Consider the following 57,671-nt stretch of genomic DNA (forward strand, 5'->3'; position numbering starts at 1 on the left):
GCGATAGCGGAGAGGTCACACCTGTTCCCATGCCGAACACAGTAGTTAAGCTCTCCAGCGCCCATGGTAGTTGGGGCTCGCGCCCCTGCGAGAGTAGGACGTTGCCAGGCACTTTTCTTCCATTCCACAGTAGCTCAGTGGTAGAGCAATCGGCTGTTAACCGATCGGTCGTAGGTTCGAATCCTACCTGTGGAGCCAAATGGAGAGCTGTCCGAGTGGTCGAAGGAGCACGATTGGAAATCGTGTGTGCGGTCAACGCCGTACCGAGGGTTCGAATCCCTCGCTCTCCGCCACTTTTAAATATAGGCCCGTTGGTCAAGTGGTTAAGACACCGCCCTTTCACGGCGGTAACACGGGTTCGAATCCCGTACGGGTCACCAACCATAATTCATTAATATATAGAATGCATGTTAAGAACGCAACGTCCTGTTGCAACACATGCACTAGTACATCCTGTACGTTGGAGGATTAGCTCAGCTGGGAGAGCACTTGCCTTACAAGCAAGGGGTCGCAGGTTCGAGCCCTGCATCCTCCACCATTCAAAAAAGAATACTTTCCTTATTATCGCGGGGTGGAGCAGTCTGGTAGCTCGTCGGGCTCATAACCCGAAGGTCGCAAGTTCAAATCTTGCCCCCGCAACCAAAATTTTCTTGTAGCGTTGAATAAACTTCTGCGAAAGAAAATAATCATTGTACTTGAAGAGTGCAACAAAATTTGGTCCGGTAGTTCAGTTGGTTAGAATGCCTGCCTGTCACGCAGGAGGTCGCGGGTTCGAGTCCCGTCCGGACCGCCACTATAAACTTATCAATTATTGGCTCGGTAGCTCAGTCGGTAGAGCAACGGACTGAAAATCCGTGTGTCGGCGGTTCGATTCCGTCCCGAGCCACCACTTTTAAAGTTTTCTCTTTCTTATAAATAAAAATGTTCAATAATTATGGAGGGATAGCGAAGTTGGCCAAACGCGGCGGACTGTAAATCCGCTCCCATCGGGTTCGTAGGTTCGAGTCCTACTCCCTCCACCATTTATAAATTTATATTTGATAATAATAATCGTAGGGGTATAGTTTAACGGTAGAACAGAGGTCTCCAAAACCTCCAGTGTGGGTTCGATTCCTACTACCCCTGTTTTTAAATTATGGCGATCATGGCGAAGTGGTTAACGCACCGGATTGTGGTTCCGGCACGCGTGGGTTCGATCCCCACTGGTCGCCCCATTTAAAATATTGGGCTATAGCCAAGCGGTAAGGCAACGGTTTTTGGTACCGTCATGCGCTGGTTCGAATCCAGCTAGCCCAGCCATTTATGCGGAAGTAGTTCAGTGGTAGAACATCACCTTGCCAAGGTGGGGGTCGCGGGTTCGAATCCCGTCTTCCGCTCCATTTTAATTTAACATTCTGATTATTAAATCATATACTATTAATATCGAGGCGGTATAGCCAAGTGGTAAGGCAGAGGTCTGCAAAACCTTTATCACCGGTTCAAATCCGGTTACCGCCTCCATTTTCTATTTATGCCGGTGTGGCGGAATTGGCAGACGCGCACGACTCAAAATCGTGTTCCTTCGGGAGTGTCGGTTCGACCCCGACCACCGGTACTTATTTTTCCGTTAGTAAGATAATCAATTAATCGTGAATATACTGAAATAACAACGTTTCTCACATTGTGGGAGACGTTTTTTTATCTTTGTTTTTGATAAATCGTGCGAACTAATCGTGTGCAGACGTACGAATAATTTAAATGGCTGTTTATGTTCTTCTAAAAGGTGAGTTCTTAAGACGGTAGTCCCATCAAAGTCATGTCCGATAATCATCGGATTCTTTAATCCCCAGAATTCAAGTAGTTCAGAAAGAACTTTATTCTGAACTCCTAATGAGACATCTATATCAGTCTTCTCAGAATAACCATATCCAAGAAGGTCGTAGTAGTACACAGTGAACCACTGACTAAGTGCAGGAATAATATGTCTCCAATTAAAAGAAGACCAAGGGGTTCCATGTACGAGCACAACGGAGGGACCTTCACCTTTTATATCATAACTTATTTTTCCGTATGTTGAGGAAAAGCTCTTGGTTAGTCTATGTTGTTCCATGAATATTACCTCCTTTTATTTAATTACTATACATAATAAATATATCATTTTTACATCGTACTGCCTTGTTAGTTCCAGAAGCCTTACTTCACTATCTAACCGATTGTTGAAAAAAGCTAATGACGATTGTTCAGCTAACCTGCCCCGTTAGTTGAACAATAAAAAGCGATGCTTCTTTATTAAAGAATCGCACCAGTAGTATTATAAGTATAATGTTAAATTGATGTCAGCTTCACCTTTTTCTTGTAAGTTTATTTGCATGCTCACCATATTCATTCAAAATTTTAAGTAATAGCATTAAGCTTCATACCAGACTTTTGTAAAGTCTATCCACCCTAACGCATTGAAGGAAACTCCTTTAACATAATGAGGGTAAAAGGCAAATTGATTCAATCTATATAGGTGAATATGTCCATTTTGTTCTATGCATTTACTCTCAATTTGCTTTAATAAAGAAAATATATTTTCATCCTTTTTACAACAGGCGGAAATTGATTCTCTTGGTAAGTGATATTTTAAGAGACTATGGTTTCCTCTAAATGCTGAAAGATATGTATATAAATCACTTTCATCCCCAATTTGTTCCCCAAGGATAAGATCAGCTTCTTTGCTAAGTGGATGTTTATGTATTTCAACATAATCGTAAAATTTGAGCCTAACTATAATTCCTTCATCAAATAAAACTTTCTGAATCCACTCTGCATCCGCTTCATTTCCTGCACCACGATAACTAACTAAAGTGAGTATTTCTCCTTTGTAGCCACTTTTTGCTAGAGCACTTCTTCCTTCACTAATCGTTCGTTTCTGTTCTTTTCCTTCAGACTTTTCTAGTAAGTGGGATGCGGCTTTATACCTTGAACCGCCTAGTTCATCAATTATTTTAATGGGTAATATAAAATGAAATATAGCATCTCTTAATAAAGCATTATTAGAAAGAATGCCTCTCTGTAAATTTAAAGTAAGCAGTTTGCTCCCCTTGTCTAGCTTCGTATACTTGTTAAAGTTCTGAAGCTTTCTCCCCTGATACGGGTAATGATAAAAGTTCATTTCTTCAAAATGGGGAATATGATTCAGATCAGTAGCATTATCATAAAGCTTTGGAAAAAAATAAATGGTGATTTCATCTAGAAAGGGACATCTTAAGAAATATTCACGAAAGACGGTTAACACCAATTTTTCTTCATCATTCTCGGTGACTTTGAATGGACCTGTACCAATTGGTTTCTGTTCTACTATGGGTATATCCATCGGAATAATGCTTCCTCCCAAAGATGAAGCTAAATGTAAGAAATATGGACAAGATGTACCAAACTCAAATTCAACGACATAGTTATTCCTAACTTTTATCTCTTCCAAATCTTCAACTATCCATTCATAAGCTGATGGACTTTTTTTATGCCGGATAAAACTATAGCGGACATCCTCTCCTGTCATTTCCTCTCCGTGATGAAAGAGGACTCCTTTTTGTAAATAAAAGATCCATTTTGTATAGTCAGCATTATGCCTCCAATGATGAGCCAAATGAGGTAAAAACTTATTATCTTCTTCCTGATAAAAAACTAGTGTACTGAATATATGACGCATGATGTGATTTTCAGATCGCCTCCAGATTTTAGCTGGATCTAAAACAGGCAGTGGTCTGTAAGAAGGAAATTGTAATCTTGACAGCTTACCATCTGCTGGGGCTATTTGTTCATTGAGGTATGAATGGAATATCCAATCAACAAATTCACGCTGCAGTGAATCCCTTACTTCATGTTTCCTTAATAGTCTAATAGCCGCGTCAATGGATGTTGGTGTTAACATGTTTTTTGCTTCGTTTATAAGAAGGGTTTCCACATTTTCTAAAAGAATCATACTGGAGTAATTTCCTCTTCCTTTGCCTGGCTTCCATTCAATCCAGTTTTGTTCCTCAAATTTTCGTAGGATAATCTTAGCATTGCGATGAGAGCATGAAAGAAGATCTGCAATATCATGCACTGTGATCTGAATCTCCTGGTGAGTTACTTTGAACCTTCGAAAAATAAGGTTATAATGTTCTATTAATTTCATAATCAACACCTCATTGAAAAGGGGAAATTTAATTAGTTCAATTATACACTTTTTTTCCTCTTTTCAGAAAGTACAATGAAAGTAGGAGGTTGATATCAATGAAAGTTATAATTGCATCATGGAATCAAAAAAAGGTGAAGAAAATACAGCATTTCTTTAAAGACTTACCAATAGAGATAGCTCCTTTATCAAGTAAGTTTAAAGATATCGAAGAAAATGCCGATACATTCATTGAAAACGCACAATTGAAAGTGGAAGCGGTCAAAAAGCATTTTCCCACTAACATTATTTTAGGAGAGGACTCTGGGTTAACAATCAGCTACTTAGAAGGTTTTCCCGGAGTCAAGACAGCACGATTTTCTCCGGGCAGTGATGCACATCGTGCAGAGAAGCTGGTAGTAAAGCTTGCTGGTGTTTCTTTAAGCAATAGAACTGCTCAATTTAACAGTAGCATCGCAATTGCTTTTCCAAATGGCGAATCTGCAGTTTGCAACGGAATCATGCATGGGTGGATTAGCAATAGGATTAATGCCAACATCCAGGGATATGGTGATATTTTCTTATTAAGCGATGGTAAAGTTCTTTCTGACTATGATGAGTGCTATAATCCTTTTAATCATCAGAAACTAGCCTTATTTCAGGCAAAGCAACATATTTTCGAATGGCTGGACAGACATACCTCATGACTACTGCTAAAAGGAAAGTCATTGGAATCGCAGTTATTACAGCAGCTGCACTGCTCGGAGATTCAATGTTAATTATTGCATTACCCGTTTTTTGGCAGGATTTTGGTTTAACATCACTATGGCAAATTGGTATTCTGCTTTCAATTAACCGATTTGTTCGGCTTCCCATTAATCCTTTAGTCGGGATGTTTTATCAAAGGTTCGAGCTTCGTACAGGTGTTTTGATTGCTTTGTTAATTGCGATCGGAACAACTGCTTCCTATGGGATATTTAAAGAATTCTGGGTGCTCTTTCTTATGCGTCTCTTTTGGGGTATTGCCTGGTCCCTGCTCCGCCTTGGAGGATTCCTGACTGTAGTTGAAGTCACAACCGAGCATAACAGAGGTAATCTTGTCGGCCTATATAATGGGCTCTGGGGAATAGGAGGCCTAGTAGGGATGCTAGGTGGAGGAATACTCGTTGACCAAACCTCAATTATGTTTGTGACTTCCCTATTTGCTGCTCTAGGTCTACTAGTACTGCCAGCCGTATTTTTCCTGATTCCTCTATCTAAAACGAAGCACCAGGAGAAAGTAGAGGATTACTCTCACAAGAAATGGCTTACATTATCTGTTGGATTTATTCTCATCACGAGTTTGATGGTAGGTTTTATCATTTTTGGTCTCTTTGCTTCTACACTTAGTACATCCATTGAAACCAAATACTTCAACAATTGGAGTGTAGCCCAATTTACCATTGGGTCAGCTACTATAGCTGGTATCATTCAAGCATTACGATGGGGATGGGACCCTTTTTTAGCTCCGAAAATTGGAAAGATGATTGATTCAAGTAGAAAACCGAATATATTTATTATAATCCCTTTAATCATAGGGTCTCTTTTGCTTTATGGATTAGGTCAAGTACGGAGTATTATACCGTTATTGGTTCTACTCTTATTGTTTCAATTGATTTCCACTATTATTGTTACAACTACTGACACTATTGCCGTTCAAGCTGCCAGTAAAACAAATAAAGTGAAAGTCATGACTGCGCATACGATTGTGGTTGATGTAGGAGCAGCGTTAGGACCATTACTAGCCTTTTTATTAATGAGTGTATATAATCTAGCAGTTGTTTACTATTTATCAGGATTATTGTTTGCTTTACTAGGAGTGAGCTGGATCACTCTTATTCTAATGAAAAAGAAGATAACTCAATAGCTAGCTACTATAACACTAATGCCTCTACAACTAACTAGTATTTGGAGAGGCGTTAGATTAAACTTTTAATATTATATATAGATCAAATTAAAAGCTAGATTGCCGTTCGGTTTAAGTTGTTAGAAAACTGTTGTCTTTTTATGAAAAGGATACCGAAGAAAAATCTTGTTGGATTGTTAAAGTAAACTGCCCCGATAGTGAAAAAGTGATCCTTCGTATTGAAGCATCGTACCCGTTACATTAAGTGCAATTTTCAAAAACTTGTATTCTATTGATACCACTTAGGTTTTAATCTACTGAAGTAATCATGATCTTCTAAATACATATACACTTTATCTAACATCTCATTCATGTTGTTTGGAATAGTTTTTAAAGTCCATACTACATTGGAGAAAACACACATTGCTAAATATAGTAAATACAATCTCCAAAACGCTTCATCTGGTTCTTTATTATTAGAATAACCTTTAATTTGTCCTATTGAAAAAGGGATGCTATTAGCTGGTTTAGTTTAATAATCCACGCTTCAATACTACCATAATATTCAAAAAACGTTTATTAAGATAAAAGACAATCGTTTTAATGTTCGCCTTGTTTAATTAAAGCACCCGTTAGTTTAACATGGGTCGCACTATTTTTAATTATGCAGTTTATCAGTTATTTGTTTTAAGTGGTGAGCATCGTGTTTTACGAAAATCTTCGTAAAACTTTCTCCAGAGAGCTTTCTTTTACCTCCACCAATAGTAAACCTAACATCTCCGTCTAAACTTGAAAATCTTTCAGTTAATTCCTTTCGAGTTAAAACAAAATTATCTATAATAGTTTCAACTGAGTAATCTTTAATAAAAGTCATAGCCTCTTCATTATGTTGGTCATGGTCTGGGAACTTCGGTAAATCAGCATCTTGAACCATTAAGGGTACCATATTTTCTAAGTTGAATTTATCCCACTAGTATAGATGACCCACGATTTCTCTGATTGACCATTTCCCTTCTCTAATAGGTTCAGATAGTATCTCTTCAGATATTTCTTTCAAGTCCAAAATATTATCAACCATCTTTTCAAACTGACTTAGCGTTTTATTCATTTTATATCCTCCTCATAAATTTGTTAGAATATTGAAACCTCTATATTACCACAAATTGTAAAAAAAACAGAAACGTTTGTTCCTATTCTTGATTACAATGATTAACAAGTATATTTGAGAAACCTGCCCCGTTAGTTAAAGAAGATTTAAAAATCTTAACTAAGGATGTGGATTTTTTACAATTACATAACCGCAATTGGTGTATTATTATTGACTCCCCATTAAATCTCCCCTTGCTTAAGCGCAAAACCTAAGCTTAAGCTTATTTTTCTGTTTGAAGTCCGCACTCCTACAATCATTCATGATAAATTTTTATAAACTAATGTAGAAGAACGTATCCATACAACAATTCTTGTTATATGTCTCAAGTAATCATATAACATTCTCTAAACAGATGTTATACACAAAAATCTTATAAAGGAGGTGATAAATAAATGAAACTACAAGGAGGATGCTGTCCAACGTATCCTACGATAACAGAAGAGATTTGCGGGAATTTCAATGGACCTTTAGAAGCTGAGGAAATTTGGAGTGCATCTGCTGGAGCTTATCGATCCGCAACGTTTCAACTGTTTAATGATATTACCAGTACCGAAACCGTAACTGCAGCAGGAGATGCGACACCAGCCATCGATTTAAGTCCAGCACCAGGAAATACAGATACACAATCCGTCAATAATCCCACTTCCTTTACCATCACAGCAGCTGAAGGAGATAGTGGAACCTACTGTATTACGCTCTATCGTAATCTGGGATTTGTACCGACACCCACACCACCAGAACCTACCTGTACGGACTTAGTGTATTTTACAAATTTACTCGATAATACAGTCTCCCAAATAGATCCTGAAACGAATACTATCATTGCTACCATTCCTGTAGGAAATCAACCATTTGATGTAGCACTTTCCCCGGATGGTACACTCGCATTTGTCACAAATGTATTAGATAATAGTGTTTCCGTTATTGACACTGATTCCAACACTGTCATTGCTACCATTCCTGTGGGGGGCGCACCAGAAGAAGTAGCCTTTACTCCTGACGGTTCACTCGCTTATGTCACAATCAATCAAACTGCTTCTGTTTCGGTAATTGACGTCTCAACCATGACTGTTATTGACACGATTCCGGTTGGAAGCGAACCAGTAGGAATTGACATTACTCCTGACGGTACTCGCGCTTATGTCGTAAATTCATCAAGTTTTACAGTCTCTGCGATCGACATAGCAACGAATACAGTCATTGCTACCATTCCAGTTGGTTTTTTACCAAGAGAATTAGCAATTAATCCTGAGGGCACTCTTGTTTATGTCGCAAACGCAGTAGATAGTACGATCTCCGTTATAGATGTCGCGACCAATACGGTTATTGCTACCATTCCAGTAGGGAGTACACCGTTTGAAATTGCCTTTACTCCGGATGGGTCTTTCGCTTATGTCGCAAATCAAGGTAATAATACGGTCTCCGTTATTGACGCTGCTACCAACACTATCGTTGATACTATTACTGTTGGAGCTATGCCAACAGGGGTAGCAATAACACCTGATGGAGCTTTTGTTTATGTTACAAATCAAAATGAGGATACAATCTCAGTCATTGACACCGCGACCAATACGGTCATTGCAACTATTCCAACGGGGGATACTCCATTTAGAATAGCAATTGGAACGGTTTGTCTGTAGGATAAAGTTCTTTTAAAATTTATCGATAACTGGGATTGCCCATGGTCTGAGCATTAACCAGCAAATAGACAGCTCTTTTATGAGCTGTCTATTTCTTATAAAGAGGCTCCATGATGAAAGGTAGGGCATCCCAAAACATCTATATTTTATTGAAAAAAGGTGATATAATCTGTCAGAATCATTCATTCAATTAAGGATGTTAACATATTGAGTAAAAAATCGTTTCATATATATAACATTATAATTCTGTTGTTATTATTGTCATTAAATTTATTAGTGTTATTCGGTGCAGGTATCAGTGAAGGTGAGATTGATTTTGTTACTTGGTTTGCGCTAATAGCTTCATTTGTAATATGGGGATTATTTTACTTTCTTCAATTTGCATGTTTTAACAATAAAATTTGGAGAATATCCTGGCTTGTTGTAATGGTAATATTACTTTTCTTTTGGGAAACAGGACTTGGAACCTCTATTGGTAGGATGATAGTTTAAATTCGCTCTTCCAAAATCTATACAGAACAATGTGGGTTTAAAATAAAGTTTAACCATTTGTAATTGAATTCAACTGTTTATAAAAAAGTTGCACCGTTATACCCCTCTGGATATGCTCGTTTAAAGAGCTGTTTTTAACAACCATATACAGTATTGGTTCGTTCATTCTTGCTATAAGAAAAGTGACATGTTAAGATTTATAATGAACGTTCTATATGGAGGGTGTTACATGAAAAAATCACAGAAAAAAGAAGATATAATTAACACAGCTGAGACATTATTTTATCAGCATGGTTTTCATGCAATTGGTGTAAAAAATATATTGGAGCAAGCAGGAGTAGCAACAATGACCATGTATTATCATTTCCAGTCGAAGGAAGATGTTATCAAAGAAATATTAATTCAAAGGGAAAAACACTATTTTCAATTGTTGGAAGCTAAAATCGACAGAGGGAATAGTATTAATCAGTATGTAGAGTCGCTAATTAAAGCACACCTGGATTGGATAGAAACTGAAGGTTTCAATGGTTGTTTATTCTTAAGAGCTAAGCAGGAATACGAAGGTATAAACGAAGAAATTGCTTCAATAAGTAGAGAACATAAAAAAAGACTCTTAAACAAAATTGAAAATGATCTGAAGCTCCTTAAGGCTCCCAAATCCCTCAGTGTGCAAATATCTACTATACTAGAAGGAATAACATCGATGGTTCAAATACTAGAGTTAGATAAGGTGAAAAAGACGGCACTTGATTTAGCGAAAAGTATTCTGGATTCCGAAAAATGATTTTAACAGGAAATAAGTAGAGAATAGTGTCTTAAATTTACATTGTTCTCTATATTTTTCACTTAATTATTATAATGAACGTTATATATAAAAAGGAGGAAGAACTATTATGAATCCAAAAAAATTAATAGCAGTGGGCTTACCAATGATTGCTGTAACGTATGGTTTATCTCGATTTAGTTATGGCCTAATGCTTCCATATATTAACGAAACGATTAATATGGATCAATCAACTAGTGGCATCATCTCGTCTTTATCATACATTGCTTACTGTATAGCAATAATATTTGCAATGGCGTTTTCTAATAAAGTTACTCCAAAATCTCTTCTTGTGGTAGCTGGATTATCATCGATTCTTGGTTTGGGTATAATATCCATTTCTTTTAATCCGGTAGTACTAGGTTTAGGGATATTTTTGGCAGGGTTGAGTACAGGGGTTTCATCCCCGCCATACGCTAATATTGTTAGCACTAACGTAGAAACAAGGTTCCAGAATCAGGCGAATTCATGGATTAATTCCGGTACAAGTATTGGAACAGCCTGTACAGGGGCAATTGCAATCCTTATGACTAATAGCTGGAGAGAAACATATTTGATATTTATGATCATTGCTATTTTTGTGCTGATTGTTAATTATAAAGTACTTCCAAAAGATCAAAGTTCAGAAAGGAAGGGAACAGTTGGCTACTCTAAAAAGGAATGGAGACGGTCTTTTCAACTAATTATTGCATCCTTATTTATAGGAATATCCTGTTCGGCATATTGGACATTCTCAAGAGACTTTATATTAAATTTGGATAGTGTTCCTACATACCTAGGAGAGTGGTTTTGGGTAATTATTGGAGTAGCTGGCTTATTGGGAGGAACTGCTGGTACATTTATACAAGAGTTCGGGTTAATAAGTGCGTATAGGCTTTCTGTATTAGCAATTGCCACTTCTTCCCTAATCCTAGGAATTTATCCAGGTAACAATATAACAGGATTCCTGTCACCAGTACTTTTTGGAAGCTCTTATATTTTCATAACAGGGGTCTTCATCGTATGGGGGATTTCTGTGTTTAAAACTAACCCATCATTCGGACTAGGAATACCGTTCTTAATACTTGCACTGGGGCAAGCCATGGGGTCCATTTTCTCAGGAGTAGTAGCCGATATATCAGGATATCCTATCCTTTTTATCGGGGCTTCTATAATTGGTTATGTAACCTTAGTATTTAAACCCAAAACAAATTAGAAATTTTGCTTATACTACAAAAATGATCAAACTTTATTTTCAGGCTACACATTGTTCACTCTATTTTTTTATTATAATGAACGCTATATATAAATATGTAATGCGGAAAAATGAATAGTAGTGCGCTTGCCAATGTCTCGGTTTAGTTAAGGTCTAATGCTTCTATGTATTAACGAAACGATTAATAGTCAATCCAACTAGTGGTGAAATCTCATCTTGGGTCCTACCAGCAAAACGCGGAAACATACGTTTAACAAAATGTGACACAATAAAAAGGAAGATTGCGTACGTAAAGGATTTGAAAAAACGTGAAATAAATCCACTTTGCGGCACAAATTCTGACGATGTTACCTTAATTATTTTAGGGGTAAAACCAGCAACTGGTTCTACCCCTTGTTAAGGTTTATTTTAAGATAAGGTTATCGAGCATTAGAACAGTAGCTGGTATCCAACCTTTAAGGTTGCTTTAAGTAGCCTTTTTTAGTAGATTAATTCCTATAGTCCTTGTCCCCAATAGTTGCGGATCATGGGTCCAAGAGCTTGCAGTTGAAGGTTTTTTCTAAACGGTTTTATTCTCCTCCTCTTTAGCGATACCCTCCCTTGCTGCTTCTATAAAAGATAATATGATTGGTGAAAGCCACTTTTCTTTATGCCAAGCCATATGAGTATATACTTGTACGTCCGAAAATTGCCATGGAAGAGCAACAAGATCACCACGTTCAACTTCTGCTTCCACTGTGATTTCAGGAAGAAAGGCAATACCGATTCCTGAAATTGCACATTGTTTAATGGCTTCGGCATTTTGAAACTCCAAATAAGTAATACTATCAATGCCTTTTTTCTCAAATGATCGATCAAACATGGTTCGATAAGGACAGCCCTTTTCATTAACCAGTAATACTTCTCCGTGAAAATCTTCCTGTTGCAGTACAGGTTGTTTCGCAAGTGGATGGTCAGGAGCAACGAACAAGCGGAAAGTTTCTTTCAGTAACGGTTCTACAGCAAGTCTCTTTGAGAGAATAGATTCGTCCAGCATAAAGACGACATCCGCGGTTCCATCAAAGAGTGTCTGCTTGAGTTCCTGATTTGGAACAGAGCGGAAGATAAGTCGAACTCCTGGATGGCGGGAACGAAATAGCTTAAAGATAACTGGGAGGCGATAGGCGCAAAGAACCTCGTTGGCACTTATTGTAAGGGTGCCTCTAATATCTTCGTTGTCATGAACGGTATTGCGAGCTTCGTCTAATTCTTCTAGAACGCTTTGGATATGAGTTAAAAAGCGTTTACCCGCAGTGGTGAGAACGAGCTGCTTGCCCAAGCGGTCAAAGAGAGGAACACCAAGTTCTTCCTCCAATGCTTTTATTTGCATCGTAACGTTGGAGGGGACGTAGTTCAGCGCGTCCGCAGCCCGACTAAAATTTAAAGTGGAAGCAACTGTGCGAAATGTTTTCAGTTGGCGTAATTCCATTATACTGTCCCCCTTTTATTTTCAATATTATTGAATGCTGATTTGAATTTTATTCACTTTTATTGAGAGTACCATGGGATTATACTTAGTACAAGAAATACATTCTAGATGTGTTTCATTTTTGAAGGGGGCGACAATACAATGGATTATGAGATTTTTGATTTGGGTGACGTAACCTTGCAATCAGGAGTAACGTTACCGAACGCATTTCTTGCATATAAGACTTATGGAGAATTGAATGAAAAGAAAGATAATGTGATCGTCTATCCAACTGCTTTTGGCGACCATCATGTTCAGAATGAATGGTTGATTGGAAACGGCATGGCCCTAGATCCGAGAAAATATTTCATTATCGTTCCAAATCTGCTAGGAAACGGGTTATCTTCGTCTCCTAGTAATACTCCTGCTCCATTCGACAAGGCTAATTTTCCTCAGGTAACCATCTATGATAACGTTAATTTACAGCATCGACTGGTGACCGAAAAATTCGGCATTCAGAAGATTGCTCTGGTAGTTGGATGGTCAATGGGAGGTGTTCAATCATTCCAATGGGGGGCAAGCTACCCCGACATGGTGGAACGAATTGCCCCCTTCTGCGGAGGTGCAAAGACTTGGCCGCAAACGTATATAGTTCTGGACGGAATGAAGGCTGCTCTTATGGCTGCAGTTGGCCATGATTCAAGTAAACTAAATCATTTGACTTCCGCAGACATGCGCGCTGTTGGTCGTGTCTATGCGGGATGGGGCTTATCTCAGTCCTTTTACAAAGAGGAACTTTATCGTGAGATGGGATATGATTCATTGGAAAATTTTGTGGCTAGAGTCTGGGAAGATAGCTTTATGAGGATGGATCCACACAATGTCCTAGCCATGTTATGGACTGGACAAAATGGAGATATTAGTGCAAGCTCCACCTATAACGGAGATTTCAATGAGGCGCTTAAAGGCATTAAAGCGCTGGCTATCGTCATGCCAAGTATCACGGATCTCTTCTGCACGGCGGATGATAACGAATACGAGGCTAAGCATATCCCTAATGCTGTTCTTAATCCTATCGAGTCAATCTGGGGTCATTTTGCCGGCCGCGGAATCAACAGTGCTGATAATAAATTTATTGATGACAACCTAAAGCGCTTATTGGAAACTTAAATTTCCTTAAAAATCGTAAAATATGGGTCTGCTATGTATTTTGATTAAACATAAAGATAAGACAGTGACTGAGTGGGATACTTTAGCAAAGAAGTATAAGTATCCTGCTTCCTCACGTTTAATATATGTATTTGGATTATGGAATGGCGTGAAAGTAACCTTAACGCGGAAGGTATTTATATTGTAGAAGAAAGAATGTTGAACTTTTTCGAATTAAGATAATAGTGGAGAAAGTTTTGATTTTCAAGAGAGTGGGTAAATAATCTTGTTAGCTAATTCTAGCAAGTCTACTACTGTTTATTCATCCAAATATATAATTTTACCGAAACAAGGCTTCTTATGAGTAGAAGTCTTGTTTTCTTTTGGAAGAACGTCACTCCCACTAAATGAATAGCCTATTGAAGGAGGGAAGAATTATATTCTTTATTGCTGAATTAGGGAATATAAGTCTTATGTGATTCAAGCAAGAAAGGAGGATTTATCATGCAAATGTTTTACACAGTTCGTGCAGATGATACGATATCCCAGATTGCACAACGTTGGGCCATTCCGATCGACTCATTGATTGCTGCAAATAATCTCGTTTCCCCATATACAATTTATATTGGGCAGCAGCTTTCCATGCCACCAGGGGTAGATCGCTATCAGGTTCAACCAGGTGATACAATTTTTCAAATTGCCCAAAATCATGGAATTTCTCAGTCTGTAATTATTGCTGCAAATAATCTTCAGCCCCCATATACTATCCAGACTGGTCAGCTTTTAACAATACCAACAGGTGTTCCGTATTACGTTGTACAGCCTGGTGATAATTTGTATCAAATCGCAAGGCACTTTAATGTAGTAACAGGTGGCAATGTGAATTATGAATTGATTAGGCAAGTAAACAATCTTCCTTCTACTACCATTAATCCTGGTATGAGATTAGTTATACCATATGCACCGCCCGGTGAAGATGGATTGATTGCTTATATCTCAAACCGGACCGGAGCATATGATTTATGGTTATATAATCCGAGTAATGGATCGAATAGACAGGTGACATTTGGATTAGGTGAATCGTACTCGATTCCATATTGGTCTCCTGACAGTAGCAGAATCGCATTTGTAGGTGAAAATGGCGTATTATACGTAGTGAATTTGACGAATAACACGTATGCTGCAATAGATCAGTTTTCACAACCAGAAGGAGTATATCTAAACTGGGCTCCGGATAGTCAGCGACTTGTCTATTCAAATGGAAATGAAATCATCATTTATAATGTAGCGACCCACCAAGTACAGCGAATCAATCAACCAAACGCAAGGGATGTGCAATGGTTCTCAAGCGGACAAGAGCTTCTATTCGAGGCACAGGATGAAGCTGGTTTTAGTCAATTATATAGAATTCGAACAGATGGAACAGGCTTGCAGCAAATTACGCAAAACACTGGTGGACCGTTCAACTTTGTAAGACTATCACCAGATGGTCGTTATGTACTCTACACGAGTCCAGGCGCTAGTATTTCAATCATTTATTCAATTGAGCTTGCAACAGGCAGCGTTTTCGAGGTGGAAGGAGGACCGCTTGCCAAAAATTACAATCCAACCTGGTCACCTAATTCAGCATCGATTGCCTATAGTACAACTGCATTTGAAAATCAGGGATATTTTTCGCAAATTCGAACAGCCGGAAGGGAAGGAGATAATGACCGGATTTGGGCAATCTCTAATTGCTTTCTTACTCCTGTAACATGGTCGCCTGATAGTAGTAAAATTGCTTACTTATCTGGTTGCGATGAGTTTGAAGGTGCCAGTGAGATTTGGATGGTCGATTTAGATCATCCGGTACCGATTCAACTTGTTACAGATGGAAACATTACAGCACTAGCCTGGTCGAAAACATCCATTTCCCCTGGTACTGCAACCTATACAAGTACAGATTATAGAGTCCAATTTCAATATCCGGCAAATTGGCAAAAAGTTACGGATGAAAGAGAGCGATACGAAGGTGCGGACGGATTCTTTCAAGTAGGCGCGATAGCTTATGATGGACCACTGGAGGATGTATGTCATAATGATGCATTTCATCCACTTCTTCCATACGGTAGCCAACCGCAAATTGTCTCAACCGAAATACAAGGACAACCGGCTTGTTTTATCTATCCGTCAGAAGATCAGCCAGCAGAAATGAACAACCAATCTGCATTGATTGTCCAATACCCAACACCTGTTGTGATTAACAGCAACAGCTACAATTTTTTAATTTTATGGGCGGATGCTGGCCATATTAATCAGATTGCTACGACAGTTCGACTTCTATAAAAAATTTGGAGGGTGCCGTATGGAGGCCCCTCTGCCAATATGCTGTTGTAGGCTTAACAAAAGCGCAACTGCTATCGAGTTTGCTCCACATACTATTTGTATAAATAGTGTCCATCCTTCTCCTGTTAATACTCGTATGATGCGTTCCATAAAAGCTGGGATGGGAACGGAAGAAGGATTGGCGCAATCTATTCCATTAGGTCGTTATGCTGAATCGGATGACATTGCAAACCTTGTTTTATTCCTTGCTTCAGATGAAAGTAGCTTCATTACAAGTAGTCAATATCGTGTTGACGGCGGTATGGGAGCATTATAATACAGCAATTAATTGCTGTATTATGAACAAGCCAAGCGCTAATTTTTATGATGGTACACCTGTTTAAATCAAAACAATAGACCACATAAAATCTTAAGATATTTTATGCGGCCTATAATGATTATCATATCTTAAAGTATCCTTGTATGTCTATCATAGATTATTTATATAATTTATATAGCTGATCGTCTCTTCTGCTGCGAAAATCATCTCTATTGCCTGCTCCTCAGTCAGTTTGCCTGAATTAACAAAAGCATTGACCTGGCTGATAAAGGCGTTTAGCATATTGATGGCTCGTTCAGGTTTGTCATGTTTCTCATCCAACAGGTATCTTTCTGCCTGATTTAGTTTTACCATCAGAGCATTCCTATTGCCACCAACAATATCAAGGTCTGCAACAATCTCTTTAAGGTCGTCAATCCTGTTTTCGGCCCTGAACTGTGCGAACATCCAATCAAAGATATTCTTATCTGCGTACTCTTCATGGCCTGGGCCATACCTGAAGCTTGCGTTTGATTGACCGATAAGGTTACTGAACACTTGGGCTTCGGTTTCGTGCGGTGTCCAGTCAAAGCCGAAGTATGGAAAATTAAAGGCCTGATTGGTTTCCAAAACCGTTACGTTGGCTTCTGAATATAAGCCACTGGCACCAGCGCCTGTTGAGAAATAGTTTGTCCAAGTATTACCAGCGGAGTCATTCTTATGTGTATGCGCCCATATGGCAGTTTTTGTGAGCTCGGGATTCGTGGTAAGCTGTTCTACGGTTGGTAAGGCGCCTCCTGCAAGCGGAACGATTGCCGCGAGAAATTCGGGATTGCGGTTATAGAAACCGATTGTGTACATACTCCCCATAGAGAAGCCGGACATGTAGATACGGCTCAGATCCACCTTGCCCTCAGCGGCCAATTTCTCCACGTATGCCATAAGTGCCTCATTGTTGTCCTGATTGTTTGAGTGGTTCTGCGTAGCTATGATGTGTGCGTTGTACTTGCCCGGGTTCTCCAGTTGGAGCTTGGAAAGCACAGCTGCGCCGTTCGCAGTTTGCACGGGCGCAAAGTAGTCTCCCGAAGGGCCACCGCGGCCGCCGCCATGGTTGTAGATGAACAGTGGGAGAGGACCGAGGTCTTCCCAGGATTCGTCGATCGAAATCAGGATGTCCATGTTGCCTGTTCCATCCGGGTTCGTTTTATCAGGAACAAACTTGTCGAGCGCCGGGTTTACTACCTCTGCTTGAGTGAATCTCGGGATTATGGTAGTGCCGTCTGTCAGCTTGATCTCACGATCCACATTGACGCGGTAATTGAGGATCGCCGAGAATGCGTTTTGCAAGTTACCGGAAACCATTGCGCCGGACGTATAGCCATTGGCATTCCAAAACTCAAATTCAACGATGATGTAGCGTCCGCTCTCGGGCATATCTGTTACGAGGTCGTCGGATCCTGGTGCAGGCGATATATAGCCAAGCGGCTCGGGATCATTGTTTACATATACTCTGGTGATATTGCGCGTGCCGTCGAAAATCAAGGTCGAGCCATCAAGTCTTGTGTTCCTGGCGGCAGCCGTAAACATGTCGGCGCTCAGGTCAGCAAGGTTTGCCGCGTTGCCCTCGCCAAGGTCGATGATGACCGCTGTAGTGACGTTTCCGACAGAGAATATGTCGTTATACACTGTAAACGGTAAATCCGTTGCGTTTGAAGCAGGCTTGAATGTCACGTGGATGCTTGTGTCGCTTGCGGTGACGTTCTTTATTGTGTATGTGTTGTCTGAAACAGCCACTTCTTCGTCGTTAACCGTAACCTTGTCCACTTCAAACCCGAACGCGGGGTTGAACGTGAAGGTCACGTCTTCACCATCGTTTACCCAAACATGGCCTGCCAAAGAGGACGGGCTAATACTCCCATTCTCGCCGGACGACGCCATGACGTAGTGCTGAACGCCAACGTTCACGTTCGGTTCATACAGCCGCAATGACGGTGACTCCTGCATCTGCTCAAGCAGTTGTGCCGCGCTCGTAGTACTGGCTTCCTTGCTCTTTGCGGTGAAGCCGTCTTCCGTACTTGTCAGGGCAAAGTTCCACTGGTTGTTCCCGCCCCAATTGTATAAGGACACTGTGCCTTCTTCTTCATCCAGAACATGCAGCAACAGGCTCTGCTGGTTGCCATTGCTGGCTGCGCCGGTCGTGTTGAGGGGCGCATGCTGTGCATTGAAACTGGATTCCCTTCTCAAGGGTTCCGTTCCACCACCTATGCCGGGAGCGTTGTTCAATAAATAGTAGCCCGGGCCTTCACCAAGACCGCCGGATGCCGCCGCAGTATTTGCGCCAAGGCCAAACTGCCATATCATGTCGTCCGTCACTTCGGATGTGATCAAGCCGTCTTCAATCGTCACTGGCTTGGACACCATGCCAACTTGAGTGTCGCCGGTGACGTCGCCTGGTGTGTTGATTGTCGCTTGAGCATTAGCAAGCGCGCCGTGCTCGGACACAATAAGATAGCTTCTACCAATCTGGACATCAGCAGGGTCGACCTGCCTCCACGTGATGTTTGATTCCGGCGTCGTCTCTACCGCCTTAGCCTGGGGTAAGTTGTATATCATTTCTGATACAATAATGAAGCAAACTAAGAAAGCCACCACTGATATTATTTTACGCATTACCTACCACTCCTCTCTTATTCTTTGTTTCTTTCCCTTTCATTTCAATTTGACGACATGAGTATCGCCTGCAAAAAGAAAACTAACTTAATCACCCCCAGTTTGATATAAGTCGTTGGGGATCTTAAGATGTTAAATCGTTCTAGCATGTCCCTAAGACAAGTATGAGTATAGCACGAATAATTCGAAAATAATGTCATATTATGTAAGCGTTATCATAGTTTTTCGTCATAGTTTCGAAGGTCAATTGTTATTGTTTGGACACATAGAAAAAGAGCGTCGCAACGCTCAGCCGTTTATATGCATAATAGCCAAGAGTCTTTTTTGCTTTCTTTCCGTTCCATGATGGCCTTCTCTATAAACTCAAAATATATGACATATGAAAGCCACTGGAGGGATTGGGAATGCTGAAAGAAAACTTAAGTAGCCAGCACCAACTGGAACCGGAATTGTAACCTGCGCGATATAACTTTCGGCCCGAATTGTCGATATATTTTAATGTTGGAAACGGAACTTCTCCCATCTGGAACAACTGTGTGATTATGGAAGTGCCATCCATAAACCTGAAAATAGAATTATACAAAAGAAGAGGGCGTTCATCACAAACGCCCTCTTCTTTTATATAATCTAAATATTCTCCTTTAAACCAAGTATATTGGAACTCCAGCTCCATAGCTCTTTAGCACGGCCAATGTCATAAGATTCCTTTGAAGATGGTATTTCTTTTGGTCCATCAAAGTATTGTCCACTGCTAGAAAAACGTTTATTCAATATTAAATTCGCAAGATCAGTTCCAGATTGTTGCGTAGTCCGTATACTTGAACGAAAGAAACGCATTAGTGGTAGTACATTATTCCACATGAATTTAAGGATAGGATTGTAATCTCTAGATAAACTAGAGCCCCTTCCAGGCATCATTCCTGGATTAAATGCTTTTACAGTAATTAATTGATTGGCTTTCTCAATACGTCGAGCTAGTTCGTAGCTAAAATAGAGATTACATAGCTTCGAGGTTGTATAACGTGTTTGCCCCCTATTAAGAGATGAAAGATTTGCTAATGATTCATCCGATTTTTGTGGATTAGCCATAATACTAGGGTGAAGATAAATTGGTGCAGGCATACCTGTTTTCATAAGTGGATCATGGGTATCGCTGCTTACAACAACAATAGAGCCATAGTCTTGAAACTGGTTAAGTAATAATCTTACAAGTAAGAAATGACCGAGATGATTAACTCCAAATGTTGCTTCAATTCCATCAACAGTAGCTTGAGTTCCTTGTACAAATTGAACACCTGCATTACAAATAATGGAATGCAAAGGTGGAAGATCAGATTTAGTGAATTGATCAACAAAATGATGTATGGATGAGAACGAGGCTAAATCCACTACCATTCCTGAGATATGTTGATTCCCTGTTGTTTGAATCAATTCTTTGGCAGCTGTATTTACCCTTTCTTTATTTCGTGAAGCCAAAATTATGTGCCAATCATTATTAGTTTTTGCAATCACTTTAGCACATTCATACCCTAATCCTGTATTCCCCCCAGTTATAATCACTGTCTTTTTAGCTTTTGTCATAAGATTTTCCTCCCTATTAATACTTTCTTATATAATACGATACTGTATCGTATCGTATATGTCAATAAAAAAACCTCGCTTTACATGCAAGGTTAAAATTATTTTTCCTTTATTCCGTTCAAAATCATGTCAATCCCAGCCCTTAAATGAGGTTCTAAATCTGTTGTAGAGGGCTTGAGTAAAAGTTGATAAATAATAAAACCAATTAAAAATTCGGAAACTAGATCTAAATTTACTTCTTTACGAAGATTCTCTTCCTCAAGATATTTTTGAAGCAAATTTGAAATTTCCTTTGTTTTAGGCAGTGAATGGTTTTCCCAATAAGATTCGGAAATCTGTGAATTACTTGATAATGTTGACATTAGAAGGGAGAGCATTTGTTTACCAAGCGGGTTATTCATTTGCTCTGTGAAATTTCGTGAGAGTTCAAATAAGACATCATCTAACTTCCCTTCTATAGAGATATTAAATTCTGGTTTCAACTGTTCCAATGCAGCAAGAATTAAGTCATCTTTATTTTTCCATCTCCGATAAATAGAACTCTTACCAACTCCAGCTTTGGTAGCAATAGTTTCCATACTAATTTTTTCAACACCAACTTCAGCAAGAAGAGTTAGTGTTGCATCAATAATACGTTTATCCACATCACTACTTCTTGGTCTTCCCCGTTGGAATGTTTTTTTAGAATTATCAGAATTCAATGGTGCATACCTTCTTTCGTAATGCATAATGATAAGACATTATACCATAAATTACTTATAGATACTTTCTTAGCGTTAATATCGTTTATTCAACTAACCTGTCCCGTTATTTTAAGGACATTCCTTCACGATCTCCTTTTATCCTATCATAACTTTCTGCTTGTTTTGGATTTTATTCCGAATTAATGTTTATGAATGATTCGTTAGACTAAACCAATGTAAACAAAATAAACGAGCTTCCGCTAATCGGTTATATCAAAGAATAATTGAATTAAAATGTCAGGTTACCTATTAAAAAAGTGGGAAATGTCTAAAAATTTAGAAAAGTCCATTGATTTTTCCTTCCATTCGCTATATTATTGTAATGTTTCACTTTTGAAAAAGGAGGGTTCAGCGGTGGTTACTTTTCTAGCATCTATTGTATTATTAATTGTTGGTTATATCGTTTACGGGAAGGTGGTTGAACGGATTTTTGGCATTAATGACCAGAATTCAACACCTGCCTATACAAACAACGATGGCCTTGATTATATGCCAATGAGTTGGTGGAAAGCGAGTTTAATTCAGCTATTGAATATCGCTGGAACCGGTCCGATATTTGGTGCAATCATGGGCGCATTATATGGTCCAGTAGCATTTATATGGATTGTTATTGGTTGTATTTTTGCTGGGGCGGTACATGATTACTTTTCGGGTATGATATCGCTTAGACATAAAGGAGCTCAATTTCCGACACTTGTCGGTAAATATTTGGGCGGTAAAATGAAGTTTGTTACAACGATTGTGTCGATTATATTAATGGTGTTGGTAGCAGCAGCATTTACGGCAGCACCTGCCCAGTTACTTACGCAAATCACACCACTTAACACTTCGACTTGGTTGGTGATTATTTTTGCTTATCTTATACTTGCAGCGATTCTACCAATTAATAAAATAATAGGAAGAGTGTATCCTCTATTTGGAGCTATTTTAATTTTCATGGCTGTCTCTATCGGTATTGGAATGTTCTTCTTTTTTGATCATCCAATCCCAAATTTAACATTAAGTAATTTACACCCTGGGGAACTGCCTATTTGGCCATTATTAATGGTAACCATATCCTGTGGGGCGATTTCTGGCTTTCATAGTACACAAAGCCCCATTTTAGCTCGTACATTAAAAAAAGAAAGTGAAGGTAGAAAAGTTTTTTATGGAGCAATGATTGGTGAAGGCGTCATTGCGATGGTTTGGGCAGCAGCAGGGATGACCTTTTTTGGTAGTACGGGTGCATTGCAAACAGCACTGGATGCAGGAGGTCCAGCTGGGGTCGTTAATGAAGTCAGTATAACAACATTAGGTGCATTTGGTGGGTTCATCGCCATTTTAGGTATTGTTGTTCTCCCGATTACCACAGGTGATACAGCATTACGTTCTTCTAGAATGATGCTTGCGGAAATATTGTCTCAACTGACAAAGAAAGACTTTAATGGGAAAGGGAAATTAGCTTTGCTTACAATACCTGTGACTGCAACAACGTTATATCTCACTACAATTGATTATAGCTTCCTCTGGCGCTATGTTGGTGGAACGAATCAGATTGTTGCTGCGGTGATGTTATGGACAGCAGCCATGTACCTAGTGAAAAATAACAAGTTTCATTGGATCTGTAGTATTCCAGCTTTGTTCATGACAGCAGTAGTAAGTACGTATTTCTTCTATGCACCAGAAGGCTTTAACCTTGATTATGGTATTTCTCTGATTTTAGGAATGGTTATTTGGTTGGCTGTACTCGCTTGGTTTGTATGGCAACTTATTAAACAGAAAAGAGCCAGCAACTATGCAGATACGGAACTGAGAGTAGGATAGCAATGGAGATTGCTATCCTCATTTAGATAACGGTGAAGTTAATAATCTACCATCTAAATCTATTGGAATAAATACAGAGTTATTTCGTAGTCCTTTCTACCAAATAACTCTGTTTCTTATTAATCAATATTAAAACAAAATAGATAAAGAGATGTAGCTATCATTCTCCTATATAATGATATGAAACCTCCTAGTGGCTAAAATCGTATATAAAGTAATATTAATTAACTCAAAATCAATGATTACCTCATAAAAAGACAGGAGTTTTTATCTTGAAACAATTGTATATAAAACAGAAAATGTTTAGTTTAAACGACAAATTTACGGTGAAGGACCAGCAGGAGAACGATGCTTATTATGTGGAAGGAAGTTTTATGAAAATTCCTAAAACATTCTCCATCTTGAATACAGCAGGAGAAGAGGTCGCGCTTATCTCGAAAAAGGTGTTCAGCTTCCTGCCGAAGTTTTATGTGGAGGTGAACGGTCAAGAGGTATTAACGATTAATAAAGAGCTTTCTTTTCTAAAAGCACGGTATTCTATTGACGTCGCGGGGATAGAAGTACAGGGAAACTGGTGGGATATGGATTTTGAAATTTTTCAATATGGGGAAGTCGTGGGCAAAGTGAATAAAGAATGGTTCACATGGGGCGATAGCTACAAGGTTCAAGTCCTGAACGAAGAGATGGAGACGATCATTATTGCGCTCGTAATCACCATTGATTGTGTGAAGGCTGACCAAGCAGCAACTTCTTCAGCGACAACACAGTGACATAAGCAATGCAGGTAAAAGCTAGTTTGAGTTAGCATCAATATAAGAACAAGGGAATCGGAATAAAATTTGCAGTCTCTGTATTTGCGTTTAGGTTGTAAGTATTATGAGTTGTATCATATATAACAGATAAAAAAGAAGTGCAAAGATGCTTCTTTTTTATGAACGAAAATTATCTAACCTCCTATATAAAAGTTCATATTGTAGATTTAATATACACCTAGATAAGATTGAAAGGGTGAATGTATATGAAGGACATGATGAGCAAAAGTAAAATAATAGAAAATAGCGAGTATGCATAACGGTAAACCGGAAGCGTTTGTTGAGGAGTGCGTAAAACTAGAGAAAGTTTATCAGTTGGGCAAATACTGAATAAGGTAATTCCTTATTCAGAAGAAGTCATACTATATCAAATGATTGTGTTCAAGTAGGAAATAAATGTTGGAAAATCAACACTTAAAGACCTATTTCGATCCGACCACCGGTACTTAAGATCGTTGATAAGACGGGAGCGTCTAAGCGGGTTACATACTCGTTTAGGCGCTTTTTTTCGTGTCTAAAAATAAAGGAATCCGTACTGATCCATGTAAATCGTTCTTTTAAAGGATAAATACAGAAGTTATAAAAATAGAACGAAACCACAATAAAAGGTGAAATAAATTGATTACACTTAAATTAACCTTTCAAAAATAACTAAGAAATAAAGAGGAGATAGGAGATGTTTAGTCAAAACATAGACATAGGCTGGGAGTTTCAATTTGGAGAGCGTTCTTCCATTCCAGGCATGAATAGAAATAAAGAAACCGTTAATTTACCACATGATTTTACGATTGGTACAGATCCAACACCTGATGCTAGAGGTGGTAAAGATGCTGGCTATTTTGAAGGTGGAATTGGAACGTATACAAAAATGCTGTTTTTTCAGAACAAGATAAAGAAAAAAGGTTTTTAGTTGCCTTTGATGGTGTCCATATGAATGCGAAGGTGGAGTTAAATGGACATAAATTAGCCCAACATCACAATGGATATACACCATTTTATATCGATATTACACCATATATTAAATATGACAAAGAGAATCGAATGTCTATAATAGTAAAAAATGATGCACAACTAAATGCAAGATGGTATACAGGATCAGGAATCTATCGTCATGTTAACTTATTATCTGCGCCAAAGACACATATCGTACCTTGGGGGAACTTTTGCCTATACTTCGCATATCCAAGGAGATACAGCATTTGTTGAGGTGGAAACAGAGATAGAAAATCTTGAAAATGAATCCAAAAATATATGGGTTGAGATCGAGATTAACTCGGAAAATGTATCAGATAGCAAGGGGACAGGAAAAGTAAAAGTCCATGTACCGGCGGGTGAAGTAGCCACAGGCAAAGTACTCATCCCTGTTCGTCATGTTCAACGATGGGATATTGATCATCCCAATATATACAAGGTTCAAAGTAAATTAGTTGATAAAGGTGACATTATTGATCAACATACTACTTCATTTGGGATCAGAGAGATTTCCGTTGATCCAATAAATGGTTTCATGTTGAATGGTAGAACAGTGAATTTAAAAGGTGGTTGTGTACATCATGATAACGGGATCTTAGGTGCTGCTTCTTTTAAAGATAGTGAGTATCGACGCATGAAAATCCATAAAGAGAATGGATTTAATGCAATACGTTTTGCACATAATCCGATGTCGAGAGATTTACTTGATGCGTGTGATCGTTTAGGACTACTTGTTATTAACGAAGCATTTGATGTTTGGACAATGGAAAAAAATACACATGATTATAGTCAATATTTTAAAGACCATTGGCAAAAGGATATGGAAGCATTTATCAAAAGAGATCGCAATCATCCTTCTGTGATTATGTGGTCCACCGGAAATGAAGTATTAGAGCGTGGAGGATTATCGAACGGTTATGAATGGTCAAACAAACTTGCAGATTATGTAAGAGAATTAGATGCAACAAGATTTGTTACTAACTCCATACCTTCATTCTTTAATGGACTGGATGATGAGGATCAATACAAATTCTTCATGGATCTTATGAAAAGTAAAGATAAAAATCAAGCTGGTGGATTGTTTAATTTAGATGCAGAACATGGTCGGAATGTATGGTGGGACTATACAGAACCATTTGTTGCACCATTAGATGTGGTTGGCTACAATTATTTTGCAAAGTTATTATGATGGTACACATGAAAGGTATCCAAACCGTGTGATCTGTTCAACAGAAAGTAAGCCATTAGAAATGTTTGATTATTAGATAGAAGTAGAAAAGCGTCCATATTTAATCGGTGACTTCGTTTGGACGAGTATAGACTATATCGGAGAGGCTGGTATCGGTAAGCAAGAATATTATGAGCCAACAGATGATATCGAAAGTGCTTATCGTTATCTTCATTTGGCAAATTTCCCTTGGAGACTTGCGGGAGGGGCAGATATCGATTTGTGTGGCTTTAAACGCCCACAACTAGCCTATCGTCGTATTTTGTGGGGATCGAATGAAACATATATTGCATCAGAGCATCCTGCAAATCATGAAAAAGTAGAAGTCTTGGGGAGATTTGGTTGGCCATATCGTCAGAATGCGTGGACGTGGGTAGGTTATGAAAACAAGCGGTTAACAGTTGAGGTGTACTCACAAGCACAAGAAGTAGAGTTAATATTGAACGGAAAAAGCTTAGGCCGAAAACCTGCTGGTAGAAAGCATCGGCTGACTGCTAGCTTTGAACTCACGTATGAACCAGGAACATTAGAAGCAATTAGTTATACTGACAATAAAGTGGTATCTAAAGATGTAGTAACAACGTCAGGGGATCCAAAAGGCATTAAGATTAAACCTGATAAAGTAGCTTTAAAAGCGGATGGACAGTCACTCATTTTTGCGGAAGTAGAAATAGTAGATAGTGCAGGACGTTTAGTGCCAACAGCAGCCTTACAAGCTGAAGCAGAAGTACAAGGTCCTGCAATGCTGGTTGCATTTGGAACAGGTAAACGTGTAACAGAAGAAAATTATACGACAGGTAGATTCACCTCACATAATGGAAAATTATTAGCTGTTGTAAGAGCATCTACTGAGACTGGTGTAGCATCACTCCAGGTGAAAGTAAATGGTTTACCAGATGCAACTATAAATATAAAAATAACTGACTATTGATGAGCTATAAGTTAAAAAAGGAATACCTAAGTAAACAGTGCTGCATCTCATTTAGCCAAAATGTCGGAAGAGTTAAGAAAACGGATCAAACGTTTTAAACTGAACTAATATAAACAAGTGGTCCCAACAATCTATAGATAGTTAAGGGGACCACTCATTTTTTATCAGTCACTTCATTAAAGGATCGAACACACGTCTAAAATTTATAGCAATTACCTGTCAAAAGAACTAGTTATAAATTAGATATATTGGGCAAGTGTATATTGCCCTTTTGGACGTTATGTTTTTAAAACTAGATTGTTATAATCAATTCTAATGCAATGTTGTTAAAAATAAATGCTGTGAAAGGAAGATGTTCAATGAAACAAACATATCCAATAGTACCGGAAGAAGAAGTCATAAAAGTGCTAGCCGGCAGGAGCGATTTTGACCCTTTCTATGTATTTTCGGAACTACGCGAGAAAGGAGCAGTTAGACCCATCCCAATGCAGATTGGGGCTGCGGACCAACAAACATGGATTGTTACACAAATGGACGAGGTAAAGAAAGTATTGAAAGATCAATCGTTATTTTGTGTAGATCCATCAAATATTAATGAAGATAGTAGTATAAAACAATCTTTAACAAATACAACAGATGATACAGGCTCACAACTTTTCCTAGCAAATTCATTGAATGCGCTTGATGAACCTGACCATCGTAGATTGCGCCGCTTAGTTTCTAAAGTTTTCACTCCAAAATATATGGAAAATCTCCGTCCAACTGTTCAGGAAATTGCAGACGAATTGCTTGATCAAGTTCAAGGCAAAGGTGAAATGGATATTGTCACAGATTATGCATATAAACTACCAATTCAAGTAATTTCCAACATGGTTGGAGTCCCCGCATTACACCAAGAACAAATTTATCTATGGTCTGAAGCTATTGCTACAGGGCTTGGCGTAGGCCGATTAGATGATAAAGTGAAAGAAAGTGTAGCATCTTTTACCGAATATTTTACTCAACTAATTGCTGATAAACGCAACCATCCAGAAGATGATTTAATAAGTGAATTAATTAGTTTAGAAGAAGACGGTGATAAACTAGATGAAAAAGAGCTATTATCATTAGTGCAATTACTAATATTCGCTGGTCATGAAACGACAACCAACTTGATATCAACAGGGATGCTCATCTTATTAGATCATCCAGACCAATTAGAGATGCTTAAACAAGATAAAAGCTTAATCCCCAATGCAGTTGAGGAATTATTACGTTACCACGGTCCTTCTACGACAGCTGGTCCACGTTATGCAAAAAAAGATTTAGTCCTCGGTGGTCAAACAATCAAAAAAGGAGATGTGCTTTTTCCATTATTGAAGTCAGCCAATCGAGACGGCAATGTTTATAACGACTCAGAAGAATTAGACTTGACGCGCGACGTTAAACGTCATGTAGCCTTCGGACACGGTGTACATATGTGTTTAGGTGCACCACTTGCACGATTGGAAGGAGATATCGCATTTACAACACTATTAGAACGAATGCCAGAGATAAAATTAGGTATCCCACGCGAGGATATCCAATGGGAATTTAAATTAGCTGCCCAAGGTTTATCTTCTCTGCCTGTTACCTTTAAATAATAGTTTCTATTTATAAGGAAGAATAATTATGGGGAGATGGACAATAAAGTTGTGATATCACGGGTGCAGCAAATGGCATGAGGCTAGCGGCGGTTGAATTATTTCATAATGAAGAGGCAAAAGTGGTTGCTACAGATATTGCTACCCCTCAGTTAGAGCAAGAAGTTTCAAAGATTAGTAAGAATGTTTATACAGTTAAATTAGATGTAAACTTCAGAAGATAACTGGAGATTAGTGGATCCCTTATATGCAAAAATCAGGATATGGTTCCATTATTAATTGTGTGTCATTAGCAGCAATTGTGGGAGGCGCTGATAATGGAGCTGCAGCATATTGTGCTGCAAAAGGAGGAGTTCGTTCCTTTATCTAAACGTGCTGCAGTCAATTATGCCAAGGATAATATTCGTGTGAACTCCGTGTATCCGGGTGCTATTTTCATAGGTGTCGCTAAGAAACATGGTGTGAGAACACAAGAACAACTTGGAAAGGCATTCACTAATCAAATGCTATTACCACCTCATGCTGGAAATGCAAATGATATTGCTTATGCTTACTTGTATTTAGCATCAGATGAATCTCAACTTTGTTACTGGCGAAGAATTAATGATGGATGGTGATTGGGGTTCCCAGTAGCAAAAATATAGTAGATTAACAGCAATAAAAGAACTAAATAAAGAAAAAGAGGGTGGACATGAATTGAATGATAAAGTAGTAGATATGACAATTATTGGTGGTGGTCCTACCGGAATGTTTGCTGCATTTTATGGTGGCATGCGAAACTCTTCTGTAAAAATCATAGAAAGCCTGCCACAACTTGGAGGTCAACTTGCAGCTTTGTATCCAGAGAAATTTATTTATGATATTGCAGGTTTTCCGAAAATATCTGGTCAAAATCTAGTGGATAATTTACAACAGCAAATGAATATATTTAAAGACAAAATTGATATTTGCCTTGGAGAAACGGTAGAAGAAGTCGAAAAAATAGAGGATTATTTTATATTACGAACAGACAATGAAACACATTATACCAAATCTATTATTATCACAGCTGGAAATGGAGCTTTCGAACCAAGGAAATTGCCGATTGATGTAACGGAATATGAATTAAAGAACAATGTTCATTATTATGTAAAAGATATGCAACGTTTTGCAAATAAAGAAGTGGTTGTTTTCGGAGGTGGTGATTCTGCAGTTGACTGGGCATTAATGATAGAGCCCATTGCCAAAAAAGTAACGCTTGTACACAGACGTGATAAGTTTCGGGCACATGAGCATAGTGTAGAAAAATTAAAACAATCAACTGTTGAGTTAGCTACTCCTTTTATTCCAGTAAAATTCGATGGAGAACAATCATTAGAAAAAGTTATTCTACAGCAAGTAAAAGGTAATGAAATGAAAATTATTAATGCAGACGAAGTCTTAGTTAATTATGGATTTGTTTCTTCATTAGGTCCAATAAAAAGTTGGCAACTTGAAATAGAAAAAAATTCTATTGTTGTAAATTCAAAATTAGAAACAAATATAGAAGGAATATATGCTGCAGGAGATATATGTACTTACGATGGAAAAATAAATCTAATTGCAACTGGATTTGGAGAAGCAGCAACTGCAGTAAGTAATGCAAAAGTCTTAGTAGAACCAAATTCAAGGGTTCAGCCTATGCACAGTACAAGTTTAATGGAAGCCAAATAGTAGTGAAGGAGGAAAACATGACAGTTAAGTACACAAAAGTTAATCAAGAAACATGTATAGCTTGCGGAGAATGTGCGGATGTTGCTCCAGATATTTATGATGTAAATGACGAAGGGATTGCGTACGTGATCCTAGATGATAATAAGGGAACTAGTCCCATTCCAAATGAGTTATGGGAAGATATGGAGGATGCTTTTGAGGGCTGTCCATCTGAGTCCGTTCAAGTCTCAAACCATCCGTTTGAATTAAATGACGATTGAAAAATCCTTTAATAATTTTAAAGGATTTAGAAAGTTATAACGCTTATTGAACAATTTAATGACAGTGAATGAAATTAATCGGCTAGAAGTAGTGAGTAATGATACATTTGCTAAAAGTAAGAGGTACAAGTGTATTAAGATTTTCTACCATAGAATAATAGCTTGCTAATTATTACTATTCAAATAATTTCCTTATCCCTCACTAATAGATGTTTGCCTAAAGCCATTTTATATGTGGTAGGCTCATGAGTTTATTAAAATGACTTATGAGCCATTTGTTGTGGTTGTGTGAACTGTTTACACAATATATTAAGGAGGTCCGTTTATGAGTATTCGGGAGGAGTTTGATGTTGTTGTGGTTGGTAGTGGTGCAGGAGGATTAGTCGCAGCAATTACTGCTGCTTCTAATAATCTAAATACACTCTTGATTGAAAAAAGTGCTGTTTGGGGAGGTTCTTCTGCGTTATCTGGTGGTGGTTTATGGATTCCTAACAATCACGTATCTAAACGAGCGGGATTACAAGACAGCAGAGAAGAAGCACTCATCTATATGGAAGAGGTTATTAACTATAAAGGATCAGCTTCTTCTTATGAAAGGAAAAAAGCGTATGTAGAAAATGGACACGAAATGGTAAAGTTTTTAGAGGATAAAGGTGTTAAATGGGTACCAGGTATGCAATATCCTGATTATTATCCAGAAAAACCTGGTGGAAAAATTGGGCGTTCACTAGAAGCAGAGATTTTTGATGCCAGGAAACTAGGTGAGATGGCTAATACCTTACGTGTTGGGGAATTAGAGGATCCCATTCCACTATACTCATGAAAGGTTGCATCATTACCTAAAGCATTTACAAACATTCAAGATTTTACTACAGTAGTTGGTATGTTTCTAAATGGTTTTAAACATAAAATAAAAAGGGAAAAACCACTTTCTATTGGTGCTGGATTAGTAGCCAATCTAATGAAGATCGTTAAAGATTTAAAAGTGCCTGTCTGGTTATCAACACCATTAAAAGACATTGTTATCGAAAACGACAAGGTTGTAGGTGTGAAGGTTGATAAAAATGGTGAATCATTTACTATAAAAAGTAAAGCGGTCATTTTAGCTAGTGGAGGTTTCGAACGGAATCACACTTTAAGAGAAAAGTACCATCATATAGGAGCTGATTGGACATCAGGAAGTGAAGATAATACAGGGGATATTTTACTAATTGCTCAAAAATACAACTTAGATACGGAACTACTGAATGATGCTTGGTGGGGGCCATCTACATTAGACGAGAATGGAGCAAGAAAATTCTTAGTTTATGAAAGGTCAATGCCACATAGTATTATTGTTGATCAAACAGGTGAAAGATATATGAATGAATCAGAGTCATACGTTGATGCAGGTCATGCCATTCTCGATAGACAAGAACAAAATGGTAAAGCAATTCATTCATGGTTGATTTTAGAGAGTCGGAATCGCAACAAATATTTGTTCGGTGAAATGCTCCCTCGGGTGACACCAAAAAAAGCTATTGAAAATAATTTTTTAATTAAAGCAAACTCTATCGAAGAATTAGCAAATAAATGTAACATAGATATAGATGGACTGAGATCAACAATTTCAAAGTTTAATAAATATGCAGAGCAAGGAAGAGATGAGGATTTTGGAAGAGGTAATTCCGTCTATGATAATTATTATGGTGATCCGACATACAGGAATCCTAACTTAGGTGCTATCGAAAAACCTCCATTTTATGCGTGTAAAATTTATCCTGGAGACTTAGGTACTAAAGGCGGGATTCTAGCAAACGAGCATGGGCAAGCGATGAGAAATGGTCAACCTATTAATGGTCTCTATGCGACTGGTAACTGCTCAGCTTCTGTTATGGGAGATGTTTATCCCGGACCAGGTTCAACTTTAGGGCCTACGACTGTCTTTGGGTACATTTCTGCAAATCATATTAAGAAAAATTTATGAATTGCGAATAAAACTTATAGAATTAATTATTTATAATATTATTTATTTTTTATGTGTAGTAAGTATTCAATATAGAAGCATCAATAGTATTTTCATTGGTGCTTCGTTTCTATTATAGGGAGCACAAAGATTATAAATGATAGTTGCAGAATCTACGTAATAATAGAGACTAGAGTTGATTATGGAAAGAGGGCAAGTAGTATATGGATTATGACAAGTTTTTTTTATTTGACGATCAGTCTAAAATATTTAATGTTTATCGTGTCAGGTTGTTGTTTTGGATTTTATTAGTAACAGTAGGTACTTTATTGTTACAATTTATCGGAGAAGTGTTATTTGTTTCAGCTGCCATTTTCTTTATTTTAATGGTTTTACATATTTTGCTCTATCGTTTTTCAAATTCTTTAAAAAGAAAATATTCTTTGTATTACTTTTTTTTACAATCCTGTATTATTTTTATTTCTGCTTTTCTATTGCCACACGGATCTCCTATAATATTGGTGGGATTGTTACCTATTTTAATTTCAGAAAGTATACATTTATTTAAAAGCTCTTTTAAAGTATTGCTAGCAGTTATCATTCTATATATTTTTTATACTGTAGCAATTGCGGTGAATTATGGTGTGCATGAATTACGCATTTTTATACCTATTTTGTTTTTTATTGTAGCTATTGCTGTTTTTTACTCGATTCTACATGTGAAAGAAATAAATGCCTGGAGACGTATGCAGTACTACATAAATCAATTAGAAAATGCTAATCAAAAAATAGAAGAATTGACAATTAGAAACGAAAGAAAGCGTCTAGCGCGTGATTTGCATGATACGATGGCACAAGGACTAGCAGGGTTAATTATGAAATTAGAAGCAATCGATGTATACATAGACCAAGGGAATCACACAAAGTCAAAGGAAATATTACTAGAATCGATGAAACAAGCAAGAACAACATTAAAAGATGCGCGAGAAGCAATTGATGATTTGCGTTCTAAATCGCTATCGGAGGTTACCTTTGTACACGAGGTAGAAAAAGAAATTGTGAAATTTAAAGAGGCCACCTCTATTAAAGTTAATAAATCGATAGAGGCAATTCCACCATTGCCAGATTTATTAAAAAAGCATGTTATTTATATAATAAGAGAATGCTTAACCAATATCGTCAAACATGCACAGGCTAACTCAGTGGAATTGGAAATTGATGTTATAAATGCTGACTTATGTATTAGAATCTCTGACAATGGTATAGGTTTTGATCCTAACTATATTGGTAAAAAAAGTGGGCATTATGGATTGTTAGGAGTTTATGAACGCGTAAGGATTCTAGGTGGAATTGTCAATATAGAGAGTAAGAAGAAATTCGGCACAACGGTAAAAATTGTAATACCATTTACTCAGGAAGGTGATCGAAATGAAAATTAAAATATTAATTGTTGATGATCACTTAGTCGTTAGAGAAGGATTAAAATTGATTTTAGAAACTAATGAAGCTTTTGAAGTTATTGGTGAAGCACAAAATGGAAAAGAAGCTATGCAATTCATCCAAAAGCAAAAACCAGACGTAATGTTATTGGACCTAAAAATGCCAGAAGTAAGTGGCTTGGAAACGATGCAGCAACTAAGGCAAAGAGATATTAATATCCCCATCATCATCCTAACAACTTATAATGAAGATGGATTAATGAAGAAAGGTATGAAGCTTGGGGCAAAGGGTTATTTATTGAAAGATACAAACAGGGATAACTTATTTAGAACAATTGAATCAGCCTTTAGAGGAGAAACATTGATACAACCTGACATAATGGAAAAGCTATTGCAGGAAGAAGAACTAGTAGAAGATGCTAACGACAAAGCAAGTAATAATTATTCATTATTAACAAAAAAAGAAAGATCTATTTTACAAGCTGTATGTGATGGACTTAAAAATAAGGAAATTGCTATTAAATTTGGAATTGCTGAACGAACTGTTAAATTCCATTTAACGAATATTTATAATAAGCTAGGCGTTGATTCAAGAGCAGAAGCTGTATCACATTCTATTAAGAGAGGATATATAAATCCATGATGAACAGAGTGCATGAATCTTAATAGACTTTGGGACTACAGAAAAATGAAGTGTATAAAATGATTCTAAAAAAAGCCTAATTTGATTAAAATTAAAATTAGGCTCTATCTGTTCAGGATTTTATCAATATTTGTGTAAAATTCAATGTAGTCTTCTATAAGCTGTTAAACATATTTTTTCATCAAAATCCCCCTTATCCATTAATTTTTTATGATTTTATTTTACTTTTTGCAATGTCAACCTTGCAATATCGGCGAAAACGGAAACATCTATATCAAAAAAACGAAATAAAGAACGATGTAAGCGATAATATTTCATAAATCTTATGTTATATATCTATTACATCTGTTTTGTTTGCTAGAGAATGATTCGCCAACTAGCAATTTACTTTTTCATATGTAACAATAAGCTATATTAGTTTTCTATGAGGGCTTAATCGTACATTTAAAATAATTGGGGGGTGAAGTGGATGTTGATAAAAAAAGAGGAAGATATGAATGAAAAAGTTGAAACAGTAATTGACTCAATAAAGAAAATAGATTTTCAGCTGATCACAGAGACAAATATATGGTTCGTGTTGTCTGGATATTTGGAAATTATGAGAAATGGTTCGGCTATTCTAATTCGGACTGGCGATATTTTTATTCTGAATAAAGGTGATATGGTTCGAGTCATAGATGCTAAGGACAATCAAACACTTACAATGAAACTATATCAAAATAAACTACCTCCTTTTAAGCTAAGTCTGCCATTATCGATGGTATATAAAAAAGATGCCTATCAGTTGATTAAAGACTGTATTGCGTATTTATATATGGAAAAAAAATCAAATGAAGCAGGGTCTTCTTATATGGTTGAAAGTTATTTTCAACGACTTATCGGACTACTATATCGTTATTTACAACCGATAGAAGAAGGCTCAACACAAATTTTGTCAGATAAAGTGAGAGAAGTAGTTTCCTATATTAATGAGAATTATGCAAATAAATTAACCTTAGATAAGATAGCTGAACAGTCTTTCAGTAGCAAATACTACTTATCCCATACTTTTAAAGAGCAATTAGGTATAACGATTGGAAATTATATTAAAGAAGTACGATTGTTTCACAGTATTCGGATGTTAGAAAGAACTAATGAAAAAATAGTCACAATAGCGTTATCTAATGGTTTTCCGAGTCTTCGTTCATTTAATGAAGCTTTTAAAAGTAGGTTTCACCATACACCGGCAGCTTTTCGAAAAAAACGCAGGAGAGAAAAAGAACAGCATCTTGTCGATGAAAGCAAGCATGAAGATGTGATAGAGCTTTTATCTCCATATGTGTCAGTAGATGAATATCTTGGAACCTCCTCTTATTATCATGAACAATTAAAGGTCGAAATTAATCCGAAACAGCTACAAGCCAAATTTCCAAAAGTAAATCATGTTTTAAAGGTGAAGCCATATCATATTGACAGTCGTCTCATTGAAGTTAATCGAAGTCTTGGAATAAAGTGGGTCGCTGTAACGCACATAATCAAGAAAATAAATATGCACTATAAAAATGGTAACCTTACCTATTCCTACAGAGAATTAGATCAGTTACTACAGCAAATAATATCAGCAGGTATGAAACCTTATATACAATTTCAAACCGTTGATTTTGATGAGTGGCAGTCAAACATTGATGAACATGATAACCTCTTTCAAGATTTGATAGCAGAGTTAAAATATCATTTGCAACAAAACTTTTCATCTACCAATGAATGGGTATATGAATTTCGTTGTTTTTACGAATTTGAAAACTCTGGGAGCTTATGTACGCCTTTAGCAGAAAGTATTTCGATATTTAAGGGCTATTCTAATATTGTTATTCATTTTCCAAAGCGACCAGAAGATTCAGTATTAATGGATTTGAATGAAATGGATTGTGTGTATTGTATTGATGATTATGCGTTCATACGAAAAATATCATTTGCAAATGCTTTGAATCATTTAAATGATGAATCTAATATCAAAGCAATAAGTGAACATAATAATTTTGAGGATCAAATTAGTATTTTAGATCGCATGCTTGCTGTAGAAAATGATGAGTATCACCAAAAATACACAGACCTAGTACAAGCAAATGCATTTATATGGCAAAATATGAGACAGATCATTGAAACAGATGATATGGCTAGCCTGTTCCCACCAATATCGCTGGATACTGAGAACTTGTTTGAGTATTTTCCAGAAGAATTAGCAGGTAAATTATCATTATGCACAATAGATGGTCGACTAAAGGAAAATTGGTATGCAACAGCATTTCTTAATCAATTATATGAAGAGATTATCTTTCAAAATGAGGCCTGTATCGTGACAAAGTGGCAGGAGAATTACCGTATATTAACGGTATATCCTGAGGAAGAGTTAATATACATTTTTAAACAGGAAGGGAACAAAGTATTTAACTCTAATCGAAGAATCGCAAAAAGTCCTCATCTCTCAGTCGAATTAAAAATGCAGAATGTTGTAGGAACATATCGATTGGTTAAGCAAGAATTAACTACAGATTTAGTTGATAGGCGAACGGACATAGAAGAATTAAGAAAGTGCAAAAAATTGTCCTATGACGACATTGCCTATTGGAATGCAATTAATCGTCCGTTAAGAACCATCGAAACCCTTGAAATTAGGGAGAATAATACGATTCGCTTTGATGTTCCCCTCTTTGGTATTATTATGATCGAGTTGGAAAAAGTGAGTGAATAATGCTAAATATTGCTTTCTGAAATTCGGTAAAAATCGAATGAAAGCAATATTTAGCTTTTTTTAAGCAATAAATGCATAGTTAAGTTAGAGGTGCTGTTTTAAAATGATGAATAAAGAAAGAGAATTGTTAAGGCTTTCACTTCAAGGTATAGCACTAAAAGGGGGAATCATAATGTTGGAATTTTTAAAAAAGAGAAGAGCAAAAAAACAAGAGATTTTGCAGCAAGTAAAGGAAGATAAGCGAAAACAGAAGGAAAGAAAGCAAGAGATTGCTACTTTATCAGGTGAAGAAAAAAAGGCAGCAATTGAAAGCGATAAACAATTAAGAAAAGAACAGAAAAAACAGCGTAAGACAGAGATAAAATCATTAAAAGGTAAAGCAAAACGAAGTGCTAAAAAAGAATCAAAAATGTATAAAAAGCTTAAAAATCGCCCTAGACGATTCACGGGATGGGCAATTGTAGGTATATTAATAGCTTTTATATTTATACAAATTGGTCCGACAGCTATGAATTTACTGGAAACGATGTCAGGAAAGCATATTACCGTTGATACAGATTCTGCTGAAGCGATTGTGGCTAGAGAAAATGGTGATCAGTTATCAGAAAAAATAGCGAATGAAGGAATTGTGTTATTAAAAAATGAGGATAATCATTTGCCGTTAAACGAAAAGAAAGTGAATGTATTTGGTTTCTCATCCTTTGATTTCCGATATGGCGGTGGAGGTTCTGGTGGTGCAGATTTATCAAGAGCAGTATCACTATATGAGGGACTAGAAAATGCCGGTATTTCGTATAATTCAGAGCTTCATGACATGTATAAAGGACTCAGAGAGGAACAAGGTATAGAAGAAGATAATGAAGGCACTGGTATCATGCAGGTTGTTCAAGGAATGTTTGGCAGCAATAAAAGTGGTGAACCAAGTATTGATTATCTTTCAGAGGAAGCTATCGAGCAAGCAAAAAACTATTCCGAGAATGCATTAATTGTGCTTCCTAGTGCAGGAACAGAAGCAAGTGATATGTCAGAAGAACAACTGCAATTAACCGATGCTAAGCGTGACTTGATAGAGAAAGTGGCTACAAATTTTGAAAATGTAACGATTGTGATAAATGCAGGAAATACGTTAGAAATTGGGTTTGTGGAAGAGTATGAATCGATTAAATCCGTACTATGGGTGGGAACACCTGGTCCATATGGAACCAATTCATTAGGAAATGTTTTAGCGGGTAATATTAATCCATCTGGTCGTCTCACAGATACGTATGTTTACGATAATCAATCATCTCCAGCAAGTGAAAATTTTGGTGATTACCAATATGATAACTTAGATTATTCTTTTATCAATTATCAAGAAGGCATTTATGTTGGTTATCGCTTTTACGAAACTTACTTTGAGAATGATGAAGAGGGTTACCAAGAAACGGTGCAGTATCCTTATGGCTATGGTTTAAGTTATACCGATTTTGAATGGAATGTGGTTGAACAAAATTTCTCTGAACAGTCTATCGAAGTAAAGGTAGAAGTGACAAATGTCGGTGATGTAAGCGGCAAAGAGGTTGTCCAGCTCTATTATTCAGCACCATATACGGAAGGTGGATTAGAAAAAGCAGCTATTGAAATGGCAACCTTTGAAAAAACATCATTATTAGAACCTAATGAATCAGAAGTGTTGACACTTTCTTTTGATACATTTGAAATGGCTTCTTATGATATGCACGAGGAAGAAGCGTATGTATTGGATCCAGGAACCTATGAAATAAAAGTAGCTCGTAACGTTCATGATATTGTTGAAAGTTACGAATATGAACAATCGAATAAAATAGTTTATGAGGAAGATCCGGAGACCGGCACATCTTATGAAAATCAATTTGAATTAGCAGCAGGTGAAATTACTTATTTATCTCGTAATGATTGGGAGAATACGTATCCTTCAGACGATGATATCAGCTATGAAGCACCAAAATATGTAGTGGATGCCTTTAATGAAGAAAGAGAAGATTCCAATATGGAAATGCCTACTTTTGGAGAAGACAATGGGCTGAAATTAAAAGATTTAAAAGGCTTAGACTATGATGATCCAAAGTGGGACCAATTCTTAAATCAACTGACATTAGACGAGATGTTCCATTTCGTAACAGAAGGAGCCTATAAAACAAATGAAATAGAACGTTTAGGTGTACCTCAAACGTTATTGATGGACGGTCCTGCTGGGTTTAGTTACATGTTTAAACCAGTTACGGCAGCGGCTTATCCATCAGAAATAGTGATTGCCTCCACATGGAATAAAGAGTTAGCTTATCAAATGGGGGAAGCAGTAGGAAAAGAAGCGCGCGCATACGGTATTCAAGGCTGGTACGCACCTGGTATGAATATTCATCGTACCGCACAAGGTGGTCGTAATTTTGAATATTTCTCTGAAGATCCGATTCTTTCTGGAAAAATGGGATCAGCGATCACAAAGGGAGCTCAAGATCAAGGCATTATTGTTTTTATGAAACATTTTGCTTTAAATGATCAAGAAACAAATGCTCGCTCAGGAAATATTGTTTGGGCTAATGAACAAGCAATTCGCGAAATTTATTTAAAACCATTTGAAATGACAGTAAAAGAAGCAGATGTTCTTGGTGTAATGTCTAGCTTCGCAATGATTGGTGGGGAATGGTCAGGTGCCAATGCAAACTTGTTACAAAATGTTTTACGTAAAGAATGGGGTTTTGAAGGATTTGTATCAAGTGATGCTGTCTTTGGCTTTATGAAAGCACCTGATGCGGTTATTGCTGGAAATGATTTGATGTTAGATACGATGTCATCCCATACTAACCGGAAGTTATTAGAAGAAGCATATGAAAAGGACCCTTCAGGTATTGCGAATGGTGTACGAGAAAGTGTCCACCACATATTGTATACGATCTTGAAAACATATTTATTTGATTAATATTTTTTAAAATTAAAACACGTATCTAGAATATTTTTTAGGTACGTGTTTAAAAGTGAAAGTGTATGTCTGATGAAAAGTCATAAATGAGATAAGGGTGAAATCATGAAATATAGAAATATAATTGAGGAAATGTCATTAGAAGAAAAAGCATCGTTAATGTCAGGGGAGAACTTTTGGAATACAAAAGCGATCGAACGATTAGATATTCCTAGTATTATGTTGACAGATGGACCACATGGACTGCGAAAGCAAGGCGGTAAAGCTGATCATCTAGGATTAAATAAAAGTTTACCCGCGACATGTTTTCCGACTGCTGCAACTTTAGCCAACAGCTGGGATAAGCAGTTGGTTTATCGCGTTGGCGAGTTGATAGGTAAAGAAGCAGCAAGTGAAAAAGTAAGTGTGTTACTTGGACCCGGATTAAATATTAAGCGTAATCCATTATGTGGTCGAAACTTTGAATATTTTTCAGAGGATCCATATTTAACAGGTGAATTAGCAAGCGAAATGGTCAACGGTATCCAATCAAACGGTATTTCTGCTTGTCCCAAGCACTATGCGGTAAACAGTCAGGAACATATGCGGATGACCATTGATGAAATTGTTGATGAGCGTTCATTAAGAGAAATATATTTAGAAGGATTTAGACGTATAGTGGAAAAGAGCAATCCGAAAACAATTATGAGTTCTTATAATAAAGTGAATGGCACTTATGCAAATGAAAATACTTATTTAATGCAAGATATTTTGTATAAAGAATGGGGTTTTGATGGGGTAGTAGTAACAGATTGGGGTGGTAATAATGACCGAGTAGCAGGCTTGAAAGCAGGTAATCAATTAGAGATGCCTTCCACTAATGGCATTACAGACAGAGAAATAGTGCAGGCTATCCACAATAATGAACTAGATGAAGAGGTGTTGGACAAGGCAGTCGATCAATTATTGGACCTGGTGTTTACTACACAACCACTCGACAAGGAAACAGTGAAAGTTGACTTTGATGAACATCATAACGAAGCAATTGAAGCCGCTAAACGTTCGATCGTGTTATTGAAGAATGATGCGTCTATTTTACCGATTCAGTCTGATCAGAAAATTGGAGTGATTGGTGATTTTGCCAAAAATCCACGTTATCAGGGTGCTGGTAGCTCACTTATCAATCCAGCTAAATTATCGAATGCATGGGATGTCTTGATGGACTCAGACTTATCCATTGCTGGCTATGCTCAAGGCTTTAAGCGAATGGGGGGAAAAAGCGACCGGTTAGTGAAAGAAGCAGTGAATTTAGCGCAAGAAGTAGACTCTGTTCTGTTGTTTTTAGGGTTAGATGAAGGTAGTGAAGCAGAAGGGATTGACCGTAAACATCTTCGATTGCGTGATAACCAGTTGGAATTAGTTCGCTCTTTATCCAAAGTAAATGAAAATATTATAGTGGTTCTGGCTGGCGGTGGAGCCATTGAAATGCCATTTGTAAATGATGTTAAAGCAATCGTTCATACTTACTTATCTGGTCAAGGGAGTGCAGAAGCACTACTCAGTATTTTACAAGGAACGTACAACCCAAGTGGTAAGCTAAGTGAAACATTCCCTCTTCAATATGAAGATGTTTCTTCTGCACCGTATTACCCAGGAAAAGAAGCCACTGCGGAGCATAGAGAAGGACTTTTTATCGGTTATCGATATTTTGACACAGTGGAGAAGCCAGTGTTGTTTCCGTTCGGTCATGGATTGTCTTATACGACTTTTTCTTATTCTGATTTGATTATAGATCAAAAGAAAGTAAGTTTTACGATCACCAATACAGGTGATTTGGCAGGAGAAGAGGTTGCTCAACTATATATAGAAAAAAAGGATTCTAAGATCTTTAGAGCAAAACGTGAATTAAAAGGGTTTGAGAAAGTTTTCTTAGAAGCTGGTGAAAGTAAACAGATTAGCATCTCATTACAGGATCAAGATTTTGCCTATTATAATCCGAGTATTCAAGGTTGGGCTGTAGAACCGGGGGAATATGAAATACAAATAGGCAGTTCGATTGCATCGATTTATTTAAAAGGGTCTATCACAATAGAAGGGGATAATATTCCGTGTGCACATACGAAGGAAAAGTTTCCAAACTACTTTAATGGAACGGTTCATGACGTAACAGATGAAGAATACCATAGGTTGTTAGGGTATGAACCACCATCTCCTAGTTGGGATCCCAATAAAGATTTAGGGCTAAACGATACTATTGCGCAGGCCAAATACAAAAATTTTATTGGAAAATCGTTATATGGTATCGTGCTTTTCTTTAATAAATTTTTTAATTTTATCAATAAACCACTTTTAGCGAACAATGTTTACTTTGTACTAAATATGCCTTTTCGCCAAATTGACCGGTTCACAGGTAATAAAATAAGTCAAAAACACATAGCGAAACTGCTTAAATGGATAAATAAGTAAATATATGTTAGGGATTACGCTAATTATTGTTACATGAGAAATTTATTATTAAGAAAAATTTCAGAACATAGATGCCATAATTATATAAATATGATGGCAAAAAAACACCGATCTTCTACAAAGGATGAATTGCACCCTTTGTTTGCTAATGGTATAACGGGAACATTAATTCAAAAGAAAACAGACTTAGATATCCATTGTTTTCGGTCAGGTCCACTTGGGGGGATCAAGCAATTGGAGCAATGATAGCTAATAATGAAATGGATATGGTGATTTTTTTCAGAGATCTATTAACAGCTCAACCACATGAACCAGATATTTCCGCTTTAATGAGATTATGTGACGTGTATGACATTCCGTTAGCTACAAATATGGGGGCAGCAGAGATTCTAATTCGATCGTTAGAACGAGGAGATTTAGAATGGCGAAATATTATATCTGAAGACAAAGAAAAAGAATTAATGAAAAAAAGTTTATTTATAGAGTCGATCCAATCTCATTTTTTAGATAGTTGTCTTATAAAGTAAAGACTAGATAAATATATAACAGACAATATAAAAAGCTTGTTCAACGATTTAACTGGAAAGCACCTCCTTATGGTCATATTTTTAATGACTTTAAGAGGTGCTTTTCTCTATATTAATTTTGGCTCTAAAATATATGTTGGGGTACAAATAATTTATACAAAATATAGATATTTGGGTCGCATAAATTAAGAGTGAACTTAGTGATCACCCCAACATTTGTCGAAGAACTCAAAAAATTAGTTAATACCTTTCCATATGAATTCTCAAACATATATTAAATTTGTTATAATCTATTTACTCGTACAAATAAATTTTTTTAAGAGGTGGGTGTTAAGTGGCAAAACCAAAAAGAATACCGAAATACAAAATGATTGAAGATTATATCCTACAAAAAATCAAAGGCGGCCAATATGTAAAAGGTTCACCAATTGAGACTGAACAGGAATTGGTAAAGAAATTTAATGTTAGTAGAGTTACTGTGCGTCAAGCAACCAATAATCTGGTGGCAAAAGGATTTCTTTCTCGAAGTCAAGGAAGCGGAACATATGTTACCAATCAAAAGGTAATTGAACGGTCTACTCATGTAAAAAGTTTCACTGAAGAGATGCTGGAAACAGGAAAACAGCCGTCAACGGATGTAATCGAATTTAAAGTAATCCCTTCAAGTGAGGAGATAGCAAATAAATTGACCATCACAAAAGGGGATCCAATTTATTATATAAAAAGGTTACGAAAAGCAGATAATATGCCAATGATGCTGGAGACTAATTTCATGGAAGTTCAAAAATATCCTGATTTATCTTATGATCGTATTCGGAAGTCTAAATATGAATTTATTGAGGGATACACCAAGGAAACGATTGACCACTCTCACCATATCGTTGTTCCCATAATGCCATCAGATGAAATTGTAAACTATTTTAATTGTGATCCTTCCACTCCTTTATTGAAAGTACTAAACACTACTTATCTGTCTAACGGCCAAATATTAGATTATACGGAATTAATATTAAATGGAGAAGAGTATCAATATCAATCGATACGTGGAAAATAGAGGAGAAGTAAGTCATTGATAATGGCTGCTTCTTTTTTGTTTTTTAAAAAGATGTTAACCTTTAAAATTTAATAGTATCTATTGAATCCTTTAATAAACCTATATAATCATGATTGAAAAACTTTAAATATTATAATATCAAAAAAAGGTATTTACATATTTATAAATAGGTGTTAATCTATTTATCAGGAAGCGATATCATTTCTTATAAAACTTAGGGGTTATTACTAATAGAAGGGATGGAGTAATGTTGAAAGATAAACTAATAGAGTTTGGACAAAGACTTGGAAAAGCTATTTTATTACCTGTTGCAATTCTACCTGTTGCAGGATTATTGCTAGGTATTTCTGCAGCTTTATCCGGAGAAGCAGTTATAGAAAGTTACCCATTTTTGGATAACACTATTTTACAAGCAATTTTGAGCTTAATGAATGCTGCTGGTTCTGGTGTATTTGATGCCTTACCATTAATTTTTGCAATTGGGATTGCAGTTGGTTTAGCTAGAAGGGAAAAAGGTTCTGCTGGATTGGCCAGTGTTGTTGGTTATTTTGTACTCATTATTACGATTAATTCCCTCCTTGATATTACTGGTCAACTTGCATCAGGAGATATGGATCCACGTTTAGTTGGACAAGGTACACAATTTGGTATTATGACATTACAAATGGGAGTGTTCGGTGGTATTTTGGCAGGTATTATCACAGGATTAGTCCATAACCGTTTTTATAATATAAAATTACCAGAATTTCTTGCCTTTTTTGGTGGGTCACGCTTTGTTCCAATTGTTAATACCTTTGTATTCTTAATTGTTGGTTCGATTATGTTTATCGTATGGCCATTCATTGGAAACGCTATAGCTAGTTTTGGAGAATTTGCGACTGGTTTAGGAACATTAGGAGCATTCTTATATGGGCTCTTGTTAAGAACACTATATCTTTTTGGTTTACACCATGTGTTCTATCTACCATTTTGGACAACTGCTGCTGGCGGAACAATGGAAGTTGGTGGTCAAGTATATGAAGGATTTCAAACCATCTTCTTGGCACAGTTATCTGATCCAAACACGACACAGTTCTTTAGTAATTTAGCTTTATTTAATAGTGGTCGTTATTTGCACATGATGTTCGGAATGATCGGGATTGTTTTGGCTATGTATAAAGCGATTCCAGCAGGGCCAAAAAGAAAGGCAACATCTGGATTTTTAATATCTGTTGGATTGACAGCATTTATTACAGGGGTTACAGAACCAATTTCTTTTGCCTTACTTTTCGCATCACCATTATTATTTGTTGCTGAAGCAATCTTATTTGCTTGTAGTTTTGTCGTAGCTAGCTTGTTTAATATTACGATTGGCTCAACCTTTTCAGCAGGTCTAGTGGAATTTCTATTATTTGGTGTATTCCAAGGAAATGATAAGACAAATTATTTATGGGCAATCGTATTAGCTATTCCAATCATATTTGTCTACTACTTTGTCTTTAAAACATTAATTGTAAAGCTAAACGCTAAAACGCCTGGTAGAGACGATGAAGAAATTACTGAAGAAGAGAAAAGTGCAAATAGTTCTTATGAAGGTGGACAAGCGCAACATATTATTGAGGGATTAGGCGGTTTCGACAATATTACTGATATCGATAATTGTGCAACACGCTTAAGAGTATCTGTAAAAAAACCTGATCAAATTAATGCCAGTGTGTTAAAACAAACTGGTGCAATGAATACTGTTGTTCGAGGTAAAGCGATACAAGTTATTTATGGACCAAAAGTTAATACGATTCGGGGAGAGATAGACGAATTTATTGATGAGAAAAATATCGAGCATTTAAAGCAAAAATAGTACACCGGAAGGCAGACATCATACTTCAATTATTTGCAACTAGAGGAAAGTTCTACTAAACTTCTCTCTCCTTCCTTGAAATATACGATAAGGAGTGTACAAACATGAAAAAAAATATTATTTATATACACACACATGACAGTGGAAAAATTCTGAGTCCTTATGGTTATAATGTACCGACTCCTGCCTTAGCAGACTTTACAAAAGATGCCACTATCTTTCGTGAGGCATATTGTGTTGGTCCAACCTGTTCTCCTAGTAGAGCAGGTCTATTAACCGGTATGTATCCGCATAGTAACGGCATGTATGGTCTGTCGCAACGTGGTTTTAAGCTTCATGACTATAATCAACATCTTGTTCATTTCCTGAACCAACATGACTACAATACAGTACTTTGTGGTATCCAGCATGAGGCCGGTAGTTATATCGATCATGAGCAAGGGGCGAAAACAATTGGTTACCAGCAAGATATTAGTACAGATAACGCAGGTCTATCTGAACCTGAACTAGCGGAATGGGATTATAAAAATGCTTGGAAGGTGAAGGAATGGCTAGAATCCTATCGCGATGATAAACCATTCTTCTTATCCTATGGTTTATTTTCTACCCATCGAAAGTTTCCGGAAAAAAGTCATGATAATAAGGAGGAAATTGATCCTAAATATGTGATGCCACCATCACCTTTAGCAGACGATCAGCCAATTCGCGAAGATTATGCGGGCTATTTAAGATCAGCAACATGGATGGATGAATCTTTTAAAGTAGTGATTAATGCCATTAAGGATGCAGGTTTTTATGATAATTCAATCATTATCTTTACAACAGATCATGGGATTGCTTTTCCATTTAATAAGTGCAATTTGTTTGATTCTGGTATTGGTGTATCGTTAATTATGCGTGTAGCTGGAAGTAAAATGAATGGCGAAGAGGTAAATGATTTAGTGTCGCAGGTAGATATTTTTCCGACGTTGTGTGACTTGTTAGATCTGGAAAAACCGGATTACCTACAAGGTGAATCATTCGCAAAACTCTTTGAAGAAGAAGCGTTTCGTGGAAGAGAAGCAGTCTTTTCAGAAATAAATTATCATACGGCTTACGAGCCAGCTCGAAGTGTTAGAACGGATCGTTATAAGTATATCAAATATTACGATACCTCTTATTTAAAGATCAACCGAACAAATATTGATAATTCTATAAGTAAAGCTTATTATCAGGAAAATGGTTTAGAGAAAATAGGGAAACCGGAAGAGGCGCTTTATGATCTGTTGTTTGATCCGGGCGAAAAGAACAATGTTATCAATGATCCTGCATATCAAGGAATTGCGGATGAATTACGAGAAAAACTTGCCAGCCATCAGAAAGAAACGAATGATCCTATCTTAGAGGGACATTTTCGGGTGCAAGAAGGCTGGAAAATTAATAAAAAAGAAAATTATAATCCAAGTTCAAAAAATCCAGATGATTTTCTGAAAATAGGGGAGTAATCGAATGTTTAAAAGTTTATTTAAGAAATCAACTTTTGTTAGTCCTGTTACAGGAACAATAAAAAATATTAAGGACGTTGCAGATGAATCCTTTGCTCAAAAAATGCTCGGCGACGGATTTGCCATTACACCAGAGAGCAATCAGATTAAGTCTCCTATCAATGGCGAGATTGCCTTTGTGTTTGATACAAAGCACGCTATTGGTTTAAAGTCATCTGATGGCTTAGAAATATTGATCCATGTAGGTGTAGATACTGTTAATTTAAAAGGTGAAGGGTTTAGCTCTCATGTTAAAAACAATCAAAAAATTAAGCAAGGAGATTTATTATTAACGGTAGATTTTGATAAAATTCAGTCAAAAGTCCCATCGATCGATGTAATAGTTGTATTTAGTAATGGGGAAACATGCACTGTGCATAAACCCGGTCAACCAGTAACTGAACTGGAAAAAGATATAATAACGGTAAAATAGGGAGATATAATTACTATATCTCCCTATTTTTGTTAATAATGGATTCTTCTAAGAGTTTTATTAACTAGTCTGGTCTGATGTTTCAGCTATTTCTTCATCAAGAGCGGAGCCTAAAAAATGTATTCGTTCGGTTTATTAGTTATAAAGTTTTTCTGAAGAGCATCCTAAAGTTCTCTAGCTTTCCTAATTGAAGATAATAACTTTGTAGCACTTTAGATTTGAAAAAATCAATATTTAAAGCTTCCAGTCGACCATAACGGAAATATCTATTTTAATTAAAATCTATCATAAGAATTTATCAACTTTTATCCGTTATGGGTAAAAGTGTGTTATAATCAAAATGGATAAAAGTTATTAGTGTTTTTATAGGGGGACTTTAATTGAAAAACAATTGGAAGTATCTATTACAAATTTTCCTTTCCTTTTTAAAGATAGGTCCAGTAACATTTGGTGGGGGATATGCGATGATTCCAATGATTGAAAGGGAAGTAGTAGAAAAAAGAAAATGGGTTAAGACTAAAGATGTATCCGAGATATTTGCGATTGCCGAATCTGTACCAGGAGCAATTGCTATTAATTCAGCTACGTTTATTGGATATCGCTTAGCGGGAGTAAGAGGTGCTGTTGTTGCAATGGCAGGTGTTCTTTTGCCTACATTTCTTATTGTAGTTGGACTGAGTATTTTATTTCTTTTTATTAAAGATAATCCTTACGTAGAATCTGCATTTGTCGGAATTCGAGCAGCGATTGTCGCTTTAATTGCATTTGCAGCTTACAAAATTGGTTTGACGGCTATCTATGACAAAACAACGCTTGTTATAACGATACTTACTGCAGCGATACTATACTTTTTTCACCTTCATCCCGTCATCATAATAGTAGGTGGAATAGGTTTAGGAATTATTGTCGTAAAGGTCAAAAACTTATTGGGTTATGCAACTAGACTAGAAAGAGAAGAGAGGTAGGGGGGATCTGACTGTGGAACTTTTGAGCTTATTTTGGACCTTTTTAATGATTGGCTTTGTATCCTTTGGCGGAGGATATGCGATGATTCCGGTGATTGAAAGGGAAGTGTCACAACATGGATGGATGACAACACAAGAATTCACTGATGTTATTGCAGTTGCAGGAATGTCACCTGGCCCTATTGCGACAAACAGTGCTATTTTCGTTGGTTATCAAACAGCAGGATTTTCTGGTGCAGTTGCTTCTGCATTAGGGATGGTTATTCCGTCACTTTTGATAATTTTAGTTATTGCTACATTCTTTTTTAAATTTAACGAATTGAGATTAGTCAAAGCAGCCTTCTATGGGTTGCGGCCAATTATTACTGGTTTGATTATTTATGCAGCTTTAAACTTTGCGATTTCAAATAATGTGATAGGGGAAGTTTCTTTTCAAACTATTAGTTTATTGATCATATTTGGTTTATCATTTTTTGCTTTAATGAAATTACGAATGCATCCGTTATATGTAATAGCTTTAGCAGGCCTATTTGGGGTCGTGTTATACTGATAGTGTTTATATGGAAAGGGAGGACTAGTGATGGACAACAAGAAACCAAGCTGTTGCCAAGTAAGCAGGGCAGACTTTATGTCATTTAATAAAGAGGAGAATGAACAAACCATCCAAGAAAATAGTGCCAGTAAAGATGACATGGTGTTATTAGAAGGTGGCGAGTATCTAATGGGGACAGATGATGCCGAAGGTTTTAAAACAGATGGAGAAGGACCTGTCCAAAAAGTAAAGGTAGATCCGTTCTATATCGATATACATACGGTAACAAATCAGCAATTTAAAGAATTTGTGGAGGATACAGGATATAAAACAGAAGCAGAGCAGTATGGCTGGTCATTTGTCTTTTATCAATTTGTCCCAGAAGATTTCCCGGGAAAACTTCAGCAAGTACCACAAACACCGTGGTGGTTTGCAACAGAACAATCGTATTGGTATCAACCGGAAGGAATAGGCTCAACTATTGAAGATCGTATGGATCATCCTGTTATACATGTTTCATGGAACGATGCAGTAGCCTATTGTAAGTGGGCAGGGAAAAGACTACCAACAGAAAAAGAATGGGAATATGCTGCAAGGGGTGGCTTGGAGCAAAAGAAATTTCCTTGGGGCGATGAATTGACACCGAATGGTGAACATTACTGTAATATTTGGCAAGGAGAATTCCCTCGACACAATACAAAAGAGGACGGTTATGTAGGAACAGCACCAGCTAAATCGTTCCCTACAAATGGATACGGTCTTTATAATGTATCAGGAAATGTATGGGAATGGTGTGCTGATACTTTTGATATAAATCGTAATGGAAAAATTGACCAAGAGAAAGTCAATGGCAATATCTCGAAAGTTATGCGCGGTGGTTCTTATCTATGCCATAGATCTTATTGTAATCGATACCGGGTAGCAGCTAGAAGTTCCAATACAGTGGATAGTTCTTCAGGGAATATTGGTTTTCGGTGTGTGAAGGACTTGTAAGATGCAATCTTTGATTACATAAAGGGGAATTAAAAAGATAATTTAAGCTTGTTGTCTGAAGAGGATTATTAAAGAAGGTAATAAATATGCCTTTGCAGTTGGCTTAAGCTGGAATGGAACCATCATGATCACAGAACCAACGGTCGAAGAAATATTAAAATGGGAAAATGAAAGTAATAAATATTGAATGAACGCTGAAGAAGTTTATATTTGTGGTATATATTGTACAAATAAAATCAAATTTACTACAACCATTGAATAATGAACCGCTGTATGTAACTGCGAAAATAACTTTTTTTGATGAAAATAAGGGTTTGGTGAAAAGTTAGAGGTATATTCATTTATTCTATTACCTGCATTATCAAGAAGAAAAATCGGGATATTATGGTAATCAAATATTAATTTAGTAATATATTTTAATTCTGTATTGCCAAGACGAATGAGTTATGTATGTTTGTAATAAAAAATCCAAAAAATGCTGTAAGTCACTTTTAGACAGACTGGACTTTTCATAGGAAATAAATACAAGTATACTAAAGAGTACATGATGCATGGAAAAAGGGAGAGAAAAACGTGTTAAAGTACTTTTTAAAACAAACATCTTCCAAATATAATGGGATGAAACAAATCTATCAATATATTCATACTAACGGTCCCGTTACCAAAGCTACATTGGTGGAACAAACGCAAATGAAGCAAACTACTGTTACTCGACATTTAGAGAATTTATTGGCAGAAAGGTTCATTCAAATTAGTCAGTATGAAGAATCCTCAGGAGGCAGACCACCAGCCTTATTTGAGATAGAGCCAAATGCAGGGTATATCATTGGTGTGGACTTGTCACGGATTGAATCCACTATTTCTTTAGTCAATATGTCATTCGAAATAGTGGATAGTTTTACATTTGCTATGACAGAGAAGCATACACCTTCTTACACAATTCAACTTATAAAAGAAAGAATAGAACATTTTTTAGAAAAACATCATATTTCTCGTGATCTTCTTCTTGGTATAGGCATAGGCACGGTAGGTCCATTAGACAGAGAGAATGGTGTCATTCTCGAACCGGAGGCTTTTATTGCAAGTGGATGGAAAAATATTTCTATTTTAGATGAGTTGAAAAGTTTACAAGTGGAAAAGGTATTATTAGAGAATGGCGCGAATGTTGCAACGTTGCATACATATAGTAAGGGTTTAACAGCAGATCCAACCATTTTATATTGTATAAGTGGTCGTGGCTTGCGTTGCGGGGTTTTAACGGAGGGGCATATATTAAAGAATAAAACAGGAGATGCAAGTTCCTTTGGAGAAATGATCATGGATATCAAGGAACGAAGATCACTTGCATCTTTCATTTCTTATGATTATTTATTACATGAAGTAAACGAACGGTATTTACGTGAAAGGTCAAGACCATTTTCTGTTAAAGAAAATGAAAACAACCAGAAGGAGTTAATGGATCTGTTTAAGAATGCTCTAAGTGCAGAGGATCCCATTGTTCAACAAGTAGTACTTGAATCGGCAGTTACTTATGGAATCGGAATCGCGAATATGGTGAATGTGTTACACCCTGATCAAGTGATTTTAAGTAGTGAATTAATGGAAACATATCCACCTTATTTTAATAAAATTGTAGATACAGCTAAACAGTATATTTATAGAATGGAACTTGAACCTGTACAATTTAAAATGGAAAAAGAAAAGAAAGTTACAATCTCAACAGGGGCTGCCATTTTAGTATTTCAGTCTTACTTTTCTTAAAACAAAACATTGATAATTTCACACTTATTTATTTTTGAAGTTAAGTCTTAATTGTGCAATAGCCATACTTTATAAGAAGATAAGAACATTAACGTAAAGAGTTATGGTTGTTACAATCAATGTTTTACAGTCTGAACTTCAGTTGGAGATGTCTGATTAGATAGGAGAATTTTTCTGTGCAAAACAGTTGAGAACAAGAAGTTACAGACCATTCCTCGTGAATTCTTTTTTAGGGGAAATTGTAGAAAAAGCAGCTGAGAAAGCTGCTTTAAGTTTATCTATCTTTTAATTTGGAATTTTCCTTTTTAGCTTCATTTACTTTAGGCTTTCGATATCCACCAGCAATATCCGCGCGTTTAAATTCCTTTGCATAATTAACTTCCTGAGCGTTCATTCCCATTTCATCCTATAGGTTGATACTGTGTTTTTTTAGACATAGTGCCCATCCTTTCTATTGGAATTGGGTTATATTTATTTATTTCCCTTTATAGTAAATTGCTAAACACAGGATTTTCGGAAGTTTCGAGGAGGAGAAATCAATGGAGTATCATATAAATCGCTAAGATGAACCATCATTATTCATCCTGTATGCGGAAATCTAGCAGGCATAAAAAGATGTAACCAATAACAAGATAAAACCTAGCCATAGAGCAGGGTGTTTTGGGTTGGTCCAGCAGAAGTAGCCATTGGAACAGTCTACCAGTAGGATGAAGGTATTTTAAGCATTTCCAAAAAGTACGTGAATGGTCGTGAATAAGATTAATAAGTGTAATCACCTATATAAAAGGATTGATCCCGCAAATAGGCAGCTCTTTTGTGAGCTGTCTATTTCTTATAAAGAGTAGCCCGACTAACTCCCTTTGCTTCCACCTGTTTATAGGAATGATCCTTCAACAATCCAAAGCATTATCTATAAATGATTCATGGTCCGCTTATCAATCTTAATCACACGATTAGACTGTCCATGTTGAGTAGAGGAGCTTTTTTAGCAATCGAGAAGAAATCCTCGGCAGTTATATGTGATAGACTTATAAAAAGATAAGTGAGATTGTGTGAAAAAACCTCTATTTATAGAGACGAGTAACAAAGCAAATAGATTTTAATGGTTGTGTAGAAATAGATTTGTGAAGGGAGCCTTGACCAAATGAAGGATATTTTTAATCAATTGCACGCAGAGGAAACGTTAAACCGTATTGACAAATTAAGCGCAAATTCAAAACCGCAATGGGGTGAAATGGATGTTGCCCAAATGCTAGCACATTGCTCTTCCTTTCAAGACATTGCAATGGGAAATGCTTTTCCCGAGAGAGGTTGGTTAGGGATATTAATAGGGAAGTTTGCGAAACCAATTTTTTATAACGACAAGCCATTACCTCAAAGTATGTCCACAATCCCAACCATTTTGATTGTAGAGGAAAAAGAATTTGAAACAGAAAAGGAAAAACTTAAACAAAAAATTATAACTTTCCAAAATAATGGTCCACAGGAGTGTACAACCCACCCACATCCTTTTTTTGGTAAACTTACTCCCGATCAATGGGGGAAAGGAATTTATAAGCACCTTGACCATCATTTAAAACAGTTTGGTGTTTAGTTAATCTGAAAAGATATATGAGAAGAAAGTAATTTTGGATGTTTCACTCCTATTACTATCATATATACTTTGAAAAGTTTACTAATATTCTGTTTACCAATTAGGCAATTAAATTAACTAGTTCAAATCAAGTTAGATTGATTCACCGTTGTTTAAAAAATCATTATATTAGAAAAGATCGAGTTATTTTGCGTAAGATACAAGGTGAATGGTCAAGCACCTATTTTACTATCACTTTTTTCGGTATATTGTTTAACATTTTCTCAGACAGGTTATATTTTAAGTAAGATAAAAAAATTATTGGTAGGAGGGATTCATTATTCTATATAAAGCAAGTTCAATAGAGTCATGTAATGTAAGGGCGTCAGATGATGAATTAGGGAAAGTAAAAGACTTATATTTTGATAGTGAAAAGTGGACGGTACGTTATTTAGTTATCGATACGATGAAGTGGTTACCAGGATTAAGGGTGCTACTATCTCCCGTTTCTTTTGATACTGTGGACCTATCAAATGATCAAATTTCTGTATTGGCATCCAAGCAACAAATAAAAGATGGCCCATCAGTTGATGAACATAGACCTGTTTCAAGAAAGAAGGAAATGGACCTACATGCGTACTATGGCTGGCATCCATACTGGATTGGAAATGGATTATGGGGTACCGCAGATATGCCAATTGCCTATCAACCAAATGAGGTAACAAGAGAGGTAATGGAGAAAAATGAATCCATTGATGACGGTGATCCTTATTTAAGAAGTGTAAATGAGCTTAAAGGACATGTTACTGGTTATACAGTCAAAGCCATCGATGAAGATGTTGGTAATGTTATTGATTTCGTGATAGATGATCAGTCATGGGCAATTCATTATTTAATTATCGATACCGGTGATTGGTTACCAGGAAAAAAGATAGCCTTATTACCGGAACTAATTGATTCCATCGATTGGAACAAGAAGGAGTTAACTATTAACCTCAAGTCCGACGAAGTAGAGAAAGAATCGATTGAAGATGAGTCTATTTTAAATTTAGATGAGGTTACAGCGGAAACACTTAGAAAGAGAAGCCTTGTAAAATAAAACCTTCATAGCTAGAATCGTCGTTGGTTGTAATATGAATGAAACCCTTCTTAATAATAGAAGGGTTTTACTTTATCCGATTATTCACATACAATTACCTGTCTCGAGAAAAGCGCTTTTTTACCCTTATTAGCAACACATCGATCGACTATCGTAAATCCAGCCAACACTATCATCTCATCCATGTCTTCGATTGTAATCATGACAACTCTATCTGCAATCCTTTTCGCATGCTTGATTATCGAGTACTGCTCTTCTGGAGTCACTTTCGAATAAAGGTTGTAAGGCATATCAATGATCGCCACATCATAATGGCCTTCTTCATCGGCAATATCTTTGACTTCCACTATTCCCACATAGTTAAAATAATTGATATTTTTCCGCGCCCCTTTTACTACTAGTGGATTGCGGTCAGAGCCGACAATCTGTATCCCCATCGAGAGTGCTTCGACAAGTACGGTACCTATTCCGCAACATGGATCAATTACACTTACACCTGATGGATCTGGAACTGCTATATTTACAATAGCCCTGGCCAAACGTGTGCTTATTGCTGTCGAGTATTCTTCAGGTTTTTTCAGATGATGAAGCCATACGGGTTCGCTTTCCTTGTAACTGCCGAAGTACCAGCGCCCTTTATACGGTACAATACCGAAAAGGATATCAGGGTTTTTCATCTTCGCCTTTCCAATGATATTCCAGCCAATCTCACTTTCAATCATTCGTTGTTCTGCGAATTCTATTTTCTGTTCAGGGAAAAGATCGTTTATTTTTAAGAAAAGCACCTTAAACGTTTGGTCTCTAAGCTCGATTTGATCAACTTTTTCAACAATTGCCTGAATAGATTTTCCAGAGAAAAGAATGGAGAGTTTCCCCTTTATAAACGGGCTCCTGCTTGGTTCGATGTTTATTGTACTTTTTACAAGGTTATCTGATTCTTCTCCGAAGAGCGCTCTTTGCTCTAATGCACAGAGAGAGCTTTCTTCGAGAGCATGTGTGTAGGTGTATAGGTATTCTGATGCTTGCAAGTTAAGTTTTGTCATGTTTTGTGTACTAGCCCTTCTTCGATTATTAACCAAATAGTATTAATCTTATTATAACTTATAAAACCCTATGATAAGAAGGAATTTCTCGGTCCTTGTATAGGAGGGTATCGTCCAAGTCCTCTATATCCCGATCAAAAGACTTTAACTCATGGGTCAGACCCTAGATATGGACAAATGTTCAGGAGGAGGGTTAGACCCATTTTTATAATTTCGATTTTATTCCATGTGAATGAATACTATTGTGGTAATTTTATATCTAATGAGTATAGTATAAGCCATAAACATTACTTGGTTTAGAGAACGTATTGAAAAGAATATGAAGTGTGTATAACGTAGAGTACGGTCCACCGGTATTAGCATTATACACAAATTAAACAAAATATTACTATCGTACAAGTATGGAATTCCTTTTGACAACCTTTAAATGGATGGAAATATATTGGTAGAAAAAAATCCTTGCCATAAGTGTCAATATGGTTGTCATTTGAATAATATTTTAAGTTGCTTTAAAACCAAACTTGGCCTATTTGAATATACATGTATGTTTTTCTTTGGTCAGGAAATAACTAAGTCTAACCAAATCTATAAAAAGGGCTGATGATATGTGGAAGCGAGGTATAATAATCGCTGAGGTTTTCTTCTTCTTCTTTAGTGGGGAGATCACAAACGCAAAAGTTGATGACCGAACAATATACTCAGTTGAAGAAAAGGAACACAATTGGCAGGTACAGGATACATATGAAGAACAGGTAGATGGAGGCACACATGAATTTACCTATTGGAAAAATTTTATGCGTTATACACGTACGTGTCAGGTTATCCATCATATCAAAGTTGTCGTCTACTATTGTGATGTTCATGATGAAACAAAAACGGAAAGCACGTTAATTAAGACAGAGCACAGTGAAAGGCATAACTAAAAATCTAAGCAAGAGAGGCAGAGGCAACTGCCTCCTTTTTGCATGTTACATAGGAAATTGGTTAAAAAAATATGTGTTCGTAAGTAAATGCGATAATCATCGTTGAAAATGAAATCATGAAAAAATTATTACTCCTATCTTAATGTGGAGTCACATCGGGGCAGATTGACGGTGATATCTAGCCAACAGCACCAACTATCTCGTCACAAGAGAGTATATCTCGCGAACAGCATCAGATATCTCGTATATAACTAATATTTTTGGGGTATTCGGATTTTCGTGTAGAAAAATCAATAGTGAATAATAGCTTTTTAGAATCATAAATCGGATTATAGTGTGGAAATCAAATAAGTGAAAACCAAGATACAGCCACCTAAGATATGCTTCCAAAGGATTCTTAAAATAGTAACGTTTTTATAAAAAATTAAA

46 protein-coding genes, 14 tRNA genes, 1 rRNA gene and 3 pseudogenes are annotated in these 57,671 nt (G+C 36.7%); 54 read left to right on the forward strand and 10 right to left on the reverse strand.

The genetic code is table 11. The annotated features are described in order from the left end of the window. The 15 genes from rrf to ACTNEP_RS18515 form a co-directional block, all read left to right on the forward strand. Positions 1-110: ribosomal RNA gene (rrf, locus tag ACTNEP_RS18445) — 5S ribosomal RNA — on the forward strand; the annotation flags it as partial. Positions 111-123: 13 nt separating this feature from the next. Continuing rightward, positions 124-198, forward strand: a tRNA-Asn gene (locus tag ACTNEP_RS18450). 3 nt (positions 199-201) lie between these two features. Beyond that, positions 202-293 (forward strand) — tRNA-Ser (locus ACTNEP_RS18455). A gap of 12 nt (positions 294-305) precedes the next feature. Continuing rightward, positions 306-380: transfer RNA gene (locus ACTNEP_RS18460), tRNA-Glu, on the forward strand. Between the two features lie 82 nt (positions 381-462). Further along, positions 463-538 (forward strand) — tRNA-Val (locus ACTNEP_RS18465). A 27-nt stretch (positions 539-565) separates the two neighbouring features. Further along, positions 566-642: transfer RNA gene (locus ACTNEP_RS18470), tRNA-Met, on the forward strand. A gap of 74 nt (positions 643-716) precedes the next feature. Further along, positions 717-793, forward strand: a tRNA-Asp gene (locus ACTNEP_RS18475). A 20-nt stretch (positions 794-813) separates the two neighbouring features. Further along, a tRNA-Phe gene (locus tag ACTNEP_RS18480) sits at positions 814-889 on the forward strand. 47 nt (positions 890-936) lie between these two features. Next, positions 937-1,022: transfer RNA gene (locus ACTNEP_RS18485), tRNA-Tyr, on the forward strand. A gap of 32 nt (positions 1,023-1,054) precedes the next feature. After that, a tRNA-Trp gene (locus tag ACTNEP_RS18490) sits at positions 1,055-1,125 on the forward strand. A 13-nt stretch (positions 1,126-1,138) separates the two neighbouring features. Further along, a tRNA-His gene (locus ACTNEP_RS18495) sits at positions 1,139-1,214 on the forward strand. 10 nt (positions 1,215-1,224) lie between these two features. Then, positions 1,225-1,299, forward strand: a tRNA-Gln gene (locus ACTNEP_RS18500). 5 nt (positions 1,300-1,304) lie between these two features. Beyond that, positions 1,305-1,379: transfer RNA gene (locus ACTNEP_RS18505), tRNA-Gly, on the forward strand. Between the two features lie 47 nt (positions 1,380-1,426). Next, positions 1,427-1,500, forward strand: a tRNA-Cys gene (locus ACTNEP_RS18510). Positions 1,501-1,512: 12 nt separating this feature from the next. Next, positions 1,513-1,594, forward strand: a tRNA-Leu gene (locus ACTNEP_RS18515). A 24-nt stretch (positions 1,595-1,618) separates the two neighbouring features. Here ACTNEP_RS18515 and ACTNEP_RS18520 read toward each other — a convergent pair. Together ACTNEP_RS18520 and ACTNEP_RS18525 are read right to left on the reverse strand one after the other, a co-directional pair. Beyond that, on the reverse strand, positions 1,619-2,089 hold the full coding sequence (locus tag ACTNEP_RS18520) for an alpha/beta fold hydrolase (protein WP_441163448.1): 471 nt from the start codon (positions 2,087-2,089) through the stop codon (positions 1,619-1,621). Between the two features lie 297 nt (positions 2,090-2,386). Beyond that, positions 2,387-4,141, reverse strand: a complete 1,755-nt coding sequence (locus tag ACTNEP_RS18525; RefSeq protein WP_441163449.1) for an ABC transporter substrate-binding protein — start codon at positions 4,139-4,141, stop codon at positions 2,387-2,389. Positions 4,142-4,239: 98 nt separating this feature from the next. Here ACTNEP_RS18525 and ACTNEP_RS18530 point away from each other — a divergent pair, with 98 nt between their 5' ends. Together ACTNEP_RS18530 and ACTNEP_RS18535 are read left to right on the forward strand one after the other, a co-directional pair. After that, entirely contained in the window at positions 4,240-4,827 is a 588-nt protein-coding gene (locus ACTNEP_RS18530) for a non-canonical purine NTP pyrophosphatase (RefSeq protein WP_441163450.1), read from the forward strand. Then, entirely contained in the window at positions 4,824-6,026 is a 1,203-nt protein-coding gene (locus tag ACTNEP_RS18535; RefSeq protein WP_441163451.1) for an MFS transporter, read from the forward strand. The genes ACTNEP_RS18530 and ACTNEP_RS18535 overlap by 4 nt, the downstream gene beginning before the upstream one ends. Before the next feature lie 637 nt (positions 6,027-6,663). Here the strand turns inward: ACTNEP_RS18535 and ACTNEP_RS18540 are convergent. Next, on the reverse strand, positions 6,664-6,939 hold the full coding sequence (locus ACTNEP_RS18540; RefSeq protein ID WP_441163452.1) for a DinB family protein: 276 nt from the start codon (positions 6,937-6,939) through the stop codon (positions 6,664-6,666). A gap of 36 nt (positions 6,940-6,975) precedes the next feature. Next, a complete protein-coding gene (locus ACTNEP_RS18545; protein ID WP_441163453.1) occupies positions 6,976-7,113 on the reverse strand; it encodes a hypothetical protein in 138 nt (45 codons plus the stop codon). A 434-nt stretch (positions 7,114-7,547) separates the two neighbouring features. On the opposite strand from ACTNEP_RS18545, the gene ACTNEP_RS18550 reads away from it, so the two are divergent. From ACTNEP_RS18550 to ACTNEP_RS18565, 4 genes are all read left to right on the forward strand, one after another. Continuing rightward, entirely contained in the window at positions 7,548-8,795 is a 1,248-nt protein-coding gene (locus ACTNEP_RS18550; RefSeq protein WP_441163454.1) for a YVTN family beta-propeller repeat protein, read from the forward strand. A gap of 207 nt (positions 8,796-9,002) precedes the next feature. Next, positions 9,003-9,287 carry a hypothetical protein gene (locus ACTNEP_RS18555; RefSeq protein ID WP_441163455.1) on the forward strand — a complete coding sequence of 95 codons (285 nt, stop codon included), beginning with the start codon at positions 9,003-9,005 and terminating at the stop codon, positions 9,285-9,287. A 229-nt stretch (positions 9,288-9,516) separates the two neighbouring features. Further along, complete coding sequence (locus ACTNEP_RS18560; protein ID WP_441163456.1) at positions 9,517-10,071, forward strand: TetR/AcrR family transcriptional regulator; 555 nt, start codon at positions 9,517-9,519, stop codon at positions 10,069-10,071. Between the two features lie 109 nt (positions 10,072-10,180). Next, on the forward strand, positions 10,181-11,305 hold the full coding sequence (locus tag ACTNEP_RS18565; protein ID WP_441163457.1) for an MFS transporter: 1,125 nt from the start codon (positions 10,181-10,183) through the stop codon (positions 11,303-11,305). Positions 11,306-11,864: 559 nt separating this feature from the next. Here the strand turns inward: ACTNEP_RS18565 and ACTNEP_RS18570 are convergent. After that, entirely contained in the window at positions 11,865-12,773 is a 909-nt protein-coding gene (locus ACTNEP_RS18570) for a LysR family transcriptional regulator (RefSeq protein WP_441163458.1), read from the reverse strand. A 141-nt stretch (positions 12,774-12,914) separates the two neighbouring features. Between ACTNEP_RS18570 and ACTNEP_RS18575 the strand changes: the two genes are divergently transcribed. The 3 genes from ACTNEP_RS18575 (at position 12,915) to ACTNEP_RS18585 (ending at position 16,542) form a co-directional block, all read left to right on the forward strand. Beyond that, positions 12,915-13,922: an alpha/beta fold hydrolase gene (locus ACTNEP_RS18575; protein WP_441163459.1), complete on the forward strand. Its 1,008-nt coding sequence runs from the start codon at positions 12,915-12,917 to the stop codon at positions 13,920-13,922. 483 nt (positions 13,923-14,405) lie between these two features. Further along, the gene (locus tag ACTNEP_RS18580; RefSeq protein WP_441163460.1) at positions 14,406-16,226 is read left to right on the forward strand and encodes a LysM peptidoglycan-binding domain-containing protein; all 1,821 of its coding nucleotides are present in this window, start codon (positions 14,406-14,408) and stop codon (positions 16,224-16,226) included. Positions 16,227-16,245: 19 nt separating this feature from the next. Then, positions 16,246-16,542 (forward strand): SDR family NAD(P)-dependent oxidoreductase, encoded by a 297-nt coding sequence (locus tag ACTNEP_RS18585; protein ID WP_441163461.1) that lies wholly within the window; start codon positions 16,246-16,248, stop codon positions 16,540-16,542. A 153-nt stretch (positions 16,543-16,695) separates the two neighbouring features. Here the strand turns inward: ACTNEP_RS18585 and ACTNEP_RS18590 are convergent, their stop codons facing one another. From ACTNEP_RS18590 to ACTNEP_RS18600, 3 genes are all read right to left on the reverse strand, one after another. After that, positions 16,696-19,194: an FIMAH domain-containing protein gene (locus ACTNEP_RS18590; RefSeq protein ID WP_441163462.1), complete on the reverse strand. Its 2,499-nt coding sequence runs from the start codon at positions 19,192-19,194 to the stop codon at positions 16,696-16,698. Between the two features lie 627 nt (positions 19,195-19,821). Then, positions 19,822-20,775, reverse strand: a complete 954-nt coding sequence (locus ACTNEP_RS18595; protein WP_441163463.1) for an SDR family NAD(P)-dependent oxidoreductase — start codon at positions 20,773-20,775, stop codon at positions 19,822-19,824. 98 nt (positions 20,776-20,873) lie between these two features. After that, positions 20,874-21,476: a TetR/AcrR family transcriptional regulator gene (locus ACTNEP_RS18600; RefSeq protein ID WP_441163464.1), complete on the reverse strand. Its 603-nt coding sequence runs from the start codon at positions 21,474-21,476 to the stop codon at positions 20,874-20,876. A gap of 396 nt (positions 21,477-21,872) precedes the next feature. Between ACTNEP_RS18600 and ACTNEP_RS18605 the strand changes: the two genes are divergently transcribed. The 27 genes and pseudogenes from ACTNEP_RS18605 to ACTNEP_RS18735 all read left to right on the forward strand — a co-directional run bounded on the left by ACTNEP_RS18605 (position 21,873) and on the right by ACTNEP_RS18735 (position 52,604). Then, positions 21,873-23,321, forward strand: coding sequence for a carbon starvation CstA family protein (locus ACTNEP_RS18605; RefSeq protein ID WP_441163465.1), 1,449 nt, complete (start codon positions 21,873-21,875; stop codon positions 23,319-23,321). Positions 23,322-23,593: 272 nt separating this feature from the next. Beyond that, positions 23,594-24,091: an LURP-one-related/scramblase family protein gene (locus tag ACTNEP_RS18610; protein ID WP_441163466.1), complete on the forward strand. Its 498-nt coding sequence runs from the start codon at positions 23,594-23,596 to the stop codon at positions 24,089-24,091. Between the two features lie 718 nt (positions 24,092-24,809). Beyond that, positions 24,810-25,043, forward strand: a complete 234-nt coding sequence (locus tag ACTNEP_RS18615; protein ID WP_441163467.1) for a hypothetical protein — start codon at positions 24,810-24,812, stop codon at positions 25,041-25,043. Positions 25,044-25,045: 2 nt separating this feature from the next. Further along, positions 25,046-25,207: pseudogene (locus ACTNEP_RS18620) on the forward strand (sugar-binding domain-containing protein); the annotation flags it as partial. A gap of 1 nt (position 25,208) precedes the next feature. Beyond that, complete coding sequence (locus tag ACTNEP_RS18625; RefSeq protein WP_441163468.1) at positions 25,209-26,294, forward strand: glycoside hydrolase family 2 TIM barrel-domain containing protein; 1,086 nt, start codon at positions 25,209-25,211, stop codon at positions 26,292-26,294. Between the two features lie 259 nt (positions 26,295-26,553). Then, entirely contained in the window at positions 26,554-27,264 is a 711-nt protein-coding gene (locus ACTNEP_RS18630; RefSeq protein WP_441163469.1) for a DUF4982 domain-containing protein, read from the forward strand. A 359-nt stretch (positions 27,265-27,623) separates the two neighbouring features. After that, positions 27,624-28,886, forward strand: a complete 1,263-nt coding sequence (locus ACTNEP_RS18635) for a cytochrome P450 family protein (protein ID WP_441163470.1) — start codon at positions 27,624-27,626, stop codon at positions 28,884-28,886. Between the two features lie 77 nt (positions 28,887-28,963). Then, positions 28,964-29,110, forward strand: a complete 147-nt coding sequence (locus ACTNEP_RS18640) for a hypothetical protein (RefSeq protein WP_441163471.1) — start codon at positions 28,964-28,966, stop codon at positions 29,108-29,110. A gap of 23 nt (positions 29,111-29,133) precedes the next feature. Further along, positions 29,134-29,256, forward strand: a complete 123-nt coding sequence (locus ACTNEP_RS18645; protein WP_441163472.1) for a hypothetical protein — start codon at positions 29,134-29,136, stop codon at positions 29,254-29,256. Beyond that, complete coding sequence (locus ACTNEP_RS18650; RefSeq protein ID WP_441163473.1) at positions 29,204-29,503, forward strand: SDR family oxidoreductase; 300 nt, start codon at positions 29,204-29,206, stop codon at positions 29,501-29,503. Before ACTNEP_RS18645 ends, ACTNEP_RS18650 begins: the two co-directional genes overlap by 53 nt. 100 nt (positions 29,504-29,603) lie before the next feature. Further along, complete coding sequence (locus tag ACTNEP_RS18655) at positions 29,604-30,578, forward strand: NAD(P)/FAD-dependent oxidoreductase (RefSeq protein ID WP_441163492.1); 975 nt, start codon at positions 29,604-29,606, stop codon at positions 30,576-30,578. A 17-nt stretch (positions 30,579-30,595) separates the two neighbouring features. Further along, a complete protein-coding gene (locus ACTNEP_RS18660) occupies positions 30,596-30,838 on the forward strand; it encodes a ferredoxin (RefSeq protein WP_441163474.1) in 243 nt (80 codons plus the stop codon). 325 nt (positions 30,839-31,163) lie between these two features. Next, positions 31,164-32,804, forward strand: a pseudogene (locus ACTNEP_RS18665) (FAD-binding protein). A 203-nt stretch (positions 32,805-33,007) separates the two neighbouring features. Beyond that, positions 33,008-34,222 (forward strand): sensor histidine kinase, encoded by a 1,215-nt coding sequence (locus ACTNEP_RS18670; RefSeq protein WP_441163475.1) that lies wholly within the window; start codon positions 33,008-33,010, stop codon positions 34,220-34,222. Further along, positions 34,212-34,865 (forward strand): response regulator transcription factor, encoded by a 654-nt coding sequence (locus tag ACTNEP_RS18675; RefSeq protein WP_441163476.1) that lies wholly within the window; start codon positions 34,212-34,214, stop codon positions 34,863-34,865. Before ACTNEP_RS18670 ends, ACTNEP_RS18675 begins: the two co-directional genes overlap by 11 nt. A gap of 469 nt (positions 34,866-35,334) precedes the next feature. Next, complete coding sequence (locus ACTNEP_RS18680; protein ID WP_441163477.1) at positions 35,335-37,596, forward strand: helix-turn-helix transcriptional regulator; 2,262 nt, start codon at positions 35,335-35,337, stop codon at positions 37,594-37,596. A 172-nt stretch (positions 37,597-37,768) separates the two neighbouring features. After that, the gene (locus ACTNEP_RS18685) at positions 37,769-40,534 is read left to right on the forward strand and encodes a glycoside hydrolase family 3 N-terminal domain-containing protein (RefSeq protein ID WP_441163478.1); all 2,766 of its coding nucleotides are present in this window, start codon (positions 37,769-37,771) and stop codon (positions 40,532-40,534) included. Positions 40,535-40,639: 105 nt separating this feature from the next. Then, the gene (locus ACTNEP_RS18690; RefSeq protein ID WP_441163479.1) at positions 40,640-42,979 is read left to right on the forward strand and encodes a glycoside hydrolase family 3 C-terminal domain-containing protein; all 2,340 of its coding nucleotides are present in this window, start codon (positions 40,640-40,642) and stop codon (positions 42,977-42,979) included. A gap of 132 nt (positions 42,980-43,111) precedes the next feature. Further along, positions 43,112-43,437 (forward strand): annotated as a pseudogene (locus ACTNEP_RS18695) (methylglyoxal synthase); the annotation flags it as partial. A 403-nt stretch (positions 43,438-43,840) separates the two neighbouring features. Continuing rightward, entirely contained in the window at positions 43,841-44,560 is a 720-nt protein-coding gene (locus tag ACTNEP_RS18700; protein ID WP_441163480.1) for a GntR family transcriptional regulator, read from the forward strand. A 247-nt stretch (positions 44,561-44,807) separates the two neighbouring features. Continuing rightward, positions 44,808-46,397, forward strand: coding sequence for a PTS transporter subunit EIIC (locus ACTNEP_RS18705; RefSeq protein ID WP_441163481.1), 1,590 nt, complete (start codon positions 44,808-44,810; stop codon positions 46,395-46,397). A gap of 104 nt (positions 46,398-46,501) precedes the next feature. Then, entirely contained in the window at positions 46,502-47,881 is a 1,380-nt protein-coding gene (locus ACTNEP_RS18710) for a sulfatase family protein (RefSeq protein WP_441163482.1), read from the forward strand. A 4-nt stretch (positions 47,882-47,885) separates the two neighbouring features. Then, a complete protein-coding gene (locus ACTNEP_RS18715; protein WP_441163483.1) occupies positions 47,886-48,353 on the forward strand; it encodes a PTS sugar transporter subunit IIA in 468 nt (155 codons plus the stop codon). A 380-nt stretch (positions 48,354-48,733) separates the two neighbouring features. Then, positions 48,734-49,318: a chromate transporter gene (locus ACTNEP_RS18720; RefSeq protein ID WP_441163484.1), complete on the forward strand. Its 585-nt coding sequence runs from the start codon at positions 48,734-48,736 to the stop codon at positions 49,316-49,318. 13 nt (positions 49,319-49,331) lie between these two features. Continuing rightward, positions 49,332-49,868, forward strand: a complete 537-nt coding sequence (locus ACTNEP_RS18725) for a chromate transporter (protein WP_441163485.1) — start codon at positions 49,332-49,334, stop codon at positions 49,866-49,868. Between the two features lie 30 nt (positions 49,869-49,898). Beyond that, the gene (locus ACTNEP_RS18730; RefSeq protein WP_441163486.1) at positions 49,899-50,843 is read left to right on the forward strand and encodes a formylglycine-generating enzyme family protein; all 945 of its coding nucleotides are present in this window, start codon (positions 49,899-49,901) and stop codon (positions 50,841-50,843) included. 573 nt (positions 50,844-51,416) lie between these two features. Beyond that, the gene (locus ACTNEP_RS18735; RefSeq protein WP_441163487.1) at positions 51,417-52,604 is read left to right on the forward strand and encodes an ROK family protein; all 1,188 of its coding nucleotides are present in this window, start codon (positions 51,417-51,419) and stop codon (positions 52,602-52,604) included. Positions 52,605-52,878: 274 nt separating this feature from the next. Here the strand turns inward: ACTNEP_RS18735 and ACTNEP_RS18740 are convergent, their stop codons facing one another. Continuing rightward, positions 52,879-52,998, reverse strand: coding sequence for a YfhE family protein (locus tag ACTNEP_RS18740; RefSeq protein WP_441163488.1), 120 nt, complete (start codon positions 52,996-52,998; stop codon positions 52,879-52,881). Positions 52,999-53,748: 750 nt separating this feature from the next. Between ACTNEP_RS18740 and ACTNEP_RS18745 the strand changes: the two genes are divergently transcribed. Continuing rightward, positions 53,749-54,198, forward strand: a complete 450-nt coding sequence (locus tag ACTNEP_RS18745; protein WP_441163489.1) for a DUF1569 domain-containing protein — start codon at positions 53,749-53,751, stop codon at positions 54,196-54,198. Between the two features lie 319 nt (positions 54,199-54,517). After that, the gene (locus ACTNEP_RS18750) at positions 54,518-55,276 is read left to right on the forward strand and encodes a PRC-barrel domain-containing protein (RefSeq protein ID WP_441163493.1); all 759 of its coding nucleotides are present in this window, start codon (positions 54,518-54,520) and stop codon (positions 55,274-55,276) included. A gap of 80 nt (positions 55,277-55,356) precedes the next feature. Here the strand turns inward: ACTNEP_RS18750 and ACTNEP_RS18755 are convergent, their stop codons facing one another. Next, positions 55,357-56,319: a TRM11 family SAM-dependent methyltransferase gene (locus tag ACTNEP_RS18755; protein WP_441163490.1), complete on the reverse strand. Its 963-nt coding sequence runs from the start codon at positions 56,317-56,319 to the stop codon at positions 55,357-55,359. Between the two features lie 605 nt (positions 56,320-56,924). On the opposite strand from ACTNEP_RS18755, the gene ACTNEP_RS18760 reads away from it, so the two are divergent. Continuing rightward, on the forward strand, positions 56,925-57,242 hold the full coding sequence (locus ACTNEP_RS18760) for a hypothetical protein (protein ID WP_441163491.1): 318 nt from the start codon (positions 56,925-56,927) through the stop codon (positions 57,240-57,242). Positions 57,243-57,671: the final 429 nt, after the last annotated feature.

Origin of the sequence: Gracilibacillus sp. HCP3S3_G5_2, assembly GCF_052063305.1 — a bacterium.
Classification (GTDB): Bacteria; Bacillota; Bacilli; order Bacillales; family Amphibacillaceae; genus Gracilibacillus.

Coding starts and splice junctions, on each gene's coding strand:
- ACTNEP_RS18520 (WP_441163448.1), bottom strand. CDS start 2,089: ATGGAACAACATAGACTAACCAAGAGCTTTTCCTCAACATACGGAAAA.
- ACTNEP_RS18525 (WP_441163449.1), bottom strand. CDS start 4,141: ATGAAATTAATAGAACATTATAACCTTATTTTTCGAAGGTTCAAAGTA.
- ACTNEP_RS18530 (WP_441163450.1), top strand. CDS start 4,240: ATGAAAGTTATAATTGCATCATGGAATCAAAAAAAGGTGAAGAAAATA.
- ACTNEP_RS18535 (WP_441163451.1), top strand. CDS start 4,824: ATGACTACTGCTAAAAGGAAAGTCATTGGAATCGCAGTTATTACAGCA.
- ACTNEP_RS18540 (WP_441163452.1), bottom strand. CDS start 6,939: ATGGTTCAAGATGCTGATTTACCGAAGTTCCCAGACCATGACCAACAT.
- ACTNEP_RS18545 (WP_441163453.1), bottom strand. CDS start 7,113: ATGAATAAAACGCTAAGTCAGTTTGAAAAGATGGTTGATAATATTTTG.
- ACTNEP_RS18550 (WP_441163454.1), top strand. CDS start 7,548: ATGAAACTACAAGGAGGATGCTGTCCAACGTATCCTACGATAACAGAA.
- ACTNEP_RS18560 (WP_441163456.1), top strand. CDS start 9,517: ATGAAAAAATCACAGAAAAAAGAAGATATAATTAACACAGCTGAGACA.
- ACTNEP_RS18565 (WP_441163457.1), top strand. CDS start 10,181: ATGAATCCAAAAAAATTAATAGCAGTGGGCTTACCAATGATTGCTGTA.
- ACTNEP_RS18570 (WP_441163458.1), bottom strand. CDS start 12,773: ATGGAATTACGCCAACTGAAAACATTTCGCACAGTTGCTTCCACTTTA.
- ACTNEP_RS18575 (WP_441163459.1), top strand. CDS start 12,915: ATGGATTATGAGATTTTTGATTTGGGTGACGTAACCTTGCAATCAGGA.
- ACTNEP_RS18580 (WP_441163460.1), top strand. CDS start 14,406: ATGCAAATGTTTTACACAGTTCGTGCAGATGATACGATATCCCAGATT.
- ACTNEP_RS18585 (WP_441163461.1), top strand. CDS start 16,246: ATGGAGGCCCCTCTGCCAATATGCTGTTGTAGGCTTAACAAAAGCGCA.
- ACTNEP_RS18590 (WP_441163462.1), bottom strand. CDS start 19,194: ATGCGTAAAATAATATCAGTGGTGGCTTTCTTAGTTTGCTTCATTATT.
- ACTNEP_RS18595 (WP_441163463.1), bottom strand. CDS start 20,775: ATGACAAAAGCTAAAAAGACAGTGATTATAACTGGGGGGAATACAGGA.
- ACTNEP_RS18615 (WP_441163467.1), top strand. CDS start 24,810: ATGTTTAGTCAAAACATAGACATAGGCTGGGAGTTTCAATTTGGAGAG.
- ACTNEP_RS18625 (WP_441163468.1), top strand. CDS start 25,209: ATGCAAGATGGTATACAGGATCAGGAATCTATCGTCATGTTAACTTAT.
- ACTNEP_RS18635 (WP_441163470.1), top strand. CDS start 27,624: ATGAAACAAACATATCCAATAGTACCGGAAGAAGAAGTCATAAAAGTG.
- ACTNEP_RS18640 (WP_441163471.1), top strand. CDS start 28,964: ATGAGGCTAGCGGCGGTTGAATTATTTCATAATGAAGAGGCAAAAGTG.
- ACTNEP_RS18645 (WP_441163472.1), top strand. CDS start 29,134: ATGCAAAAATCAGGATATGGTTCCATTATTAATTGTGTGTCATTAGCA.
- ACTNEP_RS18650 (WP_441163473.1), top strand. CDS start 29,204: ATGGAGCTGCAGCATATTGTGCTGCAAAAGGAGGAGTTCGTTCCTTTA.
- ACTNEP_RS18655 (WP_441163492.1), top strand. CDS start 29,604: ATGACAATTATTGGTGGTGGTCCTACCGGAATGTTTGCTGCATTTTAT.
- ACTNEP_RS18660 (WP_441163474.1), top strand. CDS start 30,596: ATGACAGTTAAGTACACAAAAGTTAATCAAGAAACATGTATAGCTTGC.
- ACTNEP_RS18670 (WP_441163475.1), top strand. CDS start 33,008: ATGGATTATGACAAGTTTTTTTTATTTGACGATCAGTCTAAAATATTT.
- ACTNEP_RS18675 (WP_441163476.1), top strand. CDS start 34,212: ATGAAAATTAAAATATTAATTGTTGATGATCACTTAGTCGTTAGAGAA.
- ACTNEP_RS18680 (WP_441163477.1), top strand. CDS start 35,335: ATGTTGATAAAAAAAGAGGAAGATATGAATGAAAAAGTTGAAACAGTA.
- ACTNEP_RS18685 (WP_441163478.1), top strand. CDS start 37,769: ATGTTGGAATTTTTAAAAAAGAGAAGAGCAAAAAAACAAGAGATTTTG.
- ACTNEP_RS18690 (WP_441163479.1), top strand. CDS start 40,640: ATGAAATATAGAAATATAATTGAGGAAATGTCATTAGAAGAAAAAGCA.
- ACTNEP_RS18705 (WP_441163481.1), top strand. CDS start 44,808: ATGTTGAAAGATAAACTAATAGAGTTTGGACAAAGACTTGGAAAAGCT.
- ACTNEP_RS18710 (WP_441163482.1), top strand. CDS start 46,502: ATGAAAAAAAATATTATTTATATACACACACATGACAGTGGAAAAATT.
- ACTNEP_RS18715 (WP_441163483.1), top strand. CDS start 47,886: ATGTTTAAAAGTTTATTTAAGAAATCAACTTTTGTTAGTCCTGTTACA.
- ACTNEP_RS18730 (WP_441163486.1), top strand. CDS start 49,899: ATGGACAACAAGAAACCAAGCTGTTGCCAAGTAAGCAGGGCAGACTTT.
- ACTNEP_RS18740 (WP_441163488.1), bottom strand. CDS start 52,998: ATGAACGCTCAGGAAGTTAATTATGCAAAGGAATTTAAACGCGCGGAT.
- ACTNEP_RS18745 (WP_441163489.1), top strand. CDS start 53,749: ATGAAGGATATTTTTAATCAATTGCACGCAGAGGAAACGTTAAACCGT.
- ACTNEP_RS18755 (WP_441163490.1), bottom strand. CDS start 56,319: ATGACAAAACTTAACTTGCAAGCATCAGAATACCTATACACCTACACA.
- ACTNEP_RS18760 (WP_441163491.1), top strand. CDS start 56,925: ATGTGGAAGCGAGGTATAATAATCGCTGAGGTTTTCTTCTTCTTCTTT.